Origin of the sequence: Jejuibacter sp. L23 (assembly GCF_050815825.1) — a bacterium.
GTDB classification, from domain to species: domain Bacteria; phylum Pseudomonadota; class Gammaproteobacteria; order Enterobacterales; family Enterobacteriaceae; genus Jejubacter; species Jejubacter calystegiae.
In genome coordinates this window covers 4,402,275-4,459,945 of sequence record NZ_CP138199.1, presented here as the reverse complement: position 1 = coordinate 4,459,945, position 57,671 = coordinate 4,402,275, and the positions used below count along the sequence as shown (strand labels likewise).

Genomic DNA, 57,671 nt, shown 5'->3' with positions numbered 1-57,671 from the left:
ACGTCGCTGGCTACCACGAACACTTTATTACCGACGATCGTCAGGGGGGCGGGCACCTCCTGGATTACCAGCTCGAACATGGCGTACTGACCTTCGGCGAAATTCACAAGCTGGTCATCGATCTGCCGAAAGACAGCGCTTTCCTGAATGCAAATCTGCATCCCGACAATCTTGATGCCGCTATCCGCGCGGTAGAGAACTAACTCTATATCTGAAGGAGGAGTCATCATGGATAATGAAAACCATACCCGGCAATGGGCCTGCGGCGCTGATATGGTCGTTGGTCAGCTTGAGGCCCAGGGGGTAAAGCACGTTTTCGGGATACCAGGCGCTAAAATCGATAAGGTTTTTGATTCCCTTCTCGATTCGTCCATTCAGCTCGTGCCCGTCCGTCATGAGGCCAATGCGGCCTTTATGGCCGCTGCTGTGGGCCGAATTACCGGCAACGCGGGTGTGGCGCTGGTAACGTCCGGACCTGGTTGCTCCAATCTGATTACCGGGATGGCGACGGCAAATTCAGAAGGCGACCCGGTCGTTGCGCTGGGGGGAGCGGTCAAACGTTCAGATAAAGCTAAACTGGTTCATCAGAGCATGGACACCGTGGCGATGTTCAGCCCGGTAACCAAGTATGCAGTGGAAGTTACCTCCTCCGACGCGATTGCCGAAGTCGTCTCTAACGCGTTTCGCGTTGCCGAACAGGGGCGTCCCGGCAGCGCATTCGTCAGCCTTCCCCAGGATATCGTCGATCAACCCGCGGTCGGCAGAATTCTGCCCGCCAATGGCGTCCCGCGTTCCGGCGCTGCGCCGGACGCGGATATCGCCCGGGTGGCCAGGATGATCGCTTCGGCTAAAAACCCGGTATTTCTGCTCGGGTTAATGGCCAGTCAGCGGGAAAACAGCGCCACTCTTCATCAACTGCTGGAAAAGAGTCGCGTTCCGGTGACCAGTACCTACCAGGCGGCCGGGGCGGTGAATCAGCAAAATTTCACTCATTTTGCCGGGCGCGTCGGACTGTTCAATAACCAGGCTGGCGATCGATTGCTGCAACTGGCGGATCTGATTATCTGCATCGGCTATAGCCCGGTGGAATATGAACCGTCGATGTGGAATACCGGTGACGCCACTCTGGTGCATATCGATGTCATGCCCGCCTATGAAGAGCGTAATTACATTCCGGACATTGAGCTGGTGGGGGATATCGCAAGTACCCTGGGTAAGCTGGCCGGGCATATTGAAAAGCCCCTGACGCTGTCGCCCCGGGCTGCCGAGATCCTGCTGGATCGACGCCATCAGCGCGATCTTCTGAATCGTAAGGGTGCGCAGCTTAATCAGTTTGCTCTGCACCCGCTGCGTATCGTGCGCGCCATGCAGGATATCGTGAACAGCGATGTCACCCTGACAGTGGATATGGGTAGCTTTCATATCTGGATCGCTCGCTACCTGTACAGCTTCCGCGCCCGTCAAATGATGATCTCCAATGGTCAGCAGACCATGGGGGTGGCGCTACCCTGGGCCATTGGTGCCTGGCTGGTGAATCCGGATCGTAAAGTGGTTTCTGTTTCCGGAGATGGTGGCTTTCTGCAATCGAGTATGGAGCTGGAAACGGCCGTGCGGCTCGGTGCCAATATTTTGCACATTATCTGGGTTGATAACGGCTACAACATGGTGGCGATTCAGGAACAGAAAAAATATCAGCGGTTATCTGGCGTCGACTTCGGCCCGGTGGATTTCAAAGTGTATGCAGAGGCTTTTGGGGCGAGAGGGTTCGCCGTGGAAAGCGCGGAAAGCCTTGAGCCTACTCTGCGTACCGCGATGGACGTTCAGGGCCCCGCGGTGGTCGCGATTCCAGTGGATTACAGTGATAACCCGCGACTGATGGGCCAGCTCCATCTCAGTCAGATTCTATGAGTAACCAGAAGGATTGTGTAATGAAAAAAGTTGCATTGGTCACCGGCGCCGGTCAGGGGATCGGTAAAGCCATCGCTCTGCGCCTGGCCAGAGACGGCTTTGCCGTCGCCGTTGCTGACTATAATAGCGAAACTGCGAATGCCGTTGCGCAGGAGATTAAAGGCTATGGCGGTGAGGCTATGGCCGTAACGGTAGACGTATCAGATCGCGAGCGGGTGTTCGCCGCCGTGGAAGAGGTGCGCCGGGAACTAAAAGGGTTTGATGTTATCGTCAATAATGCGGGGATAGCCCCCTCTACGCCCATTGAATCCATAACGCCGGAGGTAGTCGATAAGGTTTATAACATCAACGTTAAAGGCGTTATCTGGGGGATTCAGGCCGCGGTGAAAGCCTTTAAAGTGGAAGGCCACGGCGGAAAAATCATTAACGCCTGTTCTCAGGCTGGCCATGTGGGTAACCCGGAACTGGCGGTATACAGCTCCAGTAAATTCGCGGTTCGCGGTTTGACTCAGACTGCGGCCCGGGAGCTGGCGTCTTTAGGCATTACTGTGAATAGTTACTGCCCTGGGATTGTTAAAACGCCAATGTGGTCGGAGATCGATCGTCAGATCTCAGAGGCCGCTGGTAAGCCTCTGGGCTATGGCACCGAAGAGTTTGCCAAACGTATTACCCTGGGCCGTCTGTCAGAACCGGAAGATGTGGCCGCCTGCGTCTCTTATCTGGCGGGGCCGGATTCGGATTATATGACTGGTCAGTCACTGCTTATCGATGGCGGTATGGTTTTTAACTAATAGTGGTTTAGGCTCTGACATGGCCTGTGCTCCTGTCGCATTGCGGCAGGGGCTTTTTTATCAGTAATAATAATTGGCAACAAAATATTTTTACTCTGGTAAATAATGAAAGAGATCAGTGACATTAACAATGTTGTATAGAATAATCTGCCTGATTCAGTATCTTTGATGTCTCCAACTCTCTTTTCCATAAAAATTACTAAAACGAGAGGGTTTCTTAGTTTTGTTGAACTTTATGGCATACTCCTGGCTATATGTAACTGGTTTTTTCATTATCATGTATTTGTCATGAATTCTTATTCAGGATTCCTGGTGAACGGCGATATTAAATTTTATATGGCCATATCCTGAAGAGACAGGAGTTGTGATATTACTTATAGCGCGATCATTCTTTATTATTTAAATTACATTAAAATCAATTGGTTGGATGTGATTTTTGTCTTGTGTTATTTTCAGGTGATGGTGGAGTTATATGGCCGATTATCGATAATTACCTCCTGGCGTTGATGGCTGATAAGAATTTTGCCTCATTGACAATTAATTTTACCGGAGCAACTATTGTCTGGCATTATGCAACATAACAGGAGTTATATTATGGATAGTCATATTCTGGAAACTTTCCCTGTCTCATATTCTTATTCTGATTTCACTAACTGGTCAAAAGAGGTTACTGGTAGTCATATTCTCACCTGTGCGCCGGCCAACCAGCAGGAATTGCTGGCGGTGGTCAATTGGGCGTATAAAAATAATTATCATGTTCGTCCGGTGGGAATGAAACATAACTGGTCTACCCTGACGATTGCTAACGGTGATAATAACAGTAGCGTGCTGCTGGTGGATTTAACGAAGAAACTGACCAAAGTTTCTATTACTAAAGAGGGAGAACATGGTTTTGTTACGGCGCAAACCGGAATCGCCATGCAGACGCTGATGACGGAGCTGGAAAAGCAGAAGCTGGGGTTTTACGCCACACCGGCGCCAGGAGATCTGACGTTGGGCGGGGTGTTGGCTATCGGTGGTCACGGCACCTGCATCCCCGCAGCCGAAGAGGCACTGGCGGAAGGGGGAAGCTATGGTTCAGTAAGCAACAGCATTGTGTCTCTTAGCGCCGTAGTGTGGAATGCGCAGTCCGGCGAATATGAACTTAAAACCTTTAAGCGTGACGACGCGGAAATCGCGGCCTTTATGGTACATGTCGGTCGCGCGCTGATTTTTGAGGCCACTCTCCAGGTTCCGCGCAACCGGCGCCTGCGCTGCCAGAGTTATGTCAATGTGCCTGCTAAAGAGCTTTTCGCCGCGGAGGATTCCGGCCAGCGCACGTTCACTCACTTTCTGGAACAGTGCGGGCGGGCCGAGATCATCTGGTTCCCCTTTACCGAAAATCCCTGGTTAAAAATATGGACGCTGGAAGATCATTATCCGGTAACCGCTAAGCCGGTAAACACACCGTTTAACTATCCGTTTTCAGATAATCTGCCCGTGCAGGTTTCCGATCTGATTAAAAAGATCAATAACGGTGCACCGGAGTTTACGCCGGATCTGGGCAAGGCGCAGATGGAGCTGGTGAGTATCGGGCTGGGGGCAACGCTTTCCGGCGATCTCTGGGGCTGGAGCAAAGATTTACTGCTGTATGTTAAGCCGAGTACGCTGCGAGTCACGGCCAACGGTTACGCGATTATTACCCGCCGTGACAATATACAAAGGGTGCTGAATGATTTTGCCGTGAAGTATGAAGAGATGGTCAGCCGTTATAAAGAGAGAAACTCTTATCCGATGAATGGCCCGATTGAAGTACGCGTTACCGGACTGGATAAGGCCCGGGACAGTACGGTAGCGAACGCCGTCACGGCCGATCTCTCGGCGATACGTCCGGTGGATGATAAACCTGAATGGGATACCGCTATCTGGTTAGATATTTTAACCATGCCGGATACTCCGGACGCAAATAAGTTTTATCACGAAATGGAAACATGGATTTATAGCCATTTTAGCGGTGATTACGCTACCGTAAGGGTCGAGTGGAGTAAAGGCTGGGCTTATACCGACCAGGCCGCATGGGCCGCTGACGAAGTGATGAGTAAAGAAATCCCTCAAAGCTTTGGTGGCAGTTGGCAACATGCCCGGGATGTATTGGATAAATACGATCCTCACTATCTTTTTTCATCGCCGCTGATCAACACCTTCTTTAATTCAGAGAAGTAAACTCTGTTTTTTCTTAGACTAAAGCCACCATCCGGTGGCTTTATTATTTTGACGCGAAAAAATAATAAAAGCCGCCTGATGTTTCAGGCGGCTTTTATCGGTTTGCCTGGTCAGTCAGGACGTTTTATCGTTATCAGGCCCCCCACTCCTCCTCGAAGTGATAATCAATGCGGCTGGTGTCGCCGCCCAGCAGGCCGCCTACGTCGGCAACGGTCTTGAATGCCGCATATCCTAAGGAGTCTGCCAGATAGTGAATCCCCCCCAGGCCAACTGCGTTGAACGTCTGGCCTACGGAAGAAACCAGTCGGGTATTCAGAATATCGTTGGAAACCTTAACGGCATCCACGACGGTGTCTCCGACAAAACCCAGGGTGTCAGAAATAATCCCGGCGCCAGCAACCATTTCAATTTCATTAACGGTTAGTTCTTTCATAGATAAACTCCTTTGACTCTCATGTTCATACGCGATGCGTCAACGTCGCGCGCTTTTCCTTATGCTCAATCAAGTGGGACTAAGGAACTTGAATCCTTTTTAATATTTAAAGCACCGGCTTGGTGAACGGTCAAATAATATTTTTTCATCGTATCCAGATCTGTTTTTAAAATGAAAAACATTCTCAAGGATAGTTCTTATTTTATATTGTTATACCTCTGTTTATTCCTGGTTATTATTCCTGGTTAATGATGGGGGTAGTTTTTTATAATGCTGGTTATTAACGTAATTAGTGGATTGTGAATATCTGTGATAAGGTTTTTGTGATGAACATTAATTATTTCTTTTTGTGTTTTTTTTCAGCGTGAGAAATTTTCTGAAATTGATGTTTAACACCATAGCGCTTCAACCGGCGTCTTTGCGTCATAGTGCCAGGCGATCTGGGCCTGAAGGAGTTCGGCGCAGGCCAGAGCATCGGTCAAAGCATTATGCGCCGGGTAGTGGGGCAGGTTGTAGCGGGCGCGGCTTTCCGGCAGGCGCAGCGATATCCGTTTCCGGCCCATGAGCAGTCGCGCCGCCAGACTAACAGAGCTGTGACGGTGCAGGCGGGCTTCCAGCGCCAGGGTGTCGATACAGGGGAAGACGATCCCTTCGCCGATGCGGCGCTTAAGGGCGGCATCCAGAAACTGTCGCTCTATTCCACGATGGTGGACCACCAGCACATGACCGGCCATCCGTTCCAGTAGCGTGATAAACAGGGCGTTCAGATCCGGCGCTTTCGCCACCTCGGAATGGGTGATGCCGTGAATCACCACGGATTCGTCGCGCAGCGCCGTCCGGGGCTTCAGAAGCCAGTGCTGGCTGTGCCGCAGGCGAATGCGCTGAAGGGTCATCGGCACCAGGCCGATGCTGACAATATCATTGCGTCGGGCGTCGATGCCGGTGGTCTCAAAGTCCATAGCCAGTAACGGCACCTGGTCGATGGCGGTATCAGAGGGAACGGCGCCCGCCTGGTAGAACGCCTGTAGCGCGGGGTGTCGCGCCTGGCGGGCAAGGGCGGCCATTCGGGTAGCCCAGTCCTGGGATTCACTCTCTACGCCGGATCGTCGCGGCGCCGCTTTTAGCGGATGTTTGCCTATATAAAACACCATGCCTCAGCGTATTCGGCCCGCCTGATAGCGGTATTTCAGGAATTTCTGGGCGTTACTCAGGATCTGGAAGGCGTCTTTCAGGTTTTTGCGTTCGAAATCCGACAGCTTTTCCGGCTCGATATTATTGTCGGGCGGGCGTCGGGCATCCAGATCCAGCGCCTGATGGCGAATGCGAACCATCGAGATAAACTCCAGCGCGTCGCGCAGATCCTGACCCCGACCGTGGGGCAGAATATCGGCCTCAATAATATCCTGTAGCCGTTCAAAGGAGTTGCGGGCCCGGGAGCCGACCGCCAGGGCATGTACCCGGATCAGATCCGCCAGCGGGGCGGTGCCGCGCCGTTTCATATTGATGGAACGGCTGTGGTCACCGGAAGGCTCCATCACAAATCCCTTAAAGAAACCGAGCGGCGGCGTGCGTAGCAGCGCGTTGCGCGCCATGCAGGCCAGAAAACGGGCATTATGGCGCACCTGCCGGGTAACGGTCTGATTCAGGCGATCGGCCCATTCGGTTTTCCCCCACACGCCGTCGAGATCGAAAAAGATGGCGCACTCAAGCAGCGTCTGTGGCGTGGGCTGACCGATCCAGTCGGCGAAGTAGCCTTCCCACACGGCAAGGGGCTGACGCCAACGGGCGGTGGTCGCCATAATTCCGCCGCTGCAGTAGCGGTAGCCGCAGGCCGCCAGACCATCGCTCACAAAGGTTGCCAGTTGAAGAAACCAGCCGTCGTGGCGGGCGGGATCGAAGCGGTTATCGAGCACCAGCGCGTTATCCTGGTCGGTGACGATAAGCTGCTCCTGACGCGCCATCGAGCCCAGCGCCAGAAAGCAGTAGGGCACCGGCGGTGGGCCAAACTGCTGTTCCGCCAGCTCCAGCAGCCGCTGGGTAAAGCTGCGGCCAATCACCGCCATGGCGCTGCCGATCATCTTCGAGTTGGCATCTTCACGCACAATGCGCCGGAAGCAGTCGCGAACTTCGCCGCTCAGGGCGCTCAGTTCGCTGACGCTGTTGGCGTGGAAGATGCGCCTGACCACAAACAGGCTGTTCTGGGACTCGTAGCGGATAATATCCGACTGAGATATCACCCCGATGGGTTGTCCCTGTTTCAGTACCGGCAGATGGTGCACGTTGTGGCGCATCATGGTCAGCATGGCCTCGAATACCATCTGGTGATGTTCACAGTGAATCAGCTCCGGGGTCATGATTTCGCCGACCGGGGTATCAACGCTCAGGCCTCTGGCGATAACCCGGGTTCGCAGGTCGCGATCGGTGAGCATACCGGCCATTCGTGCGGCGTTGCCCATAGCGCCTTCCGGTACTCCTGGGTGCATCACCAGCAGGGAAGAAACCCCTTCGGCGCTCATAATTGTGGCGGCCTCCCGAACGCTGCCGGAGGTTTCGATGGTTACCGGTTTACGGCCAATCAGCGTATCGATAGGCGAGGTGAGCAGTTCGTTGGCGTCTTCGGTACGGGCCACGGTGTGGCGCAGCCGGGTGCGATCCTCCACCTCGACCACGTCGGCGAAGGATTCATATTGGGCAAACAGTTGATGGAATACCGGCGCAGGTATCAGCCAGGCCAGAGTATCTTCCAGGGCGGTGACCGGGAAGCGCACGCTGCTTTCGCGCAGCAGGCCGAACTGGCCGAAATAACCTCCGGCGCTGAGGCGATTATAAAGCTCGCCGTTACGCCGGTAGACTTCAACGGCGCCGCTGCGCACCACGTACCAGGCGTCCACCTGCTGGCCGAAAGTCAGGATCCTGGTGCCCGCTTTGAAATAGCTGACCTCGATCCCGGCGGCCACCTGGGCCAGCGCCTCGTCAGGCAGCGCGTCGAACGGTGGGTAGCTGCGCAGAAAGGCGATGATTTCCTGATGTTCGGCCTGCATTTTTTAGCCCTGCTCCGTGCCTGGGGCGGAGCGATAGCGCGGCTCCGAGGCCAGTCCCTTAAGCACTGAAAATGCGGCAATCAGCAGGACGATGGCGAACGGAAGTCCGGTAGAGAGCACCATGGTTTGCAGCGCCACCAGGCCGCCGCCCAGCAGCAGGGCTATCGCCACCACCCCCTGAAAACTGCACCAGAATACCCGCTGCGGTGTGGGGGCGTTAACTTTGCCACCCGCCGAGATAATGTCGATAACCAGCGAGCCGGAATCCGACGAGGTGACGAAGAACACCACCACCAGCAGAATGCCGATAAGCGAGGTTACCTTCGCCAGCGGCAGGGTATCAAGCATGGTAAACAGCTGTAGTGGCAGCTCCGCGTCGGCAATGGCCTGATATCCCTGATTGAAATACTGGAAGATAGTGGTGTCGCCCAGAATGGTCATCCACATCACGCAGGCCAGTGATGGAACGATCAGCACCGAGATAATAAACTCGCGCACGCTCCGGCCACGGGAAACGCGGGCGATAAACATGCCGACGAACGGCGACCAGGAGATCCACCAGGCCCAGTAGAAGGCGGTCCAACTGGCGACGAAGTTGCTGTCTTCGCGCCCGAAAGGGTTAGACAGCGCGGGCAGGTATTGCAGATAAGCCCCCAGGTTAGTGAAAAAGCCGGTCAACAGCGCAAGCGTAGGGCCGACGATGATAACGAACAGCAGCAGCAGAGCCGCCAGCATCATGTTGATTTCAGAGAGCCGACGTACTCCCTTTTCCAGCCCGGCCACCACCGACACGGTAGTAATGGCGGTAATGCCAATGACCAGCAGGATCTGTGTGGTCTGGCCCATCGGGATATCGAACAGGTAATTCAGCCCGGAAGCCGCCTGGGCGGCGCCTAATCCCAGGGAGGTCGCCAGGCCAAACAGCGTGGCCAGCACCGCCAGAATATCGATGATATGCCCGGGCCAGCCCCAGACCGAATCCCCCAGCAGCGGATAAAACACCGAACGCATGGTCAGGGGCAGGCCCTTATTAAAGGAGAATAGCGCCAGTCCCAGCGCCAGAATGGCATAAATCGCCCAGGGGTGGAGCGCCCAGTGAAAGATGGTGGTCGCCATAGCCAGATGGCGGGCGCTTTCCGGGGAGCCGGCCGCCGCGCCCAGCGGCGCGGCGTCAGTGCGAACGCCGTTTTCAACGCTGATTCCTCCCAGCGAGCTGGAAAAGTGCGACAGCGGTTCAGAAACGCCATAAAACATCAGCCCGATGCCCATCCCGGCGGCGAACAGCATGGAAAACCAGCTCAGATAGCTATAGTCCGGCCTGGCCAGGGTGCCGCCCAACCGGACCTTGCCCAAAGGGGAAAAGACCAGTCCCAGACAGAGAATCACGAAGATATTGCCGGTGCTCAGAAAAAACCAGCTCAGGTTGGTGGTCAGCCAGGTGAGTACGCTTTTGAAGACAGGTTCGACCTGGTTATGAAACACCAGCGTCAGCACGACGAAAATCACGACCGACATGCCGGAGATAACAAAAACGCGGTTATGGATATCCAGCCCGAACGGGCCGACGCTGACCACGATATTGTCCTGGCCCACCTGATAGTCGGTGTCGTAGGGGTTAACCTCACCATCGGGTACCATCGGATCTTTTGAATCCGTCATAGTGATTCCTCCCAGGGAATGGTTGGTGATTGCCTGAAGCCTGCGTGGGGCTGGCCACAGCTTCCGATCAGTCAGCCCATTCCGGACGGATAATAACGGTGCTGTCGCGCTGCGAAATGCCTGGCAACGTCTTACTGGGGTTGATTTGCGACATCCGGCCCGGGCAAGGTCTGGCGGTGATTTCCGGTCGGTCTGATGACCTGAAGCGTCGTGATTTGGCATTTTCTGGCGTCCATTTGCCGTAATAATGAAGGCTGACATTTCATTCAGGCTCCCGGGAGAAGAGGATGAGTATCAGCGTCTTTGATCTGTTCAAGATTGGTGTCGGCCCTTCCAGTTCACACACCGTGGGACCGATGCGGGCCGCGCAGCGGTTTGTCCAACAATTAAGCGACCAGGGCGTGCGTGAGGCGGTGCGACGCGTCACGGTGGATCTGTTCGGCTCCCTGAGCGCCACCGGCGTGGGGCACGGTACCGATAAGGCGACGCTGATGGGGCTGATGGGCGAATCGCCGGAAACGGTCGACCCCCAAACCATCGAGCCCGCCATTCGGGCGGTGTGCGAAACCGGCTTTCTGACCCTGGCCGGGGGCGAGTGCGTGGAGTTCGACTGGAATCGCGATCTGCATTTTGTTGATGAGGTGCTCCCTTATCACCCCAACGCCATGCGTCTGACCGCCTTCGATGCCCGGGGCGTGGTCTATGCCAATACCTACTATTCGGTGGGGGGCGGCTTTGTGCTGGATGAGAGTGAAGCCACCGCCACCGCCCATCTGGTACCCCAGGTGGTTCTGCCTTACGACTTTAACTCCGGCGCTGAACTGCTGGCGCACTGCCGGGAGCAGGGGTTAAGGGTCAGCGAACTGATGCTGGAAAACGAAAAGGTGTGGCGCGACGAAACGGCGATTCGCATCGGGCTTGCCGGTATCTGGCAGGCGATGCAGGCGTGCATCGCTCAGGGGCTGGAAAACGAGGGCGTATTACCGGGCGGGCTGAACGTGAAGCGGCGGGCCCCGGGTCTGTATCGCTCCCTGCGGCAGGCCACCGGAGCGAATGTGATCGGCACTACGCTATCGGCCATGGACTGGATCAACCTCTATGCGCTGGCGGTTAACGAAGAGAATGCTGCGGGCGGGCGCATGGTCACGGCGCCTACCAATGGCGCTGCCGGTATCATTCCGGCGGTGTTGATGTATTACATGCGCTTTAGCGAGCGGGCCGGGGATGGTGACGTGGTGGACTTTCTGCTGGCGGCGGCAGCGGTTGGGGCGCTGTGTAAGAAAAATGCCTCGATCTCGGGGGCCGAGGTGGGCTGCCAGGGCGAAGTCGGCTCCGCCTGCGCGATGGCCGCCGCGGGGTTGACCGACGTGCTGGGCGGCACCCCGGAGCAGGTGGAAAACGCGGCCGAGATTGCGCTGGAGCATAACCTGGGGCTGACCTGCGATCCGGTGGCCGGGCTGGTACAGGTGCCCTGTATCGAGCGTAACGCTATCGCCGCCATGAAGGCGATCAACGCCGCCCAGATGGCGCTACGCGGGGACGGTCAGCACTTTGTTTCACTCGATAAAGTTATTCGCACCATGCGCGATACCGGGCGGGATATGCAGGATAAGTATAAGGAAACCTCACGTGGGGGACTGGCGGTGAATGCGATTGAGTGTTGATGCCATCCTGAACTGATGTCTGCCCTGATCCGGGGCAGACGCACCAAAAAAGCATATAGCAACAGGCGATTACCCTGCTCAGCACGAAACGTGCCATCTCTGTTTTTATGATTCCGACAGCGGCGCTATATCACTCCCGATGAATGATTATCGGGAGATTGCGCATATATTTTTAATGTAAAAAGGAAGTGGTACATATGTTGCTTTATTGTTGTTTGTGGAAGTTAAGAGGTATCAGACCCGTTTGTTCCCTCTCCTGACTGAGAGACAACAGAGGCAAGAGCATATGTCTGAAACAAATGAATCACCCCAGGGTTGTACCGATAATTACAAGACACGTACCGTTGGTTTTTTACTGGTCAATAACTTCACCATGATGGCGCTGGCAACGGCGGTAGAGCCGCTGCGTATGGCGAACCAGTTAAGCGGCCGCGAGCTGTATGACTGGCATACCATCAGTGAAGACGGTGATACGGTGATGGCCAGCGATGGCATTAGCATTACCCCGGATTGCTCCATGGCTGACTCCAGCGCGCTGGATGTGCTGATTGTGGTGGGGGGAGTAAACATTACCCGCAGTTACAGCCGCCGCCAGATTAGCTGGCTGCAGATGATGGCGCGCAAACATATTCTGATCGGCGGCGTTTGTACCGGCCCTTATGTGCTGGCGGCCGCCGGGTTGCTGGATGGCTACCACTGTAGCGCCCACTGGGAATGTATTGCCTCCATGCAGGAAGCCTGGCCCAAAGTACGATGCACCAACCAGCTTTTCGTCATCGAGCGCGACCGCATGACCTGTAGCGGCGGTACGGTGCCGATGGACATGATGCTGAGCATGATCAAACGCGACTTCGGCTATCAGCTGACGGCGGCGATCTCGGAGATGTTTATCTGCGATAGGGTACGCAACGAATCTGACTATCAACGCATACCGCTGCGCCACGTGCTGGGAACCGCCCAGCCGAATCTGGTGGAAGCGGTGTCGCTGATGGAAGCGAATATCGAAGAAGCGATAGAACTGGATGAGCTGGCCGCCTATGTGGGGCTTTCCCGCCGCCAGCTTGAACGCCTGTTTCAGAAGTACCTGCAATGCTCGCCTTCCCGCTACTACATGAAGCTTCGCCTGTTTCGGGCCCGGCAGTTGCTTAAGCAGACTTCGATGTCGATTATCGAGATAGCCCTGGCCTGCGGTTTTGTCTCAACGCCGCACTTCAGCAAATGCTACCGCGAACATATCGGCATTCCACCGCGCGAAGAGCGGCGCGGCATACGCAGCCAGGAGCAGAGCGAAACCGTGCCGCAGCTGGTGACCACCGCACTGCCCGGTCTGAACGGTAAGAAAGAGCGCTCCGCCACTGCGGTGGCGGTACGTGCCCTGAGCGAGGCGCGCTTCGAACCTACCTACGGCTCGGTGGCGCTGGGCTGGACTTCGCCGCCCTGAGGTTTGCGGCCGCCTGCCCGTATGGGGCAGGCGGCATGGCGGGGCTATGCGGCCCAGTCTTCCAGGGTTAATCCCGGCACCCGCTCAAATTCCTTCACATTATTGGTGACAAGGATGGCGCCAGCGGCGATGGCATGCCCGGCAATGGCCGTATCGTTGGGCCCGATGGGCGTACCGGCGGCGGTAAGCGTTGCTTTCAGCTCAGTGGTTTCATCCACTGCGGCGCGGTCCCACGGCATAACAGCGTCAAGACGGATACAGAAGGCCTCTACCAGCTGCGCATGGCGCGGCGACGCTTTTTTACCGAGGGTACCGAAGCGCATTTCGGCATAGGTAATAGCCGACACCACAATGCGATGACGCTGCATGACCGCCTGCTCCAGACGCCGAATCACGGCTTCCGGCTGCTCACGCATGATATAAGAGCAGATACAGGTGTCCAGCATATAGGTTTTGGTCATAGCTTAACGCGCCCCTCGTCATTCACAATCTCTTCACGTTCCGTCATGAAGTCCGCATCGGCTTTCTCTTCCAGCAGGAACGATCCCCAGCTCGGTTTGATCGGCCGCAGAAGGATAGTGTCGCCTTCACGGGTAATCTCCAGTTCGTTAACGCCCTCAAAATCCAGATCCCTGGGTAAGCGGATCGCGCGGTTATTGCCGTTTTTAAACACAGATACCGTTCTCATCGTGATGGTCCCCGCCAGGTAAAAGAGTGCCCTGTTGCATATGGCGAGTATATGCCTGAATTCCCCTTATGTATAGGTCTGGCATATGCTTTTCTTCCACTCTGACGATAGCCCTGGTTTAAAGGTGGTTTTATGGTGCACTAAATTTTCTTCGGCGCGAGAGTTTGATTCGAAATGCCCGGGACGCCTCGACATTTTTTCACCGGCGGCGGGCTGCGCTCCGGGTCAGCCAGGTGACGCTTTCAGAACACTTTCCCGTCGTTGATAACCCTATGCTGTCGGACATCATGGTGTTACAGACAGAGGGTGGAGAGATGAACGCAGAACAGTTGCACAACGACGCCATCGTCATTGATGGCCTGGTGATCGCGAAGTGGGACCGCGAGCTTTTTGAGGATATGCGCCGCGGCGGCCTGACCGCAGCGAACTGTACGGTATCGGTGTGGGAAGGGTTCCAGAGCACCGTGAACAACATCGTCGCGATGAACGCGCTGATCGAGCAGAATTCCGATCTGGTCATTAAGGTGCGCAACACCGACGATATTCGCCGTGCCAAAGCGGCAGGGAAAACCGGCGTGCTGATGGGCTTTCAGAACGCTCACGCCTTTGAAGACCAGCTTGGCTACGTTCAGATCTTTAAGGATCTTGGGATCGGCGTTGTGCAGATGGCCTACAACACCCAAAACCTGGTGGGCACCGGCTGCTACGAGCGCGACGGCGGGCTTTCCGGCTATGGCCGGGAGGTGGTGGCCGAAATGAACCGCGCGGGCATCATGTGCGATCTCTCCCACGTGGGGGCCAAAACCTCTGAAGAGGTGATCCTGGCCTCTGAAAAACCAGTCTGCTATTCCCACTGCCTGCCTTCCGGCCTGAAGGATCATCCGCGCAACAAGTCCGATGCCGAACTGAAGTTTATTGCCGATCGCGGTGGCTTTGTCGGCGTCACTATGTTTACGCCGTTCCTGAAAAATGGCATTCACTCCACCATTGACGACTACGTTGAAGCCATCGAATACATCTTCAACCTGGTGGGTGAAGACCAGATAGGTATCGGGACTGACTTTACCCAGGGCCAGGATCAGGCCTTTTTCGAATGGCTCACCCATGACAAAGGCTACGCCCGTCATCTGACCGACTTCGGCAAGATAATCAACCCGGAAGGGATCCGCACCCTTGGCGAATTCCCCAATCTGACCGAAGCCCTGCTGCGCCACGGGTTCAGCGAACATCAGGTACGCAAAATTATGGGCGAGAACTGGGTGCGCGTTCTGGCCGAAGTATGGGGCGAATAACTGATGACCAGGGAGAAACTGATGAGCTCACATGCGCCTGAAATGCCGATTAACGTTGACGATGAAACCGGGGTCTGGACCACCGATGCGCTGCCAATGCTCTACGTGCCGCGCCACTTTTTCGTCAATAACCATATGGCGATCGAAGAGGAAATCGGCGCCGAACGCTATGCCGGAATCCTCTACAAAGCGGGCTATAAATCCGCGTACTACTGGTGCGAAAAAGAGGCCGAAGCCCACGGTATCTCCGGCGCCGCAGTCTTTGAACACTATATGAAGCGGCTTTCCCAGCGCGGCTGGGGGTTGTTCATCATTGAAGCGCTCGACCTGGCGCAGGGCACCGCCCGCATTCGCCTGGAACACTCGGCGTTCGTTTATCAGTACGGCAAGGTGAATCGCAAGGTCGATTACATGTTTACCGGCTGGTTTGCAGGCGCCATGGATCAGGTGGCCCAGAGTCTGGGCTATGCGGTCAGAACCCGGGCAGTCCAGACCCGGAGCGCCGCCGAAGAGGGAAGTGATTACGGCGTTTTTGAGGTTTCGCCGCTGTAAGTCCGCGTTGGCCGCCTGCGGGCGGTCAGGGTTTTTGCATTGAATCAGGGTGTAGCCATGTCTCAGTTTGATCTTCTGTTCCAGCCGTTGAATATCAACAAGCTGACCATCCGTAATCGTATCGTCAGTACCGCCCACGCCGAGGTCTATGCCACCGATGGCGGCATGACCACCGATCGCTACGTCAAATATTACGAAGAGAAGGCCAAAGGGGGCTGCGGCCTCTGTATCTGCGGCGGCTCCAGCGTGGTTTCCATCGACAGCCCCCAGAGCTGGTGGAGCTCGGTAAACCTTTCTACCGATCGCATCATTCCCCATTTCCAGAACCTGGCCGACGCGGTGCATAAGCACGGCGGTAGAATCATGATTCAGATCTCTCATATGGGGCGCCGCTCGCGCTGGGACGGCGAAAACTGGCCTAACCTGATGTCGCCGTCAGGCATTCGCGAGCCGGTACACCGCGCCACCTGTAAAACCATCGAAGTAGAAGAGATCTGGCGGGTGATTGGCGACTTCGCCCGTGCGGCGGTGCGCGCCAAAGAGGGCGGACTGGACGGCGTGGAGCTTTCCGCCGTGCATCAGCACATGATCGATCAGTTCTGGTCGCCGCGGGTGAATAAACGCGCCGACGAGTGGGGCGGCAGCTTTGAAAATCGCATGCGCTTTGGCATGGAAGTGCTGAAAGCGGTGCGGGAAGCGGTGGGAGCGGACTTTGTGGTGGGCATGCGTATTACCGGCGATGAGTTCCACCCCGATGGCCTGAGCCATGAAGATATGAAGCAGATCGCCGCTTACTACGACGCTACCGGCATGGTCGATTATTTTGGCGTGGTCGGTTCCGGGTGCGATACCCACAACACCCTGGCGAACGTGATTCCGAATATGAGCTACCCGCCGGAGCCGTTCCTGCATCTGGCCGCCGGAATCAAAGAGGTGGTCTCGGTGCCGGTGATCCACGCTCAGAACATCAAGGATCCCAACCAGGCCCAGCGCATTCTGGAACAGGGCTACGTCGACTTTGTGGGCATGACCCGGGCCCATATCGCCGATCCGCACCTTATTGCCAAGATCAAACTGAATCAGGTGGATCAGATCCGCCAGTGCGTGGGGGCCAACTACTGCATCGATCGCCAGTATATGGGGCTGGATGTGCTGTGCATTCAGAATGCGGCCACCTCCCGCGAACATATGGGGCTGCCGCACATGATTGAAAAGAGCGATGGCCCCCGGCGCAGGGTGGTGGTGGTGGGCGGCGGTCCTGGTGGCATGGAAGCTGCCCGGGTGGCGGCCGAACGCGGTCATCAGGTCACGCTGGTGGAGCGCGCTTCAGAGTTGGGCGGGCAGGTCACCATTGCCGCCAGAGCGCCGCAGCGCGATCAGATGGCTGGTATTACCCGCTGGCTGGCGATGGAACTGGAACGGCTGGGGGTAGAAATTCAACTGAACACCAGCGCAGACGCCGCCATGGTGCGCGATATGAGGCCGGACGTCTGTATCCTGGCGACCGGCGGCCGTCCGTTCCTTGAGCAGAACCCGGAGTGGGGCGCTGACGATGGCCGGGTGGTGGCCAGCTGGGACATTCTGACCGGCGCGGTGGAGCCGGGTAAAAACGTGCTGATTTACGACACCATCTGCGAATTTACCGGCATGTCCACCGCCGACTACCTGACGGCCAAAGGGGCGCTGGTCGAGCTGGTGACCGACGACATCAAGCCCGGCGTCGGTATCGGCGGCACCACTTTCCCGACCTATTACCGCAGCCTGTATGAAAAGGCGGTGATCATGACCTCGGACCTGGCGCTGGAGTCGGTTTATCGCGAAGGCGACAAGCTGGTGGCGGTGCTGGAAAACGAATACACCGGCCAGAAAGAGGAGCGGGTGGTGGATCAGGTGGTGATCGAAAACGGCACCCGACCCAACGAAGAACTTTATTACGAGCTGAAAGCGGAGTCGCGTAATAAGGGGCAAATAGATAACGAGGCGCTGTTTGCCGCCCATACTCAGCCGGTTCTGGCGCAGGCAGGAGACGGCATGATCCTCTGGCGGCTGGGTGACTGCGTTTCCCAACGCAATGTGCACGCGGCTATCTACGACGCATTACGTCTGTGCAAGGATCTGTAACAAAGGGGGCTGCATGATACTCGACAGATTACTCCCGGTGTTGCTGGGCGCGGCGCTGCTGCTGGCGCTGGTGGGTGCTCTCAGACGAATCCGCCTGTGGCGTGCCGGTCAGCAGGAAAAAACGGCCGGGCTTGCCGGGCTGATGGCCATGCCGCGCCGCTATCTGGTGGATCTTCACCATGTGGTGGCGCGGGACAAGGTGATGTCGAATACCCACGTGGCGACCGCAGGCGGCTTTGTGCTGTCGATGGCGCTGATTCTGGCGGTTTACCTGTTCGGCATTCATAGCCGCTGGCTGGCCGCGGCGTTGCTGGGGTCGCTGGCGCTGATGCTGGTGGGGGCGCTGTTTGTCTGGCGGCGCCGCCGCAATCCGCCTGCCCGCCTGTCGAAAGGGCCGTGGATGCGGCTGCCGAAGAGTCTGCTGGCCTTCGCCGCCAGCTTTTTTATCGCCACGCTGCCTGCGGCGGGGATTCTGCCGCAGGGCAGCGGCGGCTGGCTGCTGGCGGCGGTGCTGGCCGCCGGAATCGTCTGGGGGCTGGGGGAGCTGGTATTCGGCATGGCCTGGGGCGGGCCGATGAAGCACGCCTTCGCCGGCGCCCTGCATCTGGCGTTTCACCGGCGCCCGGAACGCTTTGGCGGCGGGCGCTCCACCGGTCTGAAGGCGGTGGATCTGGATGCGCCTAAGCTGGGGGTGGAAAAGCCCGTCGACTTTAAATGGAACCAGTTGCTTGGCTTCGACGCCTGCGTGCAGTGCGGCAGGTGCGAGGCGATGTGTCCGGCCTTTGCCGCCGGGCAGCCGCTCAACCCAAAAAAGCTGATTCAGGATATGGTGGTTGGGCTGGCCGGTGGTTCGGATGCCCGCTTTGCCGGTAGCCCCTATCCGGGTATCGAAGTCGGTAACGCGACCGGCTCACCGCATCAACCGATTACCGAAGGGCTGGTCAGCCCGGAGACTCTGTGGTCCTGCACCACCTGCCGCGCCTGCGTGGAAGAGTGCCCGATGATGATCGAGCATGTGGACGCCATCGTCGATATGCGTCGCTTCCTGACCCTGGAAAAAGGCGCCACGCCGAATAAAGGGGCCGAGGTGCTGGACAACCTGATCGCCACTGACAACCCCAACGGTTTTAACCCCCGTAGCCGCACCCACTGGGCGGCGGATCAAAACCTGCGGGTGATGAAAGAGGTGGGACAGGCGGATGTGCTGTTCTGGGTGTCTGACGGCGCGTTCGATATGCGCAGCCAGCGGATCCTGCGCGCCTTCGTGAAGATCCTGAAAGCGGCGGGGGTGGACTTCGCGATACTGGGCGACGAAGAGCTGGACAGCGGCGACGTGGCGCGCCGTCTGGGAGACGACGCCACCTTCCAGAGGCTGGCGAGGCGCAATATCGCCACCCTGGGCAAGTATCGTTTCAACCGGATTGTGACCACCGATCCGCACGCCTTTCACTGCCTGAGAAACGAGTACCCGGATCTCTATCCCGAAGGGGCGGAACCGGACTACGACGTGTTGCACCACACCACCTTTATTAATGAGCTGGTTAAGGCGCAGTTGCTGAACCTGAATGACTACAAGGGCGGCAGCGTCACCTGGCACGACCCCTGCTATCTGGGGCGCTATAACGGCGAGTACGAAGCCCCCCGTGAACTGCTGGCCGAACTGGGAATTCAGCCGGTCGAGATGGAACGCTCCGGCTTTCGTTCCCGCTGCTGCGGCGGCGGCGGCGGCGCGCCGATTACCGATATTCCCGGCGAACGGCGGATTGCCGATATGCGCATGGAAGACGTCCGGGCCACCGGGGCCGAGGTGGTGGCGGTCGGCTGCCAGCAGTGCACCGCGATGCTTGAAGGGGTAGTGGAGCCGCGCCCGGAAGTGAAGGATATCGCCGAACTGGTGGCCGAAGCCTTGGTGGAACCCACCGTGCCGCAGCCAGCCCGGCGTAAGAGCGAACAACCCACGATGGAGGTAGCCTGATGAGCGACATTGTGCGCAGAGATCCGCGCGCCGAGTGGATTGCGCGTAACCGCCTGCATCCGCAGCATGCGGCCACGACGATGCCCGCAGGTGAATCCCGGGGGCCGTCCGGGCTGATTCGCCGTAACCCTCATGCGGTGGGCTTTATCGGCCCCAATGGCATTCGTCGCATTGACCGGATGAACGTCAGCGGCCCGGCAGCCATGGTTGGACGCCGGGCGGTGAGCGCCGTGAAAACCGCGACGCTGCCGCTGAATCGGGTGGAGCAGGTGGATTACTACATCGCCGTGGTGCCCGATATGGTGGGTGGTCGGCTGAGCGAACACGATCGGGATGTGCTGGGCCAGGCTCATGCGCTGATCCGTGAGATGGGCGGCGCCGGGGCGGTGCTTGCCATTGTATTCGGCGAACATCGCGAGCCGTCGTTCGATACCGCGGGTGTCGACAGGCTGCTGGCGCTGAACGGCGCCGGATATCAGGAGTATGCGCCGGAGCTGCGCGTTGCCGCGCTGCATGAGGTCGACAACCAGTTTTCGCCGCGCCACTGGCTGCTGCCGGATAGCGTGGCGGGGGGCTTTGAACTGGGATGTCGGCTGGCGGCCCGGCTGGGCGAGCGCCCGGCGACTCAGGCCTGGCGGGTGGATGCGCAGCAGAGCCTGTGTCGCGGCGCCGGAGGCAGCATCGATATCACCCGCGCCACGCCGCGTCTGCTGCTGCTGGCCGCGGAGTGTGCCGACCCCATCGACGAAACTCGGCACGAAGCGCTGCCGGTTCAGCTACGCCAGACGGTAAGCGTGAAGCCGCGCATTCACGACGGCGGCCAGGTAGCGGTGGATCCCAACGCGGTAGCGCTGGCAGAGGCGGAATTTATTCTGTCGGCGGGCAATGGCGTGCAGGACTGGGAATTGTTCCATCAGTGCGCCGAAGCGCTCGGCGCTACGGAAGGGGCCAGCCGGGTGGCGGTGGACGATGGTTATATGCCGCGCCAGCGTCAGGTGGGCGCCACCGGCACCTGGGTGACCGCCAGGGTCTATGTGGCAGTGGGGATTTCCGGGGCGATTCAGCATTTGCAGGGCATCGGCCAGTGCGACAAGGTGATCGCCATTAACACCGATGTCGGTTGTGACATGGTGAAACGCGCCGCTCTGAGCGCGATAGGCGATAGCGGCGAGATTATGATCCAGCTTATCCGGCTGGTCAGGGAACATCGTCAGGAGGAGTTTGAACATGCGGCCTGAAAAGCGTAACGCCAGCCTGCGGGTTACCGCGCTGGTATCGGTGGGGCAACACCCCGATTCCGGACGCGAGCGTCGCGCCGGTCAGGATGCCCGGGCGGTTGAGCTGGGGTTAACTCTGGCGCCCCAGGGGCTGGAGGTGCTTCATGCGGGCGATCCCCACGCTCAGGCGCTGCGCAGCTATGCGGGAATGGGACTGAGTTCGTTGCGGGTTCTGGAACAGAATAAGATGGCGGACGTGGTCCCCGCTCTGGAGCATTATCTGAGCCAGAACAAGCCGGATATCATTCTGACCGGTGTGCGGGCCGAAAGCGGCGAATCGTCCGGCATGGTGCCTTATCTGCTGGGAGAAGCGCTGGGAATGCCGGTGGTGACCGGTATTGCCGGTATCGTCAGTATCGAGCGCGGCGAGGCGCATCTGCTACAGGCGCTGCCGCGCGGTCAGCGTCGGGCATTGAAGGTGGCGCTGCCGTTTATCGCAAGCGTTGATATGGCGGCGCCTACCCCGCGCCAGAGCGCTTTTGGCCCCGCCAGTCGGGCGCAACTGGTGGGACAGAAGGCGGATATTGAGTGTCGCGATGAGGTCAGGGAGCAGTGGCGTGAAGCGCCAGCCCGCAAGCGACCGAAGCGTTTGCAGGTGGTTAAAGCGAAAACCGCCGCCGATCGATTCAGGGCGGCGACCGCGAAGTCTCAGGGCGACGGCGGCCGGATTCTGCGTGATAAACCGGCCTCCGAAATGGCGCAGGCGATATTTGATCTGCTGCTGGAAGAGGGGGTGGTACGTAGTGGGCGCTGAGCTTCCTCACTCCGGCCAGGGGGAAAACCAGTGCCAGCCTGGTCCCCTCTCCCCTTTGGGCAGAAGGGTAAAATTAGCGCCAGCCCGGTCTCCTCTCCCCTTTGGGCAGAAGGGTAAAATTAGCGCCAGCCTGGTCCCCTCTCCCCTATGGGGAGAGGGTTAGGGTGAGGGGAAAGGGCCGGGATGAGGGTTAAAAAGAGGGAAGATCACCCATACTGCCGTTCAATATCGGGAACGCCGACCGGATAAAGCTCGCTATTATCGCCACCGCCCAGATTCTTCAACAGGGTATCGCTGTACCACTCCAGGAAATTAATCACCCCAAACTCATAGGTTTCTGAATAGGGACCGGGCTGATAGCCAATGGAGTTAATGCCGCGCTGATTCTCTTCCCCCAGAATTCTGTCCTGATCGTTGGTGGCATCCCACACCTGGCGCAGACGCTCCGGATCGTAATCCACGCCCGGCACGGCATCCTTGTGCACAAACCATTTGGTGGTGACCAGCGACTCCTGAGCCGAAATGGGCAGCACCCGGAACACAATAAAGTGATCGCTCTGCATATGGTTCCAGGAGTTGGGCAGGTGCAGAATGCGCATCGAGCCCAACTGATGGTTTTTAATACGTCCCAGCAGCTTAGTGCAGCCTTCGCTACCGTCGATGGTCATCACGCTGGCGCCTGGCTTTAGCGGCATACGCACGATGCGATTGCGTTGACCGAAGCTTCTGTGAAGGTGCGGGATCCCTTCCTGATCCCACTGAGCCGCCTGCTGATTGTAGTAGTCGATAAACTCCGGCGTAGCGCGCGGATCGTTGGTGTCGTCCCACTCCAGCAGGGTATTCAGTAGCTCCGGATGGCTGCCCGCGCAGTGGTAACATTCGCGGTTATTTTCCAGCACCAGCTTCCAGTTGGCCTTTTCATACATCTCGGATTCCGCCGCCAGCTTGGTGTTTTCCACATCATACGGCTCCATGTACTCCTCAAGCGTCGCCAGGAAGTTATCGAAGTCGGACTCTGGCGGCTGTTCGGCGATGCAGACGAAGATAAACCCGCCTCCGGTCCGGCAGTGCGCGGGTTTCAGACCGTGCAGGCTTTTGTCGAAATCTCCACCCATATTGGTGCCCGCGAACAGCAGATTGCCTTTCAGATCGTAGGTCCACTGGTGATAGGGACATACCAGATTCGCCACCTTGCCGCGCTGCTGTTGGCACAGTCGTGAACCCCGGTGACGACAGGTATTATGGAAAGCGTTGACCGCGCCGTCGGCGTCGCGCACCACCAGCACCGGATTCTGGCCGATCTCAAGGGTAAAATAGTCGCCCTTTTTCGGGATCTCGCTGGTCATGCCAACGAACAGCCACTCCTTCTGAAAGACCTCTTCCATATCAATACGAAACATCGTCGGGTCGTTATACAGCGGCTGTGGCAGCGAATAGTTCGGCTGGCGCCGCTTGAGCAAGTCAGTCATCTGGTCGCGAGCATCGATAATGCTGGCGCAGGTGATATTCAGCAGATCGTTATGACTCATGGTGGTGCTCTTCTCATTCAGATCAAAGTGTCGCGCCCGCGCGCGGGCACATCCCGATAGCTGGCTCCCATTACAGACAGGGGTCACTGTCAGACAAGATGCTGCACCCGGTTGTGAATGAGGAATGTTCTGGCAGCGACATCGATCCCCTCCGTTAGAGACGCAGGGAGGAACGCATTGTTGCCCGGTGGTTTTTTCAGACATCCCGATGTCGTGAATAAACAAATGGCGAAGCGAAGTTGAACTGAAAATTCAGCCTGTATCCGGCCGCGCCAAACCGTCGCGAGCTATCCATCGACCCTGGCCCACAGGAAGCATTCCGTATGACCAACCAGACTATTTCGGTAGTAAATACCGGCGCTTTTGAGTCCGTAACCACTCAGACCTGGAGCAACGGTCGTCATGCTGTGCGTTGCGTCAAGGTGATTCAGGAAACCTGGGATGTGAAAACCTGGTGCTTTATGGCCGAACAACCGGTGATGTTCTTCTTTAAGCCGGGCCAGTTCGTCACCCTGGAGCTGGAGATCGACGGCGAACAGGTGTTTCGCTCCTACACCATCTCCAGTTCGCCGTCGGTGCCGTACAGCTTTTCGATTACGGTGAAGCGGGTGCCGGGGGGCAGGGTATCTAACTGGCTGCATGATAATATGAGTGAAGGGATGGAGCTGGCGGTGCACGGGCCGGTTGGCCAGTTCAACTGTATCGACTACCCCAGCGACAGGGTGCTGTTTCTTTCCGGTGGGGTGGGGATCACCCCGGTGATGTCGATGGCGCGCTGGTATTTCGACACCAACGCCGATGTCGATATGGTGTTCGTTCACAGCGCCCGCACGCCGCGCGACATTATTTTCCAGCGCGATCTGGAAAACATGGCCGCGCGTATCGCCAACTTTAAGCTGAACCTGGTGTGTGAACGCTACGAATCCGGCCAGAACTGGGGCGGTTATCGCGGCTTCTTTAATCGCCCGATGCTTGAAATGATGGCTCCGGATTTCATGGAGCGCGAAGTTTACTGCTGCGGCCCCACGCCCTATATGAACGCCGTGCGTAATATGTTGCAGGAAGCCGGATTCGATATGGCGCGCTACCATGAAGAGTCGTTCGGGGCAACGCCGGAGCCGGTGAAGGAGCAGGCGCAGCAGGATGCCGAACAGGCGGCCGAAGTGGCCGAAGCGATACCGCGTTCCGACCTGCTCCAGGTCTTCTTCGCCAGCACCGGTAAGAGCGTACAGATAGCGCCTGGCGAAACCGTGCATGCCGCCGCTGCCAAGCTGGGCCTGCATATCCCCAAAGCCTGCGGGATGGGCATCTGCGGTACCTGTAAGGTGAAGCGGCTGGAAGGGGAGGTCGAAATGGCCCATAACGGCGGTATTACCGACGAGGATGTCGAAGAGGGGTATATCCTCTCCTGCTGTAGCGTACCGACCGGGGATGTGGTGGTGGAGTATTAAGGTGAAAAAGGAGGGGCTGGCCCCCTCCTGTCGCGCCCGGCTATTGTCCGGAAAACTCAGGCGTGCTTGCCGTGGAACTTCAGTATTTCTGCGGCAATAAAGTCTGGTTTTTCTTCCGCGATCCAGTGTCCGCATTCCGGTATTACGCCCCCTTCAACGTGGTGAGCAACTTGCTGCATACTGCGAAAGCTGATCTCGCCCATACAGTGCGAGCCGCCCCATGCCATCACCGGAATGTCGAGTTTATGGGCCGCCAGCTCACGGCTCTGGCGGGCAGATTCCGGGAAAGCCTTATAAAATTCAAAGCCTGCGCGCAGACCACCCGGCGCCGAATAGCATCTTACAAACTCATCAATGTCTGATTCGGTAACCGCCAGCGGATTGTAAGCATAGGTTTTGAAAAAGTAGCTCAGATATTCACGCTCGCGCCCGGTAACCAGCAGCTGCGCCAGGTCTGGGGCCTGGTGAAAGCCAAAGTGCCAGTACTCTTTCTCTGCGTCATCCTCGCTTTCAATGCCCAGAATTTTGCTTTCCAGGAATACGAGGCTTTTGACTTCCTGCCGGTAGTTCGCGGCATAAGCGTAGGCGACGCGTGCGCCGTTATCGTGGGCGACAAGGCGGATTTTCTGAAAGCCAAGATGGGCAACCAGCGCGTGCAGATCGTCGGCCACCGTATTGCTATCGTACCCCGTATCAGGCTTATCTGAATCCCCTGAGCCGCGCATATCGACAGCGATAACTTCATGGCCTCCGGCTATCAGCCGGGGAATCACCCGATGCCATTCGTACCAGGTCTGCGGCCAGCCGTGAACCAGCAGCACCGGCTCACCTGCGCCGCCGCGCACGTAGTGCAGCCTTACGCCGTTAACAACGGCAATTTCATGTTTGAGTTCGGTCATCGCTTCTCTCCATAGTGAATGTCATTTTTATTTTGTAGTGATCAATACATTAATGTCAATAATAGATGAGCAGAGGTTGATGCCGTTACCTGGGATGGTCAGAAGAATTGTGTAATAATCAATACATATTCATAAGCTATCTATTCGCTGGGGGAATTCATATGGCACGGGGGAGACCACGTACGTTTGACAGGGAAGCCGCTGTTGAGCAGGCGATGCTGATTTTCTGGGCCAAAGGGTTTACCAACACCTCACTGAGCGATCTGACATCGGCGCTAAAGATTAATCCACCCAGCTTCTACGCCGCTTTTGGCTCCAAAGAGGCGCTGTATCTGGATGTTCTGGAGCGCTACAGCCTGGAAATCGGTGAAAAATTATGGGGCGAGCTGCTGCGTGACGGGCCCGCATACCATGCAGTCGAAAACTTACTGTTAAATACGGCGCGCTATCTGACCAGAGAAAAATCGCCTAAAGGATGCCTGCTTTCGCTGTCGGGGATGGAAGGCGGTTTATCAGAGAGTTTGAGCAATGAACTTATGCGCCGTCGCCATGCAATGTTGATCCGGCTGGAAAACTGCCTGTTGGCTGCCCGGGGAAAAAACGAAATTTCAGCGCGTGCGGACTGCGAGGCCGCTGCCCGGTTTTACTTTACGCTTCAGCAGGGGATGGTCACCCGGGCCCGGGATGGTGAAACGACAGACGAGCTGGAAACTACGGCTAAATCGGCAATGCGGCTCTGGCCTGTGCTGTTACAGGATGGGTAAGGGTGAAAAAAATGGAGGGATTACCCCTCCATTAAGCACGTGAATGCAATCTGTTATTTGCTAATAAAATCCAGAATATCGGCGTTAATGACGTCGGCCTGGCTGGTATGCATACCGTGAGGATAGCCCGGATATACTTTCAGCGTGCTGTTGACCAGCAGTTTGTCCTGAAGCAGCGCGGCGTTTTGATAGGGAACCACTTGATCGTCATCTCCCTGAATGACCAGCGTTGGAACGGTAATGGCTTTGAGATCCTTAGTTTGATCGGTTTCTGAGAACGCCTTAATGCCTTCGTAATGGGCTTTGGCGCTGCCCATCATGCCCTGACGCCACCAGTTCTGAATAATCCCCTGGGAGACTTCCGCGCCGGAACGGTTGTAGCCATAGAAAGGACCGGAAGCGACATCCAGATAAAACTGGGTGCGGTTAGCGGCAAGCGCCGAGCGGAAACCGTCGAACACCTCAATGGGCGTGCCACCCGGGTTGTCGGGTGTTTTCACCATCAGCGGCGGCACTGAGCTAACCAGCACCGCTTTCGCCACCCGGTTCTGGGGCTGACCGTATTTGGCCACATAGCGCGCCACCTCGCCGCCGCCGGTGGAGTGACCCACGTGGATAGCATTCTTCAGATCGAGATGTTCAGCAACGGCCGAGGCATCGGCCGCGTAGTGGTCCATATCATGCCCTTCGCTGACCTGATCGGAACGGCCATGCCCGCGCCGATCGAGTGCGATAACGCGGTAGCCTTTAGCCAGGAAAAATAGCATCTGAGCATCCCAGTCATCGGCGCTCAGTGGCCAACCATGATGAAAAACAATTGGTTGTGCGTCTTTTGAACCCCAGTCTTTAAAGAAAATGTTAACACCGTCTTTTGTAGTTACGAATGGCATGGACTGGTCTCCTGCATGTAATGAGACGAAACGTTTTTGACAACCAACGGGCCCGGCACCTGCGATAGCAGAGCGTCGAAGCCCCCTGTTCCGGCATCTGAAGAGGCATTGTTGCCTCGTTTCAGGTGGAACCCACTATCAGTGTAGAAGGAATTTTCACGTTATGGGTGTGGGTATTTCGGGCGGGAAGAGGCCTGACTTCCGGGTGAGTCAGGCCGTGACACGAACTGATGTACAAGCTCTTGTGGCGCTTTATGTTTCCTCTTGCAGTGCCTGATGAAGCATCAGTTTAGCTCCCCAGGTCGTCAGTTCGACAATCTCTTCCTGTTCCATGCCGAAAGTATCCTTGAGTACCGTCAATGCTTCAGTGCCATACAAAACCGACATCAGCATGATCAGTTTCTGCACCTTTTCTGGCGGGAGTTGCGATTCAAGGGGAGCCAGCGCTTCCGCGAGCGCTTCACGACGGTTGCTCTTTTTAAGAAAACTTTCTCCTTCATGAGATCCTTCTTCCTGGCGGGTTTGCCAGCGGTGTTGCGCTATCCGCATGGCATCGCGCATCAGCGCTTCATGGGAGAAGAGCTCTCCGTATCCCCAGCTTAGCAACCTGGCGATATTCTCTTCGGGATCGGCTGTCATCTTCGGTTTTTCAAAGGCACCAATAACCCTTTTTACAACGTACTCCACGAACTCGCTATGGGTGGAGAAGTAACTCCTGAGCGTGACTTTCGCGTACTCCGCCTCGCGGGTGATCTCTTCCGGTGACGGAAATTTATTTTCCTGATACAGCTTCAGGGCTGCATGAGTGAGCCGCTCAAGGGTTCTGCGACGTACCGGAGACAGGTTATCTTCATCAAAAAGCTGCATTTTTTGTCTCGCTTCAAGGAAAAAATATCATGTGAGATAAAAATATCTTGAAGGTTATAAAATATTATCCTAGCTTTATATTGCACGAGATCAATTAATCTTTCACCCCCACCACGGAGTGAGCGGTATGGCCAGGTATGTGTATGTCATTGGTACCGCAGACACCAAGCTGGAAGAGCTGGTCTGGCTGAAGTCCTGTCTGCATGCGGCTGGCGTGGATTCCCGTATTATTGATGTGTCTACCGGAACCCCCGCAGAGTTAAGTGAAAACAGCAAGATAGATATTCCGGCAACGCAAGTTGCGGAATATTACCCGGAAGGTAGCGCGGCGGTTTTCTGCAATGAGCGCGGCCGGGCGGTGACGGCCATGTCTGTGGCTCTCTCCCGTTTTCTGCGCAGTCAGTCTGAGGATATTTCGGGGTTGCTCGGCATAGGCGGCTCTGGCGGTACTGCACTGATATCACCCGCCATGAAGGCGATGCCGATTGGCATGCCCAAACTGATGGTATCGACAATGGCTTCCGGTAATGTCAGCGAGTATGTCGGTGGTATGGATATCGCCATGCTGTATACCGTTACCGATCTCAGTGGTCTCAATTATCTTTCCCGTTCCATTCTTTCCAATGCCGCCAACATGATTGCCGGCGCGGTTAATCACGTTATTGCACCTAATCGGGCACAAAAGCCGGTACTCGGGCTGACTATGTTTGGTGTGACCACGCCCGGAATCAATCAACTGGTCGCCAGACTGAATCATCAGTATGACCCGCTGGTATTCCATGCAACGGGCAACGGCGGTACTTCGATGGAACGGCTGGTTGAAAATGGCGAGATCGTTGGCGTGCTGGATATTACGCTGACTGAGATCGCGGACCTGCTGTTTGGCGGCGTTCTGGCGTGCCCGGAAACGCGGCTGGACTGTATCGCTCAGACTGAAGTGCCGTGGGTGGGCAGTACCGGTGCACTGGATATGGTCAATTTCGGTGAACCAGGCAGCATACCTGAGCGTTATGCTCAGCGGCAGTTTGTCGAACATAACGCTCAGGTGACGCTAATGCGCACCACACCAGAGGAAAACTACCAGCTCGGGAAGTGGATTGGTCGCAAGCTCAATCTGTGTAACGGACCGGTAAGTTTTATTATTCCAGAAGGTGGATTTTCCGCGCTTGATGCTCCAGGCCAGCCATTCTTTGATCCTAAGGCAAGGCAGGCTTTTGCCGAAGGGTTAGAGTCGGTTGTGCTACAGACGAGCCAGCGGCGAATTATAAAAACACCTCACCATATTAACGCACCTGAATTTGCAGCTCTTGTGATTGAAGAGCTCAATATCGTCATGCAACACCAGGGAAACTGCCCACCACCCGGTTTGGGGGAACACTAATGCAAAACTATAAAATACTTGTCGAAAGTCTGAAGCAAAAAGTCGCCCGTAATGAACCTGTTATTGGCGCTGGTGCCGGCACTGGCCTCTCTGCACGTAGCGAAGAGGCAGGCGGAGTGGATCTGATTGTGATTTATAACTCAGGTCGATTCCGCATGGCGGGCCGCGGTTCGTTGGCCGGGCTGATGCCGTACGGTAATGCCAACCAGATAGTGCGCGAGATGGGAAACGAGGTACTGCCTGTCGTTAAAAAAACGCCGGTACTGGCCGGTGTGTGCGGTACCGATCCATTCTGCAATCTCTCGCCGTTCCTTGATGAACTAAAAACTCAGGGATTCGCGGGCGTGCAGAACTTCCCGACCGTTGGCCTTATCGACGGTAACTTCCGCAAGAACCTGGAAGAGACGGGCATGGGCTATGCCCTGGAGGTGGATATGATCCGCCTGGCGCATGAGAAGGGAATGCTGACAACGCCTTACGTCTTTAACCCGGAAGATGCCGTGGCGATGACTCAGGCAGGGGCGGACGTGATTGTCGTGCATATGGGGTTAACGACCGGCGGCGATATTGGCGCTGAAACGGCGCATGACCTTGAGTCCTGTATACCTGTTATCAATGACTGCGCCCAGGCAGCGAAAGCGGTGAGAGACGATGTGATAGTGCTGTGCCACGGGGGACCTATCGCTGAGCCTGAAGATGCCGCGTATATTCTGGCTCATTGCCCGGATTGTCATGGATTCTACGGAGCCAGCTCAATGGAGCGTCTGCCGACTGAAAAAGCGATTAAAAATACTGTTGAAGTCTTTAAGAAAATCAAACGTCATTAAGGCGTTAGCTAATGATTAAATAATAACAACAATATATCTGGCCGCGATATAAAATTAATAAAAGGCATTACCATGAATTAGTCTGCATGAACGAGGAGTTCAGGTGACTATTTCATGGTTTTTTTTATCTGAAGTCGCAGTGGTGTTAGGCAGGCCCACGTGCAGCGGTGCTAAAAAACGGCTTAAAGATTGTGACAGCTAAAGCTCCGCCCTCCTCTTGCGTGAGCATTTTTCAGCCAGAGGACTCTCTATGCCTTTGCAGATAAAAGACATTATAGATTTGCCAGCCCTTATTGAATCGCAACAGGTAGAGTTCAAACTGGTAATCGTCGTAGATCCGGTACTCGCAGGTAAATTTGTGTGCTCAATGGCTGTATATTTTTCCGCGTAGGGCGGATACCCGAAGAGCACATGCGGTAGCAGGATGGCAAGCATTAAAATAAAAAGTACAGAACACGGCTTAGGCTCACCTCTCTGCCTATTTTGTCATACAGATAGAAGATACTTAACTATCGTGACTTACACCACTGGATAGATAAAGTGGAAAGTTAGCATGTTTTGACTAATCAATATATTTGATATGTGGTTAAGTACCTAAAGTAACTATCAAATTAAGGAAATTATCATGACGTTACGTGAGAAATTAATTGGAGCCTGGGAGCTATTCTCTTATGTTGAAATCCCCACCAACGGTACCCCCCCGATTAAAAGATTAGGGGAATCCCCTAAAGGATTGATTATATATACGCCAGACGGATATATGTCGGCACAATTAATGCTGCCTGGACGAATTAACTTTAAATCAGGAGACTGGTTTAATGCTACTTCAGAAGAGTATTGTCAGGAGGCGACCAGCTATATTGCCTACAGCGGCAAATTCTTTGTGAATGAACAGGAACAGACGTTACAACACAATATGTATGTCTCTCTGTTTCCTAACTGGACTGGTCAGACACAACCACGGGTAGTCGAGATACATGATGGTGTACTAAAACTGAGTTCAGCATCACCGATTATGTCAGGAGGTGTTGAGGTTATGTCATATCTTGAATGGCACAGGGCCGCACCTAACTGAAATCCGTATGGCGAAGCAACAACCAACCGTAGCGCGGCCTGAATTACTGTGGGCAGAAAGGTCTTGCCCTTATGCCCTCAACGGTACCCCCGCAAGGATGTTGATGTGGGTAGAATTTGGTTGAAGCAATACTCTGGAAAGAGCTGATTCTGGCGGGGTGCAGAAACGAAAAACGGACCTCCGTGGAGGTCCGTTGATATGAATTTGGTGCCGGACCCGGAATCATATCCACGATTAACGTGCTGTTTGTTATTGGTTTTATTGGTATTTTTTGTAAATAGCGCCCCCACGAAGGCCCCCATAAAAAATCGCTTTGGTTTTGTGAGGGTTATCACGAAAAATCGTTATTTGGCGAATGAGGCTTCGTTATGTGTGGAGTTAGCTCCACACATAACGGCCTGAGGTCCACATATAGTGGATGGAACTCCACACATAACGGTTCGGGGTCCACATATAACGGCGTGAAAAACATACTTATCTTGCCCGCAGGGTGTTAATCCGTCACCCCTGCATTGAGCTGTAAGTTGATATGTCGGGTTAGGCACTTTTGAGATAATATTTGACAGTGTCGATTATTATTTATTGAATTACATAAATATTTTAATCTTTTTTTGAGATATAGCCATGAGGCCGTTGAGATAACCAAACATCATGGCTCTATTCATTCCCTCAGAACCAGAGCTAAAGGTACTGCTCCAGAACTCTCTCCAGCTTATTCACCGCCGCCGCATACTTGGCCGGACTCTTATCCTTCAGCACCGCCAGGTTACGCGACTTCCAGCGAATCGCCGGTAGGTGTTGAATTTCAGGATAGCGATACAGCGACCAGTCAGGGGTATTTTGCTTATAGCTGAGCAAGAACTGGCGATCTCTGTCCGTAAGATGCGATTTCAGCGCTTGTGGCAGCAAAGTCGTTACTGATAAAAGGGATTCCAGCGATGTTTCCTGCTGTGTCATGCCTGAAAATTCCTGTGCGTACAGGGTAGCGATCCGCGCTGTATCCCAGTTTGGTGCCAGCAGCTCGGTAATGGGGCGGGGATGCCCTGCCAGATAGCAAAGAAAACCGTCAAAGATCTCGCGCGTCAGGCCCGGCTTTTCCAGCATATTCAGCACGTCAAACAGATCGCGCGGATGCTGGCGGTCAAGCGCGGCGCAGATTTTACCGCCGTAAAGATCCGCCAGCGAGACGACATTCATGGTGGTGAAGCCATATTCCATTTCCACCTGTTCACATACCGGCATTTCTGTTGGTGGTAATAGTAGTCCACGCCAGACCGGACTAACCTCAATCTTTATCTTCGCGTCAGCGGTGTTAACGATGATGCGCTTTTCATCCGCTTTATTCTCCTGCCGGATAGCCGTGATCCCCGGTCTGCCGTTCAGCGATTCAGTAATACGCATCAAGGCGTCATTGATGACCGCCAGATCGGTATCGCGATCAGTAAAGGTTTTATACGTCAGATCGATATCCACCGACAGGCGAGGGAAATCTTGCACAAACAAGTTGATTGCCGTGCCGCCTTTCAGGGCGAAACAGGACTCCTTCGCTACATGCGGCAGGGCAGTAATTAATAGCCTGACCTGTCGGGCATAAATATCACGCAGATCCATCTTCGACTCCTTCCGGTTTAAATGCGCGGGGAACGGTGATTTGATAATCCGGCTCCAGCCAACCGCCGGGAACGATTTGCCGTTTTCCCGAGCCGGTTTCTATACCGCTTTGATCGAGGTACTGAAAGTAAGGATGCTCATTGCGTCGGGCAAGGTAGAGCATCACGCGGTTGGTTTTAACCGAATGACTGGCGCAGAGCAAAACCTGTAATTTTCGCGGGCTGAGAAGATTCATCCCCTGAAACAGGGCATCGGCATGTTCGAATGAGATCAACGAAGGAACGCCGCAGGCGATCTCATACGCGGCTAGTTCAGGAGCGCTGCCCGTTAACTGTCGACCATCGATATTGAGTTTCGTAGTCAATGACGTTACATCAACGGTGAGGCCCGACGTATACAGCGTGACGAACGTCGCGGATTGTTCAAAGGCGGCGAACCATCCCGGTAGTTTGACGTAAGCTGGAAGCGCGAGCCAGATCTGTTGTCTGCCCGGTTCGGTATAGTGGGCATGGCCTTGTAGCGCAAGGCTAGTCAGCCCCGCCACGCGAACCTGTTTTTCCCACTGTGTTTGCAGGCAGTAAATCGCATCCACCCAGTCTGGTTCTCGACCCGTCCGGCAGTAAACTCCGTGTGCGATCCGCCTGAGCCAGCCATTCTGGACATAAAGGTAAGAGAGCTTACGATCTATGCCGTTGCGGGTAAGCCATGACTGGAGCAACACCTGACCGGGGAGGGTGTTCTGCATCAGCCAGTTTAGATAGTTTGGCAAATGTCGCCTCTTGATGGACAATTTTTAAAATTATTAAACTAGTTTAGATTCATCAATGACACATAACAAGATTGAGTTTGATTATTTTGTGATATGTCTCCTTTCAATCGGCATATCACAAAAAATAAAAACCTGAAATTACGACAGACAAGCAAACCCAAATGTATTCGGTCAGTTTAAGCGGAACGTATAACATAGGCGTAAAGTTATCGTGTAGACATAGTGAACTGATTTTGTTTAAATTTTAGACAAAGGACAATGATTTATGGCATATCAGGCAATTTTTACCGGCTGGGATGCGTTGACAATTGAAGATCTGGTGGTTGCTTACCGGAAAGCAAAAGCTGACTGTTTCTTTGAGAATACTTTTCCCACAGCAATCAAATTTGCTGAATATGAACAGGATCTTCTCGGCAATCTCAATAAACTTTTAGATAGTTTACAGAGTCATAACGGTTTTTGTTCTAATAGCGATTTTATTGGTGAATTTCGCCTGCTGCCAAAAAAATTATCGATTAAGAAAAGACCGGATATAGAGAAAAATGGGCATGTTCATTTTTCTAATCCTGTTCGAGCTGCCGATCATTTATTTGATAACTTCGAACTGACGCCTGAGTTTCGTATCATTGGCGATTTTCCAGTGAATACACATATTATTTCTGCTTTATGGATTAATATGGTAGGGCATCAATTTGATGCTGGTCTGAAAAATTGTTGCTATGGAGCTCGTCTAAAACGTATTCGTAATGAAGAAATATTGAGCAATGAGCAGGATAAACCCTTTCATATTAGTGCAATTGGTTCATTCTCACCTTACTTTCATCCCTATCAGAAATGGCGTGGCGATGGTTTAAAGGCCATACGTGACGAATTAGATAAAGATCGTGATGTTATTGCAGCCTCATTAGATTTAAAGGGTTATTATCATTTTATTGATCCGCTGGCGATAATTTCTGAAGATCTCCATGTTGCGTTGAGTGTAAAACTCACTAATGAAGAAAAAGAATTCAATCTACAGTTAGCGAAATTATTAAAGCGTTGGTCTGATGGCGCATCAGAATTCGGAAAACAGATTGCAAATAAAAAAGTGGTAATAACTGGTGGTCTGGTAATTGGTCTAACGGCTAGCCGAATCATATCGAATATTTTATTGCATCGCTGGGATCAACTAATTCTTGAGAAGCTATCTCCGGTTCACTACGGACGTTATGTCGATGATATGTTTCTGGTGATACGAGATACTGGAGCAATTACCAATAATCGTGAATTTATGGCGTTATTGCAGGAACGGCTTGGTAAAGACTGTATTAAACCTGTGCCAGATAAAGAGCAGGTATGGCAAATAGAGCAAGGTGAGAAGTTTCAGGCTAAGACAACCATTCAACTTCAGTCTGATAAGCAAAAGCTTTTTATTCTTCAGGGAGGAGCCGGGATTGACCTCTTGGACAGCATCGAAAAAGAGATCTATGAACTTTCCAGTGAACACCGACTGATGCCGTCGCCGGATCAACTGGAAGATTCTACTGCCGCGAAAGTTCTTTCTGCTGCCGGTAGCGTAGGTGAAAATGCTGATACGTTGCGTCGGGCGGATGGATTAACTATCCGCCGCTTAGGATGGTCTCTGCAATTGCGTCATGTTGAAACCTTGGCGCGAGATCTGCCTCCCGGTGAATGGAAAGAACAACGAGAAGAGTTTTATCAGTTTGCATACAACCATATTCTCCGGGCGGATAACTTGTTTGCACATTTCAGCTATTTGCCCAGATTACTTGGTTTTGCTATCAGTATGAACGAATGGCAGCATGTCGAAAAAATCGTACTTAAAGCCTACCATTCAGTAGATAGACTGGCTTCAGTTATCAAATCAGGTGAAAAAATAACGATCAATGGTTGTGAAACCAAAGCAATAAAGAATCTCTGGCATTCCGCAAAAGGTACCCTGACTTGGTTATTTGTTGATGCGGCAACCCGTTTTTATTCTCCTGATAAATTATTTCTTGGTCAGTGCTCTAAAAAAGAAAAGCATTTATCAGGTATCTTTCTTTCTCAGATGATCGACAGCCTTGTACAATTTAAAGAATTAACTAATTTACGATTTGATTTTGCTGATTTTAATAAAAAGGCGCAGTCAGTTGCACTGGCGGATCTAGCGAAAGAGCCTTATAAGAAAATCTTACAAAGCCAGTCAGCAGGAAAACTCGTAGGCCAGCGTGATGGTAAGAAGGAAAGTAAAATTCTGAAATCAATAAATGCTGCATCGCTGATTGATATCGACATTCTTAAAGCGTTTCTGAAGTCAACCAGAAACACTCGTCTTGAAAAAGTGGAAAAAGGGGATCGCAAGAATGAGAGCTACTTGCCGTATGTTTTCCCAACGCGACCTTTAACGCCTGCTGAAATATCCGAACTGGCGCCTGAATGTGTCGGGTTACCCACCGCAGATGGTAAAATGCTGGATGATCGGCCTTCCGTTATCTGGGCTAAATATACACAAGCATTGCGTGGAGTGTGGATAAAGCCAACGTTGCTTGCAACAGAACAGGATACGGAAGATGCAACGACAACGTCACGAACACGGAAATTTCTCCACATTGGTACTGATAAAAAACGTAAAATTGTTGTGGCATTAACCAATATCAGAACCGATGAAGATGATTGGGCAAAAATGGCTTGTAATAAATCAGAACTATCACGCAGTCGATATCAGCGTATATCCGAATTGGTTAATGCAACGCTAAAATTATCACCTAAACCTGATTATGTTTTATTCCCCGAACTTTCTGTGCCGCTACGCTGGGTTAATAGCATTGCTGAGCGATTAAGTTCGGCTGGCATCAGTCTGATTGCCGGTACGGAATATCGCCATATTAATGATCATCAGCTACTTAGTGAGGCTGTACTCGTCCTGTCAGATAACCGATTGGGATATCCTGCATCGGTGAAAATATGGCAACCTAAGCTGGAACCTGCTGTCGGGGAAGATGAAGCATTACATTCAATGTATGGTAAATCGTGGGCATTTTCGACGCTCAGTGCGAAACAACGTAAGCCTGTTTATATTCATCATGGCGTTAATTTTGGCATCATGATTTGTTCTGAACTTCAGAATAGCAAGGCAAGAGTACGATTTCAGGGAGCTGTTGATGCCCTGATGGTACTAAGCTGGAATAAAGATCTTGACACTTTTGCGTCGTTGATCGAATCAGCCGCACTTGATGTACACGCATACACTATTTTAGTGAATAACCGTAAATACGGTGACAGTCGTGTGCGTTCTCCGGCAAAAGAGTCTTTTATGCGTGATATTGCTCGTGTGAAGGGAGGAGATAATGATTTTGTCGTTGCGGCTACGCTGAACATTGATGCTTTAAGAGCTTTCCAGAGCAGGGCTAAGCGGTGGACTAAAGAAGGAGATAAATTCAAGCCATTACCTGAAGGATTCCGTTTGGCCAGAAATAGAAAAAAACTACCACCAAAATAATATTTAGTGGCTCAGGTTATTTTGGGAGAATGTAAGGGAAAATTCTTGCTGTTCACGACCCTTAGCGGTATCTTTGCCCGGCACCTGCAAATTCAGGTGCCGGGATTGGTCTCCCGAATATCATACCTGCGACATATGACGCGTTAGCGTCTTTTTTATGTCGCGCGTCCGGCTATACCTCTATGGTGGGCTGGGCGGGGGCACCGCAAGGTGCGCCGGTGTAGGTATGGCCGGTAAGACCAACTCCGTTCAGTTCACCACCCGGAAGATTGGTCTCTTCGGTGGTGGAATTTAAATTCACATACCGGAGGTTGCCTTATGGCTACTACCCCAATCCAGACACATCCGTTACTTGCTGTTCCCTTCAACGCTGCCACGGACTTCACCGTCCTCGCCAGCCACTGCGAAAACTTCGCCGAGACCCTGATTGAAAGTAAAGATATTGCGTTAAAAATGGCGCCCTGCGGCAGACTCAACGCCGCTCCAGCCTACGCTGTTAGAACCCGTCCCGCCTCACCTTGTTGAAAGCCTGACCGTTGATACTCTTCCGGCAAACTCCCCTCAATTTGGGCCCGAATGCACCGAGCTTTGTAATTATTGCCTTGCCCTGACGCAGACGCTGGCGGGACAGGGGTTTTCCTCAGAAACGGAGAAATTCCTGAGTTGGTTGCTGTATGACCTGCTCAACTACTTCGCGGCGGAAATGAAAGCCCCGCGCTGGATACGCACCACCGACGGCGTGAAGTTTATTGACGAGGTGGCGGCATGATGGAACCTGACTGGCATTCCGTCAATATTATCGCGGCGCTGAAAAAGCAGTGAATGTCAGTGTCTGCCTTTTCCCGTAAATCAGGGCTGGCGTCCCCTACGCTGGCAAACGCACTTACCCGTCGCTGGCCCAAAGGCGAAAGGCTGATCGCCGAAGCGTTGGGTATTGCGCCAGAACAAATCTGGCCTTCCCGCTACCGCAGATCTGAATATCACTAAAGCAAAACAGAATCTCTCGATCTTTTGTCTGTATTTGCGGGCGGAAGGTGGGGAGAAGGAAAGCAGAGTGTGGCAGTTTGCCATTTTTATCTGACAGTCCCTGAGTATTGAGGGTGGGGCTATTACAGGTAATCGAATCTGGATCCCAAAACGCAAAAACCCAGCCTGGCGGCTGGGTTCTTTAATTTGTGGTGCCCGGACCCGGAATCGAACCAGGGACACGCGGATTTTCAATCCGCTGCTCTACCGACTGAGCTATCCGGGCAACGGGGCGCATTAAACCGTAAAGCGCTTGTGGCGTCAACGACTTTGTCATTGCTACGGCGCGTTTGACTGAATTATGTGCGCTATGGCGGGGCAACTGGTTGCGCGCCAGGCGAAAAGCTGTCACCATCGCGCCGTTTTGGTTCAGGGCTAACGCGGGACCGTATCATGAACCTGCCTACATTCTATTCTCTTTTCTTCGCGCACTGCGCTGTATCGCTCACTATGCGGTGAGGGGATCGCACGTATAGCGCAGGACAGCAGTAAAACCAGAGCCTCTCTGCTTTTACTGATGTCTGGCGGTCGGAGCTGAAACCCAGACCGAACTCTTCAGACAGCAGTGGGTACACGCCGCTCAGGCGCTGTGCCGCAGCACCCGTTTAGTTTTTGTCCGGGGGATCTGGATCTGTGAAACCGTTAAAAATCGCCGTCAGCCATGAGTTGCTGCCCCTTATTGCCAGCCAGCGCGAGATAGTCACGCTGGACAGTACCGACTTTACCGATGTCGCGGCGGTGGTGTTGAGCCCTGGCGACAGCCGCAGCGGCATTCTGGCGCTGCTTAAGCGTACCGGCTTCGGTATGCCGGTGTTTCTGTATAGCGATGCGCGGCAGACGCTGCCGGAAGGCATTACGGCGAACTTAAGCGGCGAGCAGGATTTTCCGGCGCTGGAGGCAGCGGCTTTGGCCTGGGAGCAGGCTTTGCTGCCGCCGTTCTTCGGTACTCTCAGCCAGTATGTGGCCATGGGCAACAGCACCTTCGCCTGCCCGGGTCATCAGCACGGTGAATTCTTTAAAAAACACCCGGCCGGTCGCCGTTTTTACGACTTCTTTGGCGATAACCTGTTTCGCGCCGATATGTGCAACGCCGACGTGCGGCTTGGGGATCTGCTGATTCATGAAGGTTCGGCCAAAGAGGCGCAGAAAAACGCGGCCCGGGTGTTTAACGCCAGTAAAACCTGGTTTGTGCTGAATGGCACCTCGGCGGCCAATAAGGTGGTGACCAATGCGCTGCTGACCCAGGGCGATCTGGTTTTGTTCGATCGTAACAACCATAAGTCCAATCATCATGGCGCGCTGTTACAGGCCGGAGCTACGCCTGTCTATCTGGAAGCGGCGCGTAACCCCTTTGGGTTTATCGGCGGCATTGATTCCCACTGCTTCGATGAAGGCTGGATACGGGAGCGGATCCGCGAAGTGGCGCCGGAGCGCGCCGATACGCCGCGGCCATTCCGGCTGGCGGTGATCCAACTGGGCACTTATGACGGCACTCTGTATAACGCCCGCAAGGTGGTGGAGAGCATTGGGCCACTGTGCGACTACATTCTGTTCGACTCCGCCTGGGTGGGCTATGAGCAGTTTATCCCACTGGTCTCTGATTGCTCGCCGCTGCTGTTGGATCTTAATGAAAACGACCCCGGCATTTTCGTGACCCAGTCGGTTCACAAGCAGCAGGCGGGTTTCTCCCAGACCTCGCAAATCCACAAAAAAGACGATCATATCCGCGGTCAGGCGCGTTTTTGCCCCTACAAGCGCATGAACAACGCCTTCATGATGCATGCCTCTACCAGTCCGTTTTATCCGCTGTTTGCGGCGCTGGACGTCAACGCCCGCATCCACGACGGGGAGGGCGGGCGTCAGCTATGGGCGCAGTGCGTCACCCTGGGCATCGAAATCCGTAAGCAGATCCTGGCGAGCTGCCGGATGGTTCGCCCCTTTGTGCCGGATGTGGTGGAAGGGCGCCCCTGGCAGGACTATCCGACTGAGCAAATTGCCCGGGAGCGCCGCTTTTTCAGTTTTGAGCCGGATGCAGGCTGGCACGGCTTTAGCGGCTACGGACGCGATGAGTATCGGGTGGATCCCTGCAAGCTGCTGCTGACCACGCCGGGCATCGACGCCGCCAGCGGTGAGTATCAGGAGTTCGGCGTACCGGCAGCGATCCTTGCCCACTACCTGCGGGAAAACGGCATCGTGCCGGAAAAAGCGGATCTCAACTCGATCCTGTTCCTGCTGACCCCCGCGGAAAGCCCGGAAAAGATGGCGCGGCTGGTGGCGGCGCTGGTCCGCTTCGAACAACTGCTGGAGCAGGATGCGGCGTTTCAGGATGTGCTACCGAGTCTGTGGCAGAAGTATCCGCAGCGCTATCGCGGCTACGGTCTGCGCCAGCTATGCCAGGAGATGCATCAGCTCTACGTGCGCCACGACATTAAATCGCTGCAAAAGGCGATGTTCCGTCTGGAAAGCCTGCCGCAGGTCGAACTGGGCGCGAAGCAGGCTCACGACGAATTTATTCGCGGTAATGCCGAACTGGTGGCGCTCTGCGAGGCCCAGGGCCGGGTTGCGGTCGAAGGGGCGCTGCCTTATCCGCCAGGGGTGCTGTGCGTGGTACCGGGGGAAGTGTGGGGCGGTGCCGCGCAGCGCTATTTCCTGGCGCTGGAGGATGTTCTGAACCAGCTTCCGGGCTTTGCGCCGGAGCTACAGGGCGTTTACCCGCAGTGCGATGACGCCGGTGTAACCCGGCTGTACGGCTATGTGCTGAAAGGCTGAAACTGACGCCCCCGGTTGCGGGGGCATCAGATAGTTTAGCCTCCCCGCAGGTAGCTCTTCTGGGCGGTATTCACCTTGTAGAGATAGCGGCGCGACTCCGCCGACGGGTGGCGGTTGGTCAGGGTTTCATAGACATCACCCGGATCCATACTGTTGATGATGCTAAAGGCCCGGGTTTTATCGCTGTTAAACACCCTCAGTACGCTGCCTGCGCCGCCGTTATAGGCGGTAATCACCGCATAGCGACGCGAAGTGGGGTTATCGATACCGGAAAGATACACGTTGCCCAGCATCGCCAGGTAGGCGGTACCCGTGTCGATATTGCTGGCCGGATCGAGCAGATAGCTGCGGCTGGGTTTACCCCACTTGCCTCGTGCGCGAAACACATCCAGTCCGGCGGTATGCTGCACCACCTGCATCAGCCCCAGGGCATCGGAACGGCTCACCGCATAGGGGTTAAAGCTCGATTCGGTCTGCATAATCGCCAGAATCAGCGACTCTTCCACGCCGTACTTGCGCGAAGCCTCGCGTACCATGCCCAGATATTTATGGGCGCGTTTATCCAGGTGGTTCGGCACCAGGTTAATGGTCACGCTGTAGATAATCCGTAGGCCGTTGCTGCTTCGGCGCTGCTGGAGCTTATTGTTCAGCAACCAGTCGGCGAAGCGATCGGCGCGCCACTGCCAGCGAATGGCTTCGCCGGTGTTATCCACCACCTGACCATAGAGGAATGGCTCTTTGGATATGTTGATGTCATCGGCGTCGGAATAGAGATCGACCGTGCCGGGATCGTCGCCCATCAGCAGGGTGGTGACAATAGCCTGCTTCAGGCGCGCCGCAGGCTCGGTCCCGGCGATAGTTTCAACGGTTATGGTCCCTTCATCAAAGTTGATGTGGCTGCGGGTCATAAAGCCGTCGGTATACTTCACGTAATCTTTGGGGCCGGCGATCAACACTTCGTCGAAGCCCCAGATATTTTCAATGTTATGGGCAAACTGGCCCATCAGAATGTCGAAACCGTTCGTATCCTTGGCGGGGGGCAGTGGTTCCCTGGGCTTATTACCAGAGCAGGAGACCAGCAGCGGCGCCACCAGGGCCAGCGCTAAGAGTTTTTTCATTGTTCCGGGAGTGCTGTTGTTAGTGTGCTAAAGGGCCGTAGCCCTCACTTATTTCTCGGGCGGCGTGTAGCCTTCAATGTGTACGTCTTTGCCCTCGAACAGGAAGTTCACCATCTCCTGTTCCAGTTGCTTGCGGTGTTCCGGATTCATCATGTTGAGTTTTTTCTCGTTAATCAGCATGGTCTGCTTCTTCTGCCATTCGGCCCAGGCTTCTTTTGAGATCTCGTTGTAGATCCGCTTGCCCAGCTCGCCAGGGTAGAGCTGGAAGTCCTGGCCTTCGGCATCGCGCTTCAGGTAAGTGCAGTAAATTGTGCGACTCATCATTAATCCTCTTTAAACAGCGCGAGCGGCATCGACCGGATCGCGGTGTAATTGCTGTAACAGACGCTCCACGGGAGCTGCCAGACCTACGCCCGGCGGCTGCGCTAAGTTATACCAAAGAGCCGCTCCCTCATCCATGCAGGCCGCCATCGAGGACACGGAAAGCCACATTGGCACGATGTCCAGATGAAAGTGGCTGAAGGTATGGCGAAAGGCGGTAAGCTGCGTCAGACCGCCATCGGCAATGCCGTGGCGGGCCAGCCAGGCGCGCAGGCCAGCTTCATCTTCGAATTGCGGGAAGCAGTATAGTCCACCCCACAGGCCGCTTGGCGGGCGCTGGTTCAGAAAAACCTCATCGCCGTGCTGCATCAGCAGGAAGTAACCGGTACGCTCCGGGATCGTCTGTTTCGGTTTTTTGCCCGGGTAGCTGCTCTGGGTGCCGTTGGCGAACGCCACGCAGCCGCTATTCAGCGGGCAGATATCGCATTTGGGGCGCGATCGGGTACAGACCATGGCGCCCAGGTCCATCATCGCCTGATTAAAGCGTTCCACGCCGCTGGCGGGGGTAACCTCATCGCTAATCTGCCACAGCCGGTTTTCCACCTCTTTCTTTCCGGGCCAGCCGCTTACGGCATAGCAGCGCGCCAGTACGCGCTTTACGTTTCCGTCGAGAATGGGGTAACGCTTGCCGAGCGACAGGGAAAGAATGGCCCCTGCGGTGGAACGACCTACGCCAGGCAGCGCATTGATGTCATCGAAGTTTTCCGGAAAGTGCCCGCTATGGCGCTCCAATACCTGCTGTGCTGCCTTATGCAGGTTGCGGGCCCGGGCGTAGTAGCCCAACCCCGTCCACAGATGCAGCACGTCGTCCAGCGGCGCCTGGGCCAGGGCGGTTACCGTCGGGAATCGCGCCATAAAGCGTTCGAAATAGGGGATCACCGTAGCGACCTGGGTCTGCTGAAGCATCACTTCAGAGAGCCAGACCTTATAAGGCGTTTTTTCCTGCTGCCAGGGCAGGGTTTTACGGCCAAATTTGTCATACCAGGCGAGTACCCGGCGTGAAAATTGAAGGGCTTGCATGTTTTTTTACGGCATCCCACATTGAATTACCTGGAGGCTGATTCCAGCACAGAGCGATAAGCCCTGTAAACCGGAAGTTTCCGGTGCTTGCATCCGGGTATTAACTTTGGATAATGCCCGCTTGCTTTCATTCTCAACAACAGCCAGGTTTTCACCATGAATAATGACGTCGTCTCACCGGAATTTGACGAAAGCGGCCGCGCCATGCGCCGTATTCGCAGCTTTGTTCGCCGCCAGGGGCGTCTGACCAAAGCACAACAGCATGCGCTGGACCACTACTGGCCAGAGATGGGCGTTGAGTTTTGCGCCGAACCTCTGGACCTGGGCGCGCTGTTCGGTAACGACGGCCCGGTCACGCTGGAAATTGGCTTCGGAATGGGCGCTTCGCTGGTAGCGATGGCCGAGGCCCGGCCTGAGCAGAACTTCTTAGGTATTGAGGTGCACTCGCCAGGCGTGGGTGCCTGCCTGAGCTCGGCCCACGAAGCCGGGGTGAAGAACCTGCGCGTGATGTGTCATGATGCGGTGGAAGTGCTGGAAACCATGATCCCGGACAACAGCCTGAACATGGTGCAACTCTTTTTCCCTGACCCGTGGCACAAAGCACGTCATAATAAACGCCGTATCGTTCAGGTCCCCTTCGCCGAAATGGTAAAACGCAAGCTGAAACTGGGCGGCGTTTTCCATATGGCGACCGACTGGGAAGCCTACGCAGAGCATATGCTGGAAGTCATGACCAGCATCGAAGGCTACCGCAATCAGTCGACGACTGGCGATTATGTGCCGCGCCCGGAGACGCGCCCGGTAACCAAGTTTGAACAGCGTGGTCATCGTCTTGGCCACGGAGTATGGGACTTAATGTTCGAGAGGGTGAAATAATGGCGAAGAATCGTAGCCGTCGTCTGCGTAAGAAATTGCATATCGAAGAGTTTCAGGAGCTGGGCTTTTCCGTTGCCTGGCGCTTCCCGGAAGGCACTTCTGAACAGGCCGTCGATCGGGCCGTGGATGACTTCATTAATGAGGTCATCGAGCCGAATGGTCTGGCTTATGATGGCAGCGGCTATCTGGCCTGGGAAGGGCTTATCTGCACCCAGCAGATCGGCAAGTGTACCGAAGAGCACCGCACCCTGGTCCGCCAGTGGCTGGAAGCGCGCAAGCTCGAAGAGGTGCGCCTGAGCGACCTGTTCGATGTCTGGTGGGACTAATCTAATCCGTTGCGGGTCGGCGTAAGTCGGCCCGCCTGCTTTACAGGAGAAAGGAATGGCGATAATTCGTAAAGCGCTGATGGCAGTGCTGCTGGTTACAGCCGCCCATGCCCAGGCGGAATACAAATGCGGCGTTCAGCCTAAGGACGATGTGGTAATCAAACCGCAGACGGTGCAGGTAGTGGGCGAGAATGGTGACCTGACCATCGCGCCGGACGGCGCCGTGAACTATAACGGCAAGGCGCAACAGCTTAGCGCCGCCCAGCGCGAGCAGGCTCAGGACTACCAGAAAGGACTGCGCGAGGCGCTGCCGTGGATCGATGACGGCGCCCGTACCCGGGTAGAGCGTGGTCGGGTGGCGCTGGATAAAATCATCACCGAGCAGGTGGGTGAAAGCAGCAATATGCGTAAGCGTCTGACCGAACTGGACAGCCAGCTTAAAGCGCAGATGAACCGTATTATCGAACACCGCCAGGATGGGCTGACCTTCCACTATAAGGCTATCGATCAGGTGCGTGCCGACGGCCAGAAACTGGTCAATCAGACCATGGGCGGTATTCTGCAGGACAGCATTAACGAAATGGGCGCGAAGGCGACCAGTTCTGGCGGCAGCAACCCTTTGCAGGGCATCCTGGGGAATCTGGGCGGTTTGCAGAGCGCCATTCAGAGCGAATGGAAAAACCAGGAAAAGGATTTTCAGAAGTTCGGCAAGGATGTTTGTAGCCGCGTGACCACGCTGGAAGAGCAGCGTCAGACGCTGGTGAAGGGGCTGAAGTAATTTTCCCCCCACCCCGGCCCTCTCCCAAAAGGAGAGGGCCGGGGTGGGGTCACCGCATCTCCAGCGCCTCCAGAATCGCCTCCATCACCGCCTCCTCATTCTCCCACAACTGATTATTCCAGAAGTGAATTACTCGCCACCCCTGCGTTCTCAACCACGCCTCTCTGCGCCTGTCATACTCAACCCGGCAAGCATGCTGCCCGCCATCCAGTTCAATCGCCAGGCGAACCGCGCAGCAGGCAAAATCGAGAATATAACGCCCCACCGGATGCTGGCGGCGAAATTTATAGCGCGCAAAACGGCGGTCACGCAGCATATACCAGAGCCGTTGCTCCTCACGGGTAAGGCTGCGCCGTAGCGTCCGGGCGTGGTGGGTGATGGTTTTCATGGCGGCCATCGTGCCACAATAAATCCCGCCCTGCGCTTTCTGATGCCGGTTCTGGAATCCATATTCAGACAAACGCTCTTTTACCTGGTAAACCCAGCGGGGCTGGCTACGCTCTATAACAGTCCAATAACTATAAGGAAGTAGCATGAAACTGTTTCCAGCTCTGACACTGGGGGCGCTGTGGGTTTCCGGCGCTCTTGCCGCACCGCTTCCCTGGTATCCCATCCACTACGAAGATATTCCTGTGCCGCAAGGCGTGGCGCCCTGGCTGCCCACCTTTTCTGACGATGGCGCGACGGTCTGGTTCCAGAACCAGTACGACGGCAATATCTGGCGGATTGCGCTAAATGATAAAACCCCGCACTGCGTGACCTGCGATTTTAGCGATCGCCCACAGTCGCTGGAGTCGGGTTTTAGTTACGCGCTGGCGGATAACCGGCGTCTTTTCATTGCTACCCGGGAACTGAGTCCCATCGGCGGCAGCGACGATCAAACGGCTTTCGACGGCTGGATGCTGGAGTGCCAGCCGTCGCTGACCCGCTGCGACAGCCATCAGTTTATCCCTGTCGAGATGGCGGGCGACCGCGAGGGGATGCAGGAAAACGTGCGCCTGCTAATGCGCCGGACCTGGCATCTGGCGCCGGACGGTGTACACCTGGGCTGGACAGACATTCGTTCGGATGGTTCGGCAATGCTGGTCGGTGCGCTGGAACGCCAGGCGGATCGCTACCGGGTAAAGGATATCCGGGTGATTAATCCGCCGGGGCCGGACAGCGCGGTGGATCGGGCCGAATACGCATCCCAACTGTGGGAGCTTAAATCCTTTGTCGATGGCGGCCGTTCGGCGCTGGTGGTGGCGGAGCTTAACAGCAATATCGACCCCTGGAAGGTAGATCTGGCTACCGGCAAGGCGACCCGTATGACCGCCTACGGCGACTGGGATGAAGATGGCGCTATCTCCCCGGATGGCGGCATGGAGGTGGTTTATTCATGGCGAACCCGCCAGCGGCTGGAGGTGACGTCGGCCATTCCACAACTGCGTAACTTTATCGCGCTACCGCTGATGACCAATATCTTTGTTTCCTGGATCTCCACCTGGCCTGGCTTCCAGTGCGATCTCTCGCCGTGGCTGCTGCCGGGGGATGGCGACAACGGCGGCAAGCTGGTGGGGCAGCCGCTAAGGGTATACAGCGACAGCGAAACCGCGGGCAACAATCTGGCGGCGCTGCCGTTCTGGAGCCCGGACTCCACGCGCATTCTGCTGCAGGGGCGCCTGCGCGAACCGGTGCCGGATGACTACTCCGAGGCGGTAAAAACCAAGGGGCTGGTGCCGCCGCGGGTCATGATGGTTCGCCTCGATCGCGACGCCACCCAGCCACAGCCTGCGGTGAGTACGGCGATCGGCGACTGGGCGCCGCCGGTGAGCGAATGGCGTGGCGCTATGGCTAACGATCGCACCGAAACCCTGGCGGGCCGGGCATCTGGCAGCGTGGTGGTTACCTGGCGCGGCGATCTGATAAGCGGCGGAGTGGATGCCACCTTTAATGACTTCAGCGACGATGGTAAAACCTTCGTTAACGGCACGGTCACCTCGCAGATGACACAACGGCCCACGGCGGAAAATCTGCCGCAGATCCATATTGATATCCGGGTCAGCGGCGAGAATCAGGGCAGTATGAAGGCGGATATTGTGAAGCAACTGGATAATTCCCTCCAGGGAGACTGGCAGAGCACCTATAACGGCGTTGCCCGTTCGGGGCTGCCTGTGGTGGGGCCCTGCTACAGCAGGCTGCCGCAGAAAACGCCGCTTCAGGCGACCCGTGCGACAGAAGGGCAGCAGACGCTGGTCACCGTTCAGGCCGATATTCACGGCGACGTGCGTCCGGTACAGAATGCCAGGGTGACGGCGAAGGGTCAGACCGTAAAAACCGATGCGCAGGGCAGAGCGCGGCTAAGCGATGTCCAGGGGACTATCAATGTGAACGCAGGTGAAACCTTCCAGCCGGTGACGCTAACGCCGTAGCCGTTACCTGGATAGCATCACATTATTTGTTTGTCGCGTTGCGATAATGCAGGAAGTTTAACTGTCCGGAGAAATCATATGGATATTTTCAGGAAAACGGCCCTTGCGGTACTGATGACGGGGCTTAGCGGTGCCGCGCTGGCCTTACCGAATGTCACCCTGCTGGCCACGGGGGGAACTATTGCCGGAGGCGGCGATTCGGCAACGGCCTCAAACTATACTGCGGGTAAAGTCGGCGTCGAAAATCTGGTGGAAGCCGTTCCGCAACTGAAAGATATTGCAGTGATTAAAGGTGAGCAGGTGGTGAATATCGGCTCTCAGGATATGAATGACGGGGTCTGGCTAACCCTTGCGAAGAAGATTAACGCCGGGTGCGATAAAACCGATGGTTTCGTGATCACCCACGGCACCGATACCATGGAAGAGACCGCTTATTTTCTTAATCTGACGGTTAAGTGCGACAAGCCGGTGGTACTGACAGGCGCCATGCGCCCATCAACCTCAATGAGCGCGGATGGCCCCTTTAATCTCTATAACGCGGTGGTGACTGCCGTTGATAAAGCGTCCGCAGGCCGCGGCGTGCTGGTGGTGATGAACGACAGCGTATTCGATGGCCGTGATGTCACCAAAACCAATACCACCAATGTCGCTACCTTTCAGTCCGTTAACGCAGGCCCGTTGGGCTATATTCACAATGGCAAAATCGATTATCAGCACACGCCTGCCCGTAAACACACCACCGCCACGCCGTTCGACGTCTCTCAACTGAGCAGCCTGCCGAAGGTGGGGATTGTTTATAACTACGCGAACGCGTCTGACCTTCCGGCTAAGGCATTGATCGATGATGGCTATGCAGGCATTGTCAGCGCGGGCGTCGGCAACGGCAATCTGTATAAAACGCTGTTTGATACTCTGGCGACCGCCGCCCATAAAGGCGTTGCCATTGTGCGTTCTTCGCGGGTGCCAACGGGGGCTACCACCCGGGATGCCGAAGTTGATGATGCGAAGTACGGCTTTGTGGCCGCCGGTACGCTGAATCCCCAGAAAGCGAGGATTTTGCTGCAGCTGGCCTTAACGCAGACCAAAGATCCACAGCAGATTCAGGCGATGTTTGACCAGTATTAAGATACAGAGCCGTGCGGAGCAAAGCCCCGCACGGCCCGGCATTATTCCGCCAGAAACAGCTCCAGCAGGGAATTCAGAAACAGCTTGCCGTGTTCGGTTATCTGCCACTGTTCCGCGGTTTCCGTCAGGTAACCCCGGGCGATGGCCTCGTCAATCTGCGGGCGTACCACTGACTCCATCAGTCCGGTATACAGCGTAAATTCGCGGCGCGGCGCAGGCTCCAGCAGGCGGAAGCGATTCATAAAGAATTCGAACGGCTTGTCGACGTTTTCCACCTCATGCTGACGATCCCGATAGTTGCCCTGCATATAGCCGCGCGGATGGCGGGTTTTGGCGGTACGCAGTATGCGCCCGTCCGGGAAGGTCACCTTGCCGTGGGCGCCGCAACCAATCCCCAGATAGTCGCCAAAGCGCCAGTAGTTCAGGTTGTGCTGGCACTGGTAGCCCGGTTTTGCGTAAGCCGAGGTTTCATACTGACGGTAGCCCGCTTCGGTCAACAGCTTATGTCCCTGTTCGAAGATGCTCCACAGCGCATCGTCGTCGGGCAGCACCGGCGGGCGTGAGCCAAACAGAGTGTTGGGCTCAATGGTCAGCTGATACCAGGAAAGATGGGGCGGATTAAGTTCAATGGCCTGTCGCAGGTCCGCCAGCGCCTCTTCCGGCGTCTGGTCCGGCAGGCCGTGCATCAGATCCAGATTGAAGCTACGCAGCCCCAGCCCGGCGGCCAGACGCGCAGCGCGCTTTGCCTCTTCCGGCCCGTGAATGCGCCCCAGCCGTTGGAGCTTGGGCTCGCTAAAGCTCTGTACCCCAATAGAGATGCGGTTAACGCCAGCGCGCTGATAGTCAACGAAGCGGTCCGCTTCTACGGTGCCGGGGTTGGCTTCCATGGTGATTTCGGCATCTTCCGCCAGCCGCAGCCGTTCGCGCACGCCGTCCAGCAACTGCTGCATCGCCGCGCCGGACAGTAGGCTGGGGGTGCCGCCGCCGATAAATATCGTCGCCACCTCACGCCCCTGAACGTACGCTATATCGTCGTCCAGATCGTGCAGCAGGTGAGCCACGTAGTCGTCGTGAGGCACCTCGCCCTTAAGGGCGTGAGAGTTAAAGTCGCAGTAGGGGCACTTCTGCACGCACCAGGGGATGTGGATGTACAGGCTCAGGGGCGGCAGCTTAGCCATGGCGCATGGCATCCAGCAGCAGCTTGAGCGCCTGACCGCGGTGAGAAACGGCGCGTTTTTCGTCGCGGCTCATCTCTGCCGCCGTTTTACCGGCATCGGGCACGAAGAAGACAGGATCATAGCCAAAACCGCCTTCCCCCGCAGGGGCCCGGGTAATCTCACCGGCCCAGCTACCATGGCACACCAGCGGAGTGGGATCTTCGGCATGGCGCAGATAGACCAGCACGCAGTGGAAACGTGCCTGGCGCTGACCGTCCGGCACCTTTTCCAGCGCTTCCAGTAATTTGTTCAGGTTCCGATCGTCGCTGGCATCGACGCCCGCGTAACGGGCGGAATAGATACCCGGCGCGCCGCCCAGGGCATCCACCGCCAGGCCGGAATCGTCGGCAATGGCAGGCAGACCGGTCACCTTTGCCGCATGGCGGGCTTTAAGAATGGCGTTTTCAATAAAGGTCAGGCCGGTCTCTTCTGCGGAATCGACCCCGAGTTCGGTCTGGGCCACCACCGCCAGACCAAAGTCCTGCAGTAGATCGGCCAGTTCACGCACTTTTCCGGCATTGCCGGTGGCGAGTACTACTTTTTGCATAGCGTAATCCTGTGATTAGTCGAGAAGTGCCGCGACGGGAGTCGGGATTTGTTGCGGATGGTGGATGACTATCTGTTTGTGGCGACCGGTTTCGCCCTTTTCTATCACCACCTGGCTTTTAGCGACCCGAAACTGTTTTGCCAGATACTTGACCAGATGGGCATTGGCCTGGCCGTCTACAGGCGGGGCGGTGATGGCGACTTTCAGTTCGTCGCCATGCTCACCGATAATAGCATCGCGGCTGGATTTGGGCTGGACGTAGAGTCTTAACACCAGCCCATCCGCCGTTTGACTGACGGCACTCACAGCAAATACCACAGCCCCGGGAACAGATCCATGCCAAGGTAGTTCAGCAGATAGAGCACCAGAATCACCCCCATCCCGGAAAAGTCGATACCGCCCATAGCCGGCAGGATACGGCGAATCGGCGCCATCAGCGGCTCGGTGAGCTGCATCAGCACGAAATCGAACGGGCTACGCCCCTGACTGACCCAGCTCATAATGGCGCGGATCAGGATCATCCAGAACACCAGAGTACCGGCTGATTTAAGCAGCGACAGCAGCCCCACCAGCAGATTCATCGGATCCAGTGACAGGCTACCGGTCTGAATCAACAACAGAATAGGGTACTTCAGCGTGGTCAGCAGGAAGGCCAGCAGCAGCGAGGCGCTATCGATAGGGCCCATCGCCGGAATAATGCGGCGCAGCGGCCCGATAATCGGCTGGGTAACTTTGACAATGAACTGTGAAAAAGGGTTATAAAAATCGCAGCGCGACCACTGCATCCAGATGCGCAGCAGCAGCACCATGACATACAGGTCGATCAGCGTTTTGACAATGAAAGTCAACGTCAGCATGGTGTTCCTCTGTAATTATTGTGGCTGGCGCGAGGAATAGTCCCGCGCGCCGAAAATGGCGGTTCCAATGCGCACCATGGTGCTACCAGCCGCGATAGCCGCGTCCATGTCATCGGTCATGCCCAGCGATAGCGTATCCACGGTGGAATATCGCTCTTTTAGCCGCGTAAATGCTACAGCCATTTGGCTCGCCACGGCAAACTGGCGCTGCCAGTCACTTTCCGGCGCCGGAATCGCCATCAGTCCGCGCAGCGTCAGGCGCGGCAGTTCCGCGACCTGGGCCGCCAGGGCGTCCAGCTCTTCCGGCGCGATACCGGATTTACTCTGTTCGTCACTGATGTTGACCTGAATCAGCACGTTCAGCGGCGCCATCTCTGCCGGACGCTGGTCGTTTAGCCGGGTTGCGATACGCAGGCGATCCACCGTGTGGCACCAGTCGAAGTGTTCGGCCACCAGGCGGCTTTTGTTGGACTGGAGCGGACCGATAAAGTGCCATATCAGGTTGTTAGCACCGCACGCATTGAAATGGAGAATCTTCTCCACCCCTTCCTGAACGTAGTTCTCGCCAAAGGCTAGCTGACCGGCGGCGACGGCTTGTTCGATAGCGCTCGCAGGTTTGGTTTTGCTGACTGCAAGCAGCGTAACTTCTTCTGGAGACCGCCCGCAACGCTCGGCAGAGTCGGAGATTTTGCGCTGAACCTGTGCCAGGTTGTGGGCAATGTCGTTCATTGATGCCTGGGATGTCATAACATGGAAGAAATCGTGACCCAAATAGTGGCCCATAGTGTAAAGCATTACGTCTCGGATCTACACCTGTGCGCGCGTCAGCCTGCCCGCTGGCGACGCCAGGGGGGGCTGGAAGAGCTACCCGGCGGCGCGCCGGAGCCGGAAAGCCTGCTACAGATGTGGCTGAGCCCGGTTCAGCGGGCGCAGTTCGATAGCTGCGGACAGCTGGATTTTGCGGTAACGCTGAAGGACGGGCGGCGGCTGCGCGCCAGCGCTTTTCGCCAGTGCGATGGCGTGTCGCTGGCGTTGAGGCTACTGCCGGAGAATGCGCCGCAGCTGGCACAGCTTGACGTGCCGCCATCGATCCCGGCATTGCTGGAAAGTGACGGTGGGCTGCTGCTGGTGACCGGCGCTACCGGCAGTGGTAAGTCCACCACCCTGGCCGCTATGGTGGATCATATTAATAGCCACCATGCGCGCCATATTCTGACTCTGGAAGATCCCATCGAATTTATTCATCGCTCAAGACGTAGCCTGGTGCAGCAGCGAGAAATAGGGGAACACTGTCCGGACTTTAGCGCTGGTCTGCGAGCGGCGCTGCGCGAGGATCCCGATGTTATTCTGCTGGGGGAGCTGCGCGATGAGCAGAGCATTCGCCTGGCGTTGACCGCCGCCGAAACCGGCCACCTGGTACTTGCGACGTTACATACCCGTGGCGCGCCACAGGCCATCGAACGGCTGCTGGATGGTTTCTCCGCCGCAGAGCAGGGGCGGGTTCGCTCACAGCTGGCCGGTAGCCTGCGGGCGGTGCTGGCCCAGAAGCTGGTTGCCGCCCGGGATGGCGGGCGAGTGGCGCTGTTTGAACTGATGATCAATATCCCAGCCGTCGCCAGCCTGATACGCGAAGGTAAGCTGCACCAGCTTCCCACGGTGCTGCATACCGGGAAGCAGTACGGTATGCAGACCTTTAATCAGAGCATGGCGCAGAGGAGGGAGCAGGGGGTGATTGCCGCTACGCTTCCATTCCCGCCGTAACATGCAACCCATACACCACCGGTAGCGCTCCGGCGCTGGCGAGTACCTCCAGAGTGATGCGGCTGACCTCAATGGGCTGCGCAAAGCGATGCTCGCACACGGAAAGGTGGTTTTCCGTGACTTCCAGCAGGGGTTCACCGTCCGCCAGTAATCGGTAGTGGGTCACACAGTGGGGGGATACCACGCAGTGATGGCCCATCTGCACCGTTTCCATCGCGTTATCGAAGTCGTTATCGAACAGCAGCGTCATGGCATCGATCCGGCAGGGCTGGGGCCAGCGCCATTCGATGGTTGGGTGAAGATCCTGCGGATCCGGCACCCATCCGTTGCTCTGCTGTTCCGGACGCAGTGCGCCGTTAACCAGGTTTTCCGGCGGATAGCAGCGCAGCGCTGGCGTAAAGGTCAGCGCAGGTAAGATCTGATGCGGGCGTCGGCGCGGCAGCCAGAAGTCGAACTCATCCACGCCGTAGTCGCCGTCTGCCACCTGGCGGGTATGCTTCGCCACCCGGGGATTCAGGCTGTTAAACACCGTCATCACGCCCGGAAGCTGTTGGTCGGTCAGGGCTATCTCGATCTGCGGTTCGTCTTCCAGGGCGATAAAAAGATACTGGTCGCGCTCGCTGCGGTACGGGAACACGAGGCTGTAGCGCTGTTCCGGTCCCGAGACCTCCAGCCACTGGCTTGCCACTTCGCAGTCCGGGGTGTAGTTACCGGTACGAACGCTTTCCATCAGCCGTACCCGCAGGCGCTGCGGCCGAGTGGCGCGTAACAGCAGGCCGATCTCCGGCAGGCTTTCTCCGGCGCGTAGCGGCAGCAGTAGCGCCATACGTTCATTGAGCGGCTGCCATTCTCCGCTGGCGGCCAGTTGCTTGGGTTGATATTCGCTACTGACGCTCACGGCAGCCCCCAGGGCCGGGTCTTCCAGGCGCTGGCGGGGGATATAGCATCCGCTGTGCAGCAGACGCTGCTGGAGCAGGGGGATCTGCTGTGGCTGCGCCAACTGGCGGGGAGTAAGCCGGTGCTGGTGGCATAGCGCTGCGGCGCGGCCCACCACTTCACCCAGTACGCCGCAGGTGCACATCACCCGGGCGCTGCCAAAGGCTACGTGGGTGGCGGAGATCAGGCGCCCGGTCAGCAGCAGATTGTCGATGGATTTACTGTACAGGCTGCGCCAGGGAATGGTGTAGGTGCCCTTGCTGTGGAACTGGCGGCAGCCGTCGTGGCTGCTGTATACGCCATCCGCCGGGTGCAGATCTATGGACCAGCCGCCGTAGGCCACGGCGTCATAATGGTCGCGCTGTTCGATAATGTCCTGCTGACACAGCAGGTAGTCCCCCATAAAGCGTCGGCTTTCGCGCTTGCCGGGAATGGCGCCCACCCATTCGATGGTCAGATCGTCGGCATCCGGGAACTCGCCGGAGTTCTTGATATGATCCCAGACGCCCCAGACTATCTTCCACAGCTCCCATTTGATTGTCTCGCTGTCGTGTACGGTGTCCAGCCTTCCTCCCCATTCCAGCCACCACAGATCGCAGCCGTTCAGGGTGGACGTCAGCCGCTTGTAGCGTGGAATGGCGGTAATGTCGTCCAGCGCAAAGCTGGGGGGAATGAAGCGAACCGGCTGGCCGGTGCGTTTGGTGTAGAAGTAGATCGAATGGCCAAGCTGGTGACCGAAGTGCTCACCGGGTGCCATCTTTTCGTCCAGCTCATCAAGCTCTTCCGCGCCGAGACGGTATTCGGCACCGGCCAGATAGCCCAGCACGCCGTCGCCGGTGGCATCGCAAAACTGCGAGGCGTGAATCTGATAAAAGGTTTCGTTAATGGCGTTAAAGCCGCGTACCGAGGCGATCCGCCCATCCTGGCTGTCGACTTCGAACAGCGCGGTATTCAGTAACAGCGTCAGGCCTGACTGGCGCTGCGCCAGGTCCAGCAGCAGCAGGTCGAAAATGACCGGGTTGCCCTCTTTGTTACGCCAGACATTCTCTTCAAGGATCTCTCCCATAATGCCGCCTTCCCGGGCCCAGCGGTTGTTGTTGCCCATATGGGAACTGGCGCCGTTAGCCCACAGGCGTACTTCGCTGGAAGCGTTACCGCCCAGCACTGGCCTGTCCTGTACCAGGGTAACTTTCAGCCCGTCACGGGCGGCGGCCAGTGCGGCGCACAGTCCCGCCAGTCCGCCACCGGCAACCAGAAGATCGCAGTGGATTTCAGTGTGGGGGAAATGGCGGCTGTCTGTCTGCGGGTAAATGTGCATGGCCGTTGATCCTGTTGTCTGATGAGTAGTAAGTATTGTGTATCTTTTATAGAAACAATTTACGACCAGGATAAAAATAAATCAATCCTCAGGGTCTGCAAAAAGGTGATTATTTTTATTGTTTAAAATCATGCAATTATTTTTTATTACGATTTTCGTCACAGTTAAGTTAATTCATGGTTGGTTATTTTTTGGCTTGAGTGTATCTGTTATAGACACAAATAAGGAGGGTAACCATGGCAAACATTGTGATAACCGGCGCCGCCGGGAGAATAGGATCCTGCATTGCTGCGCAGTTGCTGGCGCGCGGCGACCAGGTTACTGGTGTGGATCTGCAACCGGCGCGCCTGACACAGCCCGGATACCGGCATATCGAATGCCGTTTTGACTGCCCGGCCAGGGTGCAGGAAATTATCGCCGGGGCCGATGTTGTGGTGCATACCGGGGCGCTGATGTCGTGGCATCCGAAAGATAACGATGCCATGTTCCATGCCAATGTTACTGCCACCCGCCTGCTGCTGGAGGCTGCAAAAAATCAGCGGATAGCGCGTTTTGTGTTTGCCAGCAGCGGCGAGGTTTATCCGGAAGTTCGCGCTCACAGCCTGCCGGTAACCGAAGATCACCCGCGTAATCCCATCTCTTTTTACGGCCTGACCAAACTCCTGGGTGAAGAGCTGGTGCAGTTCTGGCAGCGTCAGGGGCTGGAAACCGTCATCCTGCGTTTTCCGCATACCCAGGCGGTGAGCGAAATTCTGGACGAAAGCAGCTTCTTTTCCGGCCCGCGCTTCTTTCTGCGCGGCAAAATTCGCCAGCAGCGAGACTTCGGCAATAGCACGCTGGCCGACCGTCTTGAGCGGGAACAGGGGGCGGATGGGCTGGACAAGATGATTATCCAGCACGGCGAAGCGGACGGCCTGCCCTACATGATGCATATCGCCGACGTTCGCGATACCGCGGCGGGCGTGATACTGGCGCTGGACCATCCGGCGGCTGCGAATCAGATCTTTAATCTGGGGCCGGATGATGTGGTGGAGTTTGACAAGGCCGTGCCGGAAATGGCGCGAATCATGGAGTTACCGGTGGTCAATGTCGCCATGCCGGGGCCAGCGGTGCGCTTTATCACCAGCAACCAGAAAATGAAGGCGCTGCTGGGCTACCAGCCTCGCTATGGCTTCCTGACTATGCTGGAAGAGGCCGCGCGTCTGCGCCGGGAAGCCGGGCAGGGTTAATGTGAAGCCTCTCTTTTGACAGGCAGTAAAATCCGGGAGAAAACGATGGAAAAGATTCTGAGTAAACCCGCAGCGGCGCCGGAAGCCAGCGCGGCGACCGCACCGTCGGGAAGGCAGGTCGGGGCGCCGGAGCTGCGCCGGGTTTTACTGGCCACCGGCATCGGCCACTTTGTTGAATGGTTTGACTTCGGTCTGTATGGCACCCTGGCCTTTATTATCGGCCAGCAATTTTTTCACGCAGGCGATCCGCAGTCCGGGCTGCTAATGGCCTTCGCGGTATTCGGGGCTGGGTTTATTATGCGTCCGCTGGGCGGGCTCTGGTTTGGTTCGCTGGGGGACAGGATCGGACGCAAGCGGGTGCTCTCCACCGTGATCCTGCTGACTTCGGTCTCTACCTTTGTGATTGGCGTACTGCCCACCTGGCACCAGGCGGGCACGCTCGCGACAGTATTGCTGGTACTGGCCCGTCTGACTCAGGGCTTTGCCGCCGGCGGCGAGAGCGCGGGGGCCACCACTTTCCTGGCGGAATATGCGCCGGACCGGCGGCGCGGCTTCTTTACCTGTTGGGTGGATAACTTCGGCTTTATGGCCTTTGTGGCCGGTAGCGGTCTGGTGCTGCTGATGACCGCTACCC

49 protein-coding genes, 1 tRNA gene and 2 pseudogenes (2 of these 52 cut by a window edge) are annotated in these 57,671 nt (G+C 55.8%); 29 read left to right on the top strand and 23 right to left on the bottom strand.

The window, feature by feature from the left end:
• The 4 genes from budA to SCU88_RS21210 all read left to right on the top strand — a co-directional run.
• A protein-coding gene (budA, locus tag SCU88_RS21225; RefSeq protein WP_175340710.1) for an acetolactate decarboxylase crosses the window boundary here: on the top strand, positions 1–203 show its final stretch. Its footprint begins 577 nt before the window's first position; the window shows 203 of its 780 coding nt (coding positions 578–780); its start codon lies off the left edge, out of view; its stop codon occupies positions 201–203.
• A 25-nt stretch (positions 204–228) separates the two neighbouring features.
• The gene (alsS, locus tag SCU88_RS21220) at positions 229–1,908 is read left to right on the top strand and encodes an acetolactate synthase AlsS (protein ID WP_138093705.1); all 1,680 of its coding nucleotides are present in this window, start codon (positions 229–231) and stop codon (positions 1,906–1,908) included.
• A gap of 20 nt (positions 1,909–1,928) precedes the next feature.
• Positions 1,929–2,699: a (S)-acetoin forming diacetyl reductase gene (locus SCU88_RS21215; protein ID WP_175340709.1), complete on the top strand. Its 771-nt coding sequence runs from the start codon at positions 1,929–1,931 to the stop codon at positions 2,697–2,699.
• 570 nt (positions 2,700–3,269) lie between these two features.
• The gene (locus tag SCU88_RS21210) at positions 3,270–4,901 is read left to right on the top strand and encodes a cholesterol oxidase substrate-binding domain-containing protein (protein ID WP_431810184.1); all 1,632 of its coding nucleotides are present in this window, start codon (positions 3,270–3,272) and stop codon (positions 4,899–4,901) included.
• Positions 4,902–5,034: 133 nt separating this feature from the next.
• Here the strand turns inward: SCU88_RS21210 and SCU88_RS21205 are convergent, their stop codons facing one another.
• The 4 genes from SCU88_RS21205 to SCU88_RS21190 all read right to left on the bottom strand — a co-directional run bounded on the left by SCU88_RS21205 (position 5,035) and on the right by SCU88_RS21190 (position 10,034).
• Entirely contained in the window at positions 5,035–5,334 is a 300-nt protein-coding gene (locus SCU88_RS21205) for a hypothetical protein (RefSeq protein ID WP_138093696.1), read from the bottom strand.
• Between the two features lie 389 nt (positions 5,335–5,723).
• Positions 5,724–6,485: a 3'-5' exonuclease gene (locus SCU88_RS21200; protein ID WP_175340707.1), complete on the bottom strand. Its 762-nt coding sequence runs from the start codon at positions 6,483–6,485 to the stop codon at positions 5,724–5,726.
• Positions 6,486–6,488: 3 nt separating this feature from the next.
• On the bottom strand, positions 6,489–8,375 hold the full coding sequence (locus tag SCU88_RS21195) for a DUF294 nucleotidyltransferase-like domain-containing protein (RefSeq protein ID WP_138093689.1): 1,887 nt from the start codon (positions 8,373–8,375) through the stop codon (positions 6,489–6,491).
• Positions 8,376–8,378: 3 nt separating this feature from the next.
• Positions 8,379–10,034, bottom strand: a complete 1,656-nt coding sequence (locus tag SCU88_RS21190) for a BCCT family transporter (protein ID WP_138093686.1) — start codon at positions 10,032–10,034, stop codon at positions 8,379–8,381.
• A 287-nt stretch (positions 10,035–10,321) separates the two neighbouring features.
• Here SCU88_RS21190 and SCU88_RS21185 point away from each other — a divergent pair, with 287 nt between their 5' ends.
• Positions 10,322–11,698 carry an L-serine ammonia-lyase gene (locus tag SCU88_RS21185; RefSeq protein WP_175340706.1) on the top strand — a complete coding sequence of 459 codons (1,377 nt, stop codon included), beginning with the start codon at positions 10,322–10,324 and terminating at the stop codon, positions 11,696–11,698.
• A 286-nt stretch (positions 11,699–11,984) separates the two neighbouring features.
• Positions 11,985–13,139 carry a GlxA family transcriptional regulator gene (locus SCU88_RS21180; RefSeq protein ID WP_138093680.1) on the top strand — a complete coding sequence of 385 codons (1,155 nt, stop codon included), beginning with the start codon at positions 11,985–11,987 and terminating at the stop codon, positions 13,137–13,139.
• Positions 13,140–13,183: 44 nt separating this feature from the next.
• Here SCU88_RS21180 and SCU88_RS21175 read toward each other — a convergent pair whose 3' ends face one another.
• A complete protein-coding gene (locus SCU88_RS21175) occupies positions 13,184–13,600 on the bottom strand; it encodes a type II toxin-antitoxin system VapC family toxin (RefSeq protein ID WP_138093677.1) in 417 nt (138 codons plus the stop codon).
• Positions 13,597–13,827 (bottom strand): type II toxin-antitoxin system VapB family antitoxin, encoded by a 231-nt coding sequence (gene vapB / locus SCU88_RS21170; protein ID WP_138093674.1) that lies wholly within the window; start codon positions 13,825–13,827, stop codon positions 13,597–13,599. Before vapB ends, SCU88_RS21175 begins: the two co-directional genes overlap by 4 nt.
• 233 nt (positions 13,828–14,060) lie before the next feature.
• On the opposite strand from vapB, the gene SCU88_RS21165 reads away from it, so the two are divergent.
• Genes SCU88_RS21165 through SCU88_RS21140 form a run of 6 tightly spaced genes read left to right on the top strand, consistent with a single transcriptional unit; the run spans position 14,061 to position 21,798 of the window.
• Positions 14,061–15,119: a dipeptidase gene (locus SCU88_RS21165; RefSeq protein WP_431810057.1), complete on the top strand. Its 1,059-nt coding sequence runs from the start codon at positions 14,061–14,063 to the stop codon at positions 15,117–15,119.
• 21 nt (positions 15,120–15,140) lie between these two features.
• Complete coding sequence (locus tag SCU88_RS21160; RefSeq protein ID WP_175340705.1) at positions 15,141–15,671, top strand: DUF5943 domain-containing protein; 531 nt, start codon at positions 15,141–15,143, stop codon at positions 15,669–15,671.
• A 57-nt stretch (positions 15,672–15,728) separates the two neighbouring features.
• Entirely contained in the window at positions 15,729–17,792 is a 2,064-nt protein-coding gene (dgcA, locus tag SCU88_RS21155; protein WP_175340704.1) for a dimethylglycine demethylation protein DgcA, read from the top strand.
• A 16-nt stretch (positions 17,793–17,808) separates the two neighbouring features.
• Complete coding sequence (locus tag SCU88_RS21150; protein WP_175340860.1) at positions 17,809–19,767, top strand: DUF3483 domain-containing protein; 1,959 nt, start codon at positions 17,809–17,811, stop codon at positions 19,765–19,767.
• Positions 19,767–21,005: an FAD-binding protein gene (locus SCU88_RS21145; protein WP_175340703.1), complete on the top strand. Its 1,239-nt coding sequence runs from the start codon at positions 19,767–19,769 to the stop codon at positions 21,003–21,005. Before SCU88_RS21150 ends, SCU88_RS21145 begins: the two co-directional genes overlap by 1 nt.
• Positions 20,995–21,798, top strand: coding sequence for an electron transfer flavoprotein subunit beta (locus tag SCU88_RS21140; protein WP_138093662.1), 804 nt, complete (start codon positions 20,995–20,997; stop codon positions 21,796–21,798). The genes SCU88_RS21145 and SCU88_RS21140 overlap by 11 nt, the downstream gene beginning before the upstream one ends.
• Positions 21,799–22,004: 206 nt before the next feature.
• Here SCU88_RS21140 and SCU88_RS21135 read toward each other — a convergent pair whose 3' ends face one another.
• A complete protein-coding gene (locus SCU88_RS21135; protein ID WP_175340702.1) occupies positions 22,005–23,327 on the bottom strand; it encodes an SRPBCC family protein in 1,323 nt (440 codons plus the stop codon).
• A 323-nt stretch (positions 23,328–23,650) separates the two neighbouring features.
• Here SCU88_RS21135 and SCU88_RS21130 point away from each other — a divergent pair, with 323 nt between their 5' ends.
• A complete protein-coding gene (locus SCU88_RS21130) occupies positions 23,651–24,778 on the top strand; it encodes a 2Fe-2S iron-sulfur cluster-binding protein (protein ID WP_175340701.1) in 1,128 nt (375 codons plus the stop codon).
• Positions 24,779–24,834: 56 nt separating this feature from the next.
• Here the strand turns inward: SCU88_RS21130 and SCU88_RS21125 are convergent, their stop codons facing one another.
• Positions 24,835–25,677 (bottom strand): alpha/beta fold hydrolase, encoded by an 843-nt coding sequence (locus SCU88_RS21125; RefSeq protein WP_175340700.1) that lies wholly within the window; start codon positions 25,675–25,677, stop codon positions 24,835–24,837.
• Positions 25,678–25,838: 161 nt separating this feature from the next.
• On the opposite strand from SCU88_RS21125, the gene SCU88_RS21120 reads away from it, so the two are divergent.
• Positions 25,839–26,441, top strand: coding sequence for a TetR family transcriptional regulator (locus tag SCU88_RS21120; RefSeq protein WP_175340699.1), 603 nt, complete (start codon positions 25,839–25,841; stop codon positions 26,439–26,441).
• A 53-nt stretch (positions 26,442–26,494) separates the two neighbouring features.
• On the opposite strand, the gene SCU88_RS21115 is transcribed toward SCU88_RS21120, so the two are convergent.
• On the bottom strand, positions 26,495–27,331 hold the full coding sequence (locus SCU88_RS21115) for an alpha/beta fold hydrolase (protein WP_175340698.1): 837 nt from the start codon (positions 27,329–27,331) through the stop codon (positions 26,495–26,497).
• A gap of 252 nt (positions 27,332–27,583) precedes the next feature.
• Positions 27,584–28,198, bottom strand: coding sequence for a TetR/AcrR family transcriptional regulator (locus SCU88_RS21110; protein ID WP_175340697.1), 615 nt, complete (start codon positions 28,196–28,198; stop codon positions 27,584–27,586).
• Positions 28,199–28,325: 127 nt separating this feature from the next.
• On the opposite strand from SCU88_RS21110, the gene SCU88_RS21105 reads away from it, so the two are divergent.
• The 3 genes from SCU88_RS21105 to SCU88_RS21095 all read left to right on the top strand — a co-directional run bounded on the left by SCU88_RS21105 (position 28,326) and on the right by SCU88_RS21095 (position 31,481).
• Positions 28,326–29,579, top strand: coding sequence for a Tm-1-like ATP-binding domain-containing protein (locus SCU88_RS21105; RefSeq protein ID WP_175340696.1), 1,254 nt, complete (start codon positions 28,326–28,328; stop codon positions 29,577–29,579).
• Positions 29,579–30,406, top strand: coding sequence for a phosphoenolpyruvate hydrolase family protein (locus SCU88_RS21100; protein WP_138093640.1), 828 nt, complete (start codon positions 29,579–29,581; stop codon positions 30,404–30,406). The genes SCU88_RS21105 and SCU88_RS21100 overlap by 1 nt, the downstream gene beginning before the upstream one ends.
• 625 nt (positions 30,407–31,031) lie before the next feature.
• Positions 31,032–31,481: a lipocalin-like domain-containing protein gene (locus tag SCU88_RS21095; RefSeq protein ID WP_431810056.1), complete on the top strand. Its 450-nt coding sequence runs from the start codon at positions 31,032–31,034 to the stop codon at positions 31,479–31,481.
• A gap of 681 nt (positions 31,482–32,162) precedes the next feature.
• Here SCU88_RS21095 and SCU88_RS21090 read toward each other — a convergent pair.
• Positions 32,163–33,092 (bottom strand): nucleotidyl transferase AbiEii/AbiGii toxin family protein, encoded by a 930-nt coding sequence (locus tag SCU88_RS21090; protein ID WP_175340695.1) that lies wholly within the window; start codon positions 33,090–33,092, stop codon positions 32,163–32,165.
• Positions 33,079–33,861, bottom strand: a complete 783-nt coding sequence (locus SCU88_RS21085) for a type IV toxin-antitoxin system AbiEi family antitoxin domain-containing protein (protein ID WP_175340694.1) — start codon at positions 33,859–33,861, stop codon at positions 33,079–33,081. The genes SCU88_RS21090 and SCU88_RS21085 overlap by 14 nt, the downstream gene beginning before the upstream one ends.
• 265 nt (positions 33,862–34,126) lie before the next feature.
• On the opposite strand from SCU88_RS21085, the gene SCU88_RS21080 reads away from it, so the two are divergent.
• From SCU88_RS21080 to SCU88_RS21070, 3 genes and pseudogenes are all read left to right on the top strand, one after another.
• The gene (locus tag SCU88_RS21080) at positions 34,127–37,342 is read left to right on the top strand and encodes an RNA-directed DNA polymerase (protein ID WP_175340693.1); all 3,216 of its coding nucleotides are present in this window, start codon (positions 34,127–34,129) and stop codon (positions 37,340–37,342) included.
• Between the two features lie 318 nt (positions 37,343–37,660).
• Positions 37,661–38,111 (top strand): annotated as a pseudogene (locus tag SCU88_RS21075) (hypothetical protein).
• Positions 38,112–38,164: 53 nt separating this feature from the next.
• Positions 38,165–38,329 (top strand): helix-turn-helix domain-containing protein, encoded by a 165-nt coding sequence (locus SCU88_RS21070; RefSeq protein ID WP_431810055.1) that lies wholly within the window; start codon positions 38,165–38,167, stop codon positions 38,327–38,329.
• Positions 38,330–38,518: 189 nt separating this feature from the next.
• On the opposite strand, the gene SCU88_RS21065 is transcribed toward SCU88_RS21070, so the two are convergent.
• Positions 38,519–38,594, bottom strand: a tRNA-Phe gene (locus tag SCU88_RS21065).
• A gap of 407 nt (positions 38,595–39,001) precedes the next feature.
• Between SCU88_RS21065 and SCU88_RS21060 the strand changes: the two genes are divergently transcribed.
• Positions 39,002–41,137 carry an ornithine decarboxylase gene (locus tag SCU88_RS21060; protein WP_175340692.1) on the top strand — a complete coding sequence of 712 codons (2,136 nt, stop codon included), beginning with the start codon at positions 39,002–39,004 and terminating at the stop codon, positions 41,135–41,137.
• A 35-nt stretch (positions 41,138–41,172) separates the two neighbouring features.
• Here SCU88_RS21060 and mltC read toward each other — a convergent pair whose 3' ends face one another.
• The 3 genes from mltC to mutY are packed head-to-tail and all read right to left on the bottom strand — an operon-like array spanning position 41,173 to position 43,656.
• On the bottom strand, positions 41,173–42,255 hold the full coding sequence (gene mltC, locus SCU88_RS21055; RefSeq protein WP_138093619.1) for a membrane-bound lytic murein transglycosylase MltC: 1,083 nt from the start codon (positions 42,253–42,255) through the stop codon (positions 41,173–41,175).
• A gap of 48 nt (positions 42,256–42,303) precedes the next feature.
• Entirely contained in the window at positions 42,304–42,576 is a 273-nt protein-coding gene (locus SCU88_RS21050; protein WP_138099075.1) for an oxidative damage protection protein, read from the bottom strand.
• Between the two features lie 12 nt (positions 42,577–42,588).
• Positions 42,589–43,656 (bottom strand): A/G-specific adenine glycosylase, encoded by a 1,068-nt coding sequence (gene mutY, locus SCU88_RS21045; RefSeq protein ID WP_175340691.1) that lies wholly within the window; start codon positions 43,654–43,656, stop codon positions 42,589–42,591.
• 156 nt (positions 43,657–43,812) lie between these two features.
• Between mutY and trmB the strand changes: the two genes are divergently transcribed.
• The 3 genes from trmB to SCU88_RS21030 all read left to right on the top strand — a co-directional run bounded on the left by trmB (position 43,813) and on the right by SCU88_RS21030 (position 45,636).
• Positions 43,813–44,532 (top strand): tRNA (guanosine(46)-N7)-methyltransferase TrmB, encoded by a 720-nt coding sequence (trmB, locus tag SCU88_RS21040; RefSeq protein WP_138093613.1) that lies wholly within the window; start codon positions 43,813–43,815, stop codon positions 44,530–44,532.
• Positions 44,532–44,858 (top strand): 50S ribosome-binding protein YggL, encoded by a 327-nt coding sequence (locus SCU88_RS21035; RefSeq protein WP_175340690.1) that lies wholly within the window; start codon positions 44,532–44,534, stop codon positions 44,856–44,858. Before trmB ends, SCU88_RS21035 begins: the two co-directional genes overlap by 1 nt.
• 61 nt (positions 44,859–44,919) lie before the next feature.
• Complete coding sequence (locus tag SCU88_RS21030) at positions 44,920–45,636, top strand: DUF2884 domain-containing protein (protein WP_138099074.1); 717 nt, start codon at positions 44,920–44,922, stop codon at positions 45,634–45,636.
• Here SCU88_RS21030 and SCU88_RS21025 read toward each other — a convergent pair.
• Positions 45,609–46,024: pseudogene (locus SCU88_RS21025) on the bottom strand (endonuclease domain-containing protein). The gene SCU88_RS21030 and the pseudogene SCU88_RS21025 sit on opposite strands and share 28 nt — an antisense overlap.
• 145 nt (positions 46,025–46,169) lie before the next feature.
• Here SCU88_RS21025 and SCU88_RS21020 point away from each other — a divergent pair.
• Entirely contained in the window at positions 46,170–48,047 is a 1,878-nt protein-coding gene (locus tag SCU88_RS21020) for a hypothetical protein (RefSeq protein WP_175340688.1), read from the top strand.
• Positions 48,048–48,125: 78 nt separating this feature from the next.
• Positions 48,126–49,172, top strand: a complete 1,047-nt coding sequence (gene ansB, locus SCU88_RS21015; RefSeq protein WP_175340687.1) for an L-asparaginase 2 — start codon at positions 48,126–48,128, stop codon at positions 49,170–49,172.
• Positions 49,173–49,213: 41 nt separating this feature from the next.
• On the opposite strand, the gene hemW is transcribed toward ansB, so the two are convergent.
• Genes hemW through SCU88_RS20990 form a run of 5 tightly spaced genes read right to left on the bottom strand, consistent with a single transcriptional unit; the run spans position 49,214 to position 52,522 of the window.
• The gene (gene hemW / locus SCU88_RS21010) at positions 49,214–50,350 is read right to left on the bottom strand and encodes a radical SAM family heme chaperone HemW (protein WP_175340686.1); all 1,137 of its coding nucleotides are present in this window, start codon (positions 50,348–50,350) and stop codon (positions 49,214–49,216) included.
• Positions 50,343–50,936: an XTP/dITP diphosphatase gene (locus SCU88_RS21005; RefSeq protein ID WP_175340685.1), complete on the bottom strand. Its 594-nt coding sequence runs from the start codon at positions 50,934–50,936 to the stop codon at positions 50,343–50,345. The genes hemW and SCU88_RS21005 overlap by 8 nt, the downstream gene beginning before the upstream one ends.
• A 15-nt stretch (positions 50,937–50,951) precedes the next feature.
• The gene (yggU, locus tag SCU88_RS21000; protein ID WP_175340684.1) at positions 50,952–51,242 is read right to left on the bottom strand and encodes a DUF167 family protein YggU; all 291 of its coding nucleotides are present in this window, start codon (positions 51,240–51,242) and stop codon (positions 50,952–50,954) included.
• Positions 51,239–51,793 (bottom strand): YggT family protein, encoded by a 555-nt coding sequence (locus SCU88_RS20995; RefSeq protein ID WP_138093589.1) that lies wholly within the window; start codon positions 51,791–51,793, stop codon positions 51,239–51,241. Before SCU88_RS20995 ends, yggU begins: the two co-directional genes overlap by 4 nt.
• Positions 51,794–51,808: 15 nt before the next feature.
• Positions 51,809–52,522 (bottom strand): YggS family pyridoxal phosphate-dependent enzyme, encoded by a 714-nt coding sequence (locus tag SCU88_RS20990; RefSeq protein WP_175340683.1) that lies wholly within the window; start codon positions 52,520–52,522, stop codon positions 51,809–51,811.
• Between the two features lie 21 nt (positions 52,523–52,543).
• Between SCU88_RS20990 and SCU88_RS20985 the strand changes: the two genes are divergently transcribed.
• Complete coding sequence (locus SCU88_RS20985; protein WP_138093583.1) at positions 52,544–53,554, top strand: type IV pilus twitching motility protein PilT; 1,011 nt, start codon at positions 52,544–52,546, stop codon at positions 53,552–53,554.
• Here the strand turns inward: SCU88_RS20985 and SCU88_RS20980 are convergent.
• Positions 53,532–55,808: an FAD-dependent oxidoreductase gene (locus tag SCU88_RS20980; protein ID WP_175340682.1), complete on the bottom strand. Its 2,277-nt coding sequence runs from the start codon at positions 55,806–55,808 to the stop codon at positions 53,532–53,534. The genes SCU88_RS20985 and SCU88_RS20980 overlap by 23 nt on opposite strands.
• Positions 55,809–56,044: 236 nt before the next feature.
• Here SCU88_RS20980 and SCU88_RS20975 point away from each other — a divergent pair, with 236 nt between their 5' ends.
• Both SCU88_RS20975 and SCU88_RS20970 read left to right on the top strand, forming a co-directional pair.
• Positions 56,045–57,037, top strand: coding sequence for an NAD-dependent epimerase/dehydratase family protein (locus SCU88_RS20975; protein WP_175340681.1), 993 nt, complete (start codon positions 56,045–56,047; stop codon positions 57,035–57,037).
• Positions 57,038–57,082: 45 nt separating this feature from the next.
• Positions 57,083–57,671, top strand: the 5' end (the start) of a protein-coding gene (locus SCU88_RS20970; RefSeq protein WP_138093574.1) for an MFS transporter. The gene runs 758 nt beyond the window's last position; the window shows 589 of its 1,347 coding nt (coding positions 1–589); its start codon is at positions 57,083–57,085; its stop codon lies off the right edge, out of view.

Bases quoted from the DNA above. Each gene is read 5' to 3' on its own strand.
- alsS (WP_138093705.1), top strand. From the start codon at position 229: ATGGATAATGAAAACCATACCCGGCAATGGGCCTGCGGCGCTGATATG.
- SCU88_RS21215 (WP_175340709.1), top strand. From the start codon at position 1,929: ATGAAAAAAGTTGCATTGGTCACCGGCGCCGGTCAGGGGATCGGTAAA.
- SCU88_RS21210 (WP_431810184.1), top strand. From the start codon at position 3,270: ATGCAACATAACAGGAGTTATATTATGGATAGTCATATTCTGGAAACT.
- SCU88_RS21205 (WP_138093696.1), bottom strand. From the start codon at position 5,334: ATGAAAGAACTAACCGTTAATGAAATTGAAATGGTTGCTGGCGCCGGG.
- SCU88_RS21200 (WP_175340707.1), bottom strand. From the start codon at position 6,485: ATGGTGTTTTATATAGGCAAACATCCGCTAAAAGCGGCGCCGCGACGA.
- SCU88_RS21195 (WP_138093689.1), bottom strand. From the start codon at position 8,375: ATGCAGGCCGAACATCAGGAAATCATCGCCTTTCTGCGCAGCTACCCA.
- SCU88_RS21190 (WP_138093686.1), bottom strand. From the start codon at position 10,034: ATGACGGATTCAAAAGATCCGATGGTACCCGATGGTGAGGTTAACCCC.
- SCU88_RS21185 (WP_175340706.1), top strand. From the start codon at position 10,322: ATGAGTATCAGCGTCTTTGATCTGTTCAAGATTGGTGTCGGCCCTTCC.
- SCU88_RS21180 (WP_138093680.1), top strand. From the start codon at position 11,985: ATGTCTGAAACAAATGAATCACCCCAGGGTTGTACCGATAATTACAAG.
- SCU88_RS21175 (WP_138093677.1), bottom strand. From the start codon at position 13,600: ATGACCAAAACCTATATGCTGGACACCTGTATCTGCTCTTATATCATG.
- vapB (WP_138093674.1), bottom strand. From the start codon at position 13,827: ATGAGAACGGTATCTGTGTTTAAAAACGGCAATAACCGCGCGATCCGC.
- SCU88_RS21160 (WP_175340705.1), top strand. From the start codon at position 15,141: ATGAGCTCACATGCGCCTGAAATGCCGATTAACGTTGACGATGAAACC.
- dgcA (WP_175340704.1), top strand. From the start codon at position 15,729: ATGTCTCAGTTTGATCTTCTGTTCCAGCCGTTGAATATCAACAAGCTG.
- SCU88_RS21145 (WP_175340703.1), top strand. From the start codon at position 19,767: ATGAGCGACATTGTGCGCAGAGATCCGCGCGCCGAGTGGATTGCGCGT.
- SCU88_RS21140 (WP_138093662.1), top strand. From the start codon at position 20,995: ATGCGGCCTGAAAAGCGTAACGCCAGCCTGCGGGTTACCGCGCTGGTA.
- SCU88_RS21135 (WP_175340702.1), bottom strand. From the start codon at position 23,327: ATGAGTCATAACGATCTGCTGAATATCACCTGCGCCAGCATTATCGAT.
- SCU88_RS21130 (WP_175340701.1), top strand. From the start codon at position 23,651: ATGACCAACCAGACTATTTCGGTAGTAAATACCGGCGCTTTTGAGTCC.
- SCU88_RS21125 (WP_175340700.1), bottom strand. From the start codon at position 25,677: ATGACCGAACTCAAACATGAAATTGCCGTTGTTAACGGCGTAAGGCTG.
- SCU88_RS21120 (WP_175340699.1), top strand. From the start codon at position 25,839: ATGGCACGGGGGAGACCACGTACGTTTGACAGGGAAGCCGCTGTTGAG.
- SCU88_RS21115 (WP_175340698.1), bottom strand. From the start codon at position 27,331: ATGCCATTCGTAACTACAAAAGACGGTGTTAACATTTTCTTTAAAGAC.
- SCU88_RS21110 (WP_175340697.1), bottom strand. From the start codon at position 28,198: ATGCAGCTTTTTGATGAAGATAACCTGTCTCCGGTACGTCGCAGAACC.
- SCU88_RS21105 (WP_175340696.1), top strand. From the start codon at position 28,326: ATGGCCAGGTATGTGTATGTCATTGGTACCGCAGACACCAAGCTGGAA.
- SCU88_RS21100 (WP_138093640.1), top strand. From the start codon at position 29,579: ATGCAAAACTATAAAATACTTGTCGAAAGTCTGAAGCAAAAAGTCGCC.
- SCU88_RS21095 (WP_431810056.1), top strand. From the start codon at position 31,032: ATGACGTTACGTGAGAAATTAATTGGAGCCTGGGAGCTATTCTCTTAT.
- SCU88_RS21090 (WP_175340695.1), bottom strand. From the start codon at position 33,092: ATGGATCTGCGTGATATTTATGCCCGACAGGTCAGGCTATTAATTACT.
- SCU88_RS21080 (WP_175340693.1), top strand. From the start codon at position 34,127: ATGGCATATCAGGCAATTTTTACCGGCTGGGATGCGTTGACAATTGAA.
- SCU88_RS21070 (WP_431810055.1), top strand. From the start codon at position 38,165: ATGTCAGTGTCTGCCTTTTCCCGTAAATCAGGGCTGGCGTCCCCTACG.
- mltC (WP_138093619.1), bottom strand. From the start codon at position 42,255: ATGAAAAAACTCTTAGCGCTGGCCCTGGTGGCGCCGCTGCTGGTCTCC.
- SCU88_RS21050 (WP_138099075.1), bottom strand. From the start codon at position 42,576: ATGAGTCGCACAATTTACTGCACTTACCTGAAGCGCGATGCCGAAGGC.
- mutY (WP_175340691.1), bottom strand. From the start codon at position 43,656: ATGCAAGCCCTTCAATTTTCACGCCGGGTACTCGCCTGGTATGACAAA.
- trmB (WP_138093613.1), top strand. From the start codon at position 43,813: ATGAATAATGACGTCGTCTCACCGGAATTTGACGAAAGCGGCCGCGCC.
- SCU88_RS21035 (WP_175340690.1), top strand. From the start codon at position 44,532: ATGGCGAAGAATCGTAGCCGTCGTCTGCGTAAGAAATTGCATATCGAA.
- SCU88_RS21020 (WP_175340688.1), top strand. From the start codon at position 46,170: ATGAAACTGTTTCCAGCTCTGACACTGGGGGCGCTGTGGGTTTCCGGC.
- ansB (WP_175340687.1), top strand. From the start codon at position 48,126: ATGGATATTTTCAGGAAAACGGCCCTTGCGGTACTGATGACGGGGCTT.
- hemW (WP_175340686.1), bottom strand. From the start codon at position 50,350: ATGGCTAAGCTGCCGCCCCTGAGCCTGTACATCCACATCCCCTGGTGC.
- SCU88_RS21005 (WP_175340685.1), bottom strand. From the start codon at position 50,936: ATGCAAAAAGTAGTACTCGCCACCGGCAATGCCGGAAAAGTGCGTGAA.
- SCU88_RS20995 (WP_138093589.1), bottom strand. From the start codon at position 51,793: ATGCTGACGTTGACTTTCATTGTCAAAACGCTGATCGACCTGTATGTC.
- SCU88_RS20990 (WP_175340683.1), bottom strand. From the start codon at position 52,522: ATGAACGACATTGCCCACAACCTGGCACAGGTTCAGCGCAAAATCTCC.
- SCU88_RS20985 (WP_138093583.1), top strand. From the start codon at position 52,544: ATGGAAGAAATCGTGACCCAAATAGTGGCCCATAGTGTAAAGCATTAC.
- SCU88_RS20980 (WP_175340682.1), bottom strand. From the start codon at position 55,808: ATGCACATTTACCCGCAGACAGACAGCCGCCATTTCCCCCACACTGAA.
- SCU88_RS20975 (WP_175340681.1), top strand. From the start codon at position 56,045: ATGGCAAACATTGTGATAACCGGCGCCGCCGGGAGAATAGGATCCTGC.